The 57,671-nt window shown below is 69.9% G+C and carries 38 protein-coding genes (1 of these 38 running past the window's edge); 26 read left to right on the top strand and 12 right to left on the bottom strand.

What is annotated here, in order from left to right:
• From ACZ60W_RS14705 to ACZ60W_RS14695, 3 genes are all read right to left on the bottom strand, one after another.
• Nucleotides 1–914, bottom strand: partial view of a catalase gene (locus tag ACZ60W_RS14705; protein ID WP_469755678.1) — the 5' portion only. The gene continues 544 nt to the left of window position 1, outside the view; 914 of the gene's 1,458 nt are visible here — the first part of the coding sequence; it begins with the start codon at nt 912–914; its stop codon lies beyond the left edge, outside the window.
• A 188-nt stretch (nt 915–1,102) separates the two neighbouring features.
• Complete coding sequence (locus tag ACZ60W_RS14700; RefSeq protein WP_469755677.1) at nt 1,103–1,993, bottom strand: 2-hydroxy-3-oxopropionate reductase; 891 nt, start codon at nt 1,991–1,993, stop codon at nt 1,103–1,105.
• 44 nt (nt 1,994–2,037) lie between these two features.
• A complete protein-coding gene (locus ACZ60W_RS14695; protein WP_469755676.1) occupies nt 2,038–2,871 on the bottom strand; it encodes a TIM barrel protein in 834 nt (277 codons plus the stop codon).
• A gap of 140 nt (nt 2,872–3,011) precedes the next feature.
• On the opposite strand from ACZ60W_RS14695, the gene ACZ60W_RS14690 reads away from it, so the two are divergent.
• From ACZ60W_RS14690 to ACZ60W_RS14650, 9 genes are all read left to right on the top strand, one after another.
• On the top strand, nt 3,012–3,263 hold the full coding sequence (locus ACZ60W_RS14690; protein WP_469755731.1) for a YkoF family thiamine-binding protein: 252 nt from the start codon (nt 3,012–3,014) through the stop codon (nt 3,261–3,263).
• Nucleotides 3,264–3,307: 44 nt separating this feature from the next.
• The gene (locus ACZ60W_RS14685) at nt 3,308–3,646 is read left to right on the top strand and encodes a helix-turn-helix domain-containing protein (RefSeq protein WP_469755730.1); all 339 of its coding nucleotides are present in this window, start codon (nt 3,308–3,310) and stop codon (nt 3,644–3,646) included.
• A 155-nt stretch (nt 3,647–3,801) separates the two neighbouring features.
• Nucleotides 3,802–4,326: a 2-oxo-4-hydroxy-4-carboxy-5-ureidoimidazoline decarboxylase gene (uraD, locus tag ACZ60W_RS14680; RefSeq protein ID WP_469755675.1), complete on the top strand. Its 525-nt coding sequence runs from the start codon at nt 3,802–3,804 to the stop codon at nt 4,324–4,326.
• Complete coding sequence (gene uraH / locus ACZ60W_RS14675; RefSeq protein ID WP_366309385.1) at nt 4,323–4,712, top strand: hydroxyisourate hydrolase; 390 nt, start codon at nt 4,323–4,325, stop codon at nt 4,710–4,712. Before uraD ends, uraH begins: the two co-directional genes overlap by 4 nt.
• A 5-nt stretch (nt 4,713–4,717) precedes the next feature.
• Nucleotides 4,718–5,641, top strand: coding sequence for a factor-independent urate hydroxylase (gene pucL / locus ACZ60W_RS14670; RefSeq protein ID WP_469755674.1), 924 nt, complete (start codon nt 4,718–4,720; stop codon nt 5,639–5,641).
• 73 nt (nt 5,642–5,714) lie between these two features.
• Nucleotides 5,715–7,133 carry a nucleobase:cation symporter-2 family protein gene (locus ACZ60W_RS14665; protein ID WP_469755673.1) on the top strand — a complete coding sequence of 473 codons (1,419 nt, stop codon included), beginning with the start codon at nt 5,715–5,717 and terminating at the stop codon, nt 7,131–7,133.
• A gap of 48 nt (nt 7,134–7,181) precedes the next feature.
• Nucleotides 7,182–8,570 carry an 8-oxoguanine deaminase gene (locus ACZ60W_RS14660; protein ID WP_469755672.1) on the top strand — a complete coding sequence of 463 codons (1,389 nt, stop codon included), beginning with the start codon at nt 7,182–7,184 and terminating at the stop codon, nt 8,568–8,570.
• A 284-nt stretch (nt 8,571–8,854) separates the two neighbouring features.
• Nucleotides 8,855–10,303, top strand: coding sequence for a nucleobase:cation symporter-2 family protein (locus ACZ60W_RS14655; protein ID WP_469755671.1), 1,449 nt, complete (start codon nt 8,855–8,857; stop codon nt 10,301–10,303).
• A gap of 59 nt (nt 10,304–10,362) precedes the next feature.
• Nucleotides 10,363–11,010 (top strand): aspartate/glutamate racemase family protein, encoded by a 648-nt coding sequence (locus tag ACZ60W_RS14650; protein ID WP_469755670.1) that lies wholly within the window; start codon nt 10,363–10,365, stop codon nt 11,008–11,010.
• A 40-nt stretch (nt 11,011–11,050) separates the two neighbouring features.
• Here the strand turns inward: ACZ60W_RS14650 and ACZ60W_RS14645 are convergent, their stop codons facing one another.
• Nucleotides 11,051–11,740, bottom strand: coding sequence for a hypothetical protein (locus tag ACZ60W_RS14645; protein ID WP_469755669.1), 690 nt, complete (start codon nt 11,738–11,740; stop codon nt 11,051–11,053).
• A gap of 166 nt (nt 11,741–11,906) precedes the next feature.
• Between ACZ60W_RS14645 and ACZ60W_RS14640 the strand changes: the two genes are divergently transcribed.
• The 3 genes from ACZ60W_RS14640 to ACZ60W_RS14630 all read left to right on the top strand — a co-directional run bounded on the left by ACZ60W_RS14640 (nt 11,907) and on the right by ACZ60W_RS14630 (nt 15,971).
• On the top strand, nt 11,907–12,854 hold the full coding sequence (locus ACZ60W_RS14640) for a fibronectin type III domain-containing protein (protein WP_469755729.1): 948 nt from the start codon (nt 11,907–11,909) through the stop codon (nt 12,852–12,854).
• Nucleotides 12,855–12,971: 117 nt separating this feature from the next.
• Complete coding sequence (locus ACZ60W_RS14635; protein WP_469755668.1) at nt 12,972–14,057, top strand: beta family protein; 1,086 nt, start codon at nt 12,972–12,974, stop codon at nt 14,055–14,057.
• Nucleotides 14,058–14,153: 96 nt separating this feature from the next.
• The gene (locus ACZ60W_RS14630) at nt 14,154–15,971 is read left to right on the top strand and encodes a hypothetical protein (RefSeq protein WP_469755667.1); all 1,818 of its coding nucleotides are present in this window, start codon (nt 14,154–14,156) and stop codon (nt 15,969–15,971) included.
• Nucleotides 15,972–16,052: 81 nt separating this feature from the next.
• Here the strand turns inward: ACZ60W_RS14630 and ACZ60W_RS14625 are convergent, their stop codons facing one another.
• Complete coding sequence (locus ACZ60W_RS14625; protein WP_469755666.1) at nt 16,053–17,198, bottom strand: GDSL-type esterase/lipase family protein; 1,146 nt, start codon at nt 17,196–17,198, stop codon at nt 16,053–16,055.
• Between the two features lie 244 nt (nt 17,199–17,442).
• A complete protein-coding gene (locus tag ACZ60W_RS14620) occupies nt 17,443–19,251 on the bottom strand; it encodes a DNA/RNA helicase domain-containing protein (protein WP_469755728.1) in 1,809 nt (602 codons plus the stop codon).
• A 600-nt stretch (nt 19,252–19,851) separates the two neighbouring features.
• On the opposite strand from ACZ60W_RS14620, the gene pglW reads away from it, so the two are divergent.
• The 3 genes from pglW to pglX all read left to right on the top strand — a co-directional run bounded on the left by pglW (nt 19,852) and on the right by pglX (nt 33,133).
• Nucleotides 19,852–24,285, top strand: a complete 4,434-nt coding sequence (pglW, locus tag ACZ60W_RS14615) for a BREX system serine/threonine kinase PglW (RefSeq protein ID WP_469755665.1) — start codon at nt 19,852–19,854, stop codon at nt 24,283–24,285.
• 141 nt (nt 24,286–24,426) lie between these two features.
• Nucleotides 24,427–29,352, top strand: coding sequence for a DUF3320 domain-containing protein (locus tag ACZ60W_RS14610; protein ID WP_469755664.1), 4,926 nt, complete (start codon nt 24,427–24,429; stop codon nt 29,350–29,352).
• Between the two features lie 103 nt (nt 29,353–29,455).
• A complete protein-coding gene (gene pglX / locus ACZ60W_RS14605) occupies nt 29,456–33,133 on the top strand; it encodes a BREX-2 system adenine-specific DNA-methyltransferase PglX (protein WP_469755663.1) in 3,678 nt (1,225 codons plus the stop codon).
• Nucleotides 33,134–33,215: 82 nt separating this feature from the next.
• Here pglX and ACZ60W_RS14600 read toward each other — a convergent pair whose 3' ends face one another.
• Both ACZ60W_RS14600 and ACZ60W_RS14595 read right to left on the bottom strand, forming a co-directional pair.
• Nucleotides 33,216–33,422, bottom strand: a complete 207-nt coding sequence (locus ACZ60W_RS14600) for a DUF397 domain-containing protein (RefSeq protein WP_469755662.1) — start codon at nt 33,420–33,422, stop codon at nt 33,216–33,218.
• The gene (locus ACZ60W_RS14595) at nt 33,419–34,276 is read right to left on the bottom strand and encodes a helix-turn-helix domain-containing protein (protein WP_469755661.1); all 858 of its coding nucleotides are present in this window, start codon (nt 34,274–34,276) and stop codon (nt 33,419–33,421) included. The genes ACZ60W_RS14600 and ACZ60W_RS14595 overlap by 4 nt, the downstream gene beginning before the upstream one ends.
• Nucleotides 34,277–34,397: 121 nt before the next feature.
• Between ACZ60W_RS14595 and ACZ60W_RS14590 the strand changes: the two genes are divergently transcribed.
• Together ACZ60W_RS14590 and ACZ60W_RS14585 are read left to right on the top strand one after the other, a co-directional pair.
• Complete coding sequence (locus ACZ60W_RS14590; RefSeq protein WP_469755660.1) at nt 34,398–34,880, top strand: ATP-binding protein; 483 nt, start codon at nt 34,398–34,400, stop codon at nt 34,878–34,880.
• Between the two features lie 97 nt (nt 34,881–34,977).
• A complete protein-coding gene (locus tag ACZ60W_RS14585) occupies nt 34,978–36,906 on the top strand; it encodes an ATP-dependent nuclease (protein WP_469755659.1) in 1,929 nt (642 codons plus the stop codon).
• Between the two features lie 78 nt (nt 36,907–36,984).
• On the opposite strand, the gene ACZ60W_RS14580 is transcribed toward ACZ60W_RS14585, so the two are convergent.
• A complete protein-coding gene (locus ACZ60W_RS14580; RefSeq protein ID WP_469755658.1) occupies nt 36,985–38,553 on the bottom strand; it encodes a hypothetical protein in 1,569 nt (522 codons plus the stop codon).
• A 237-nt stretch (nt 38,554–38,790) separates the two neighbouring features.
• Here ACZ60W_RS14580 and ACZ60W_RS14575 point away from each other — a divergent pair, with 237 nt between their 5' ends.
• The 7 genes from ACZ60W_RS14575 (at nt 38,791) to ACZ60W_RS14545 (ending at nt 53,479) form a co-directional block, all read left to right on the top strand.
• Nucleotides 38,791–40,191 (top strand): PIN-like domain-containing protein, encoded by a 1,401-nt coding sequence (locus tag ACZ60W_RS14575; protein ID WP_469755657.1) that lies wholly within the window; start codon nt 38,791–38,793, stop codon nt 40,189–40,191.
• A gap of 257 nt (nt 40,192–40,448) precedes the next feature.
• Complete coding sequence (locus ACZ60W_RS14570) at nt 40,449–40,946, top strand: hypothetical protein (protein WP_469755656.1); 498 nt, start codon at nt 40,449–40,451, stop codon at nt 40,944–40,946.
• Nucleotides 40,947–41,071: 125 nt separating this feature from the next.
• Nucleotides 41,072–44,932 carry a BREX-2 system ATPase PglY family protein gene (locus tag ACZ60W_RS14565; protein ID WP_469755655.1) on the top strand — a complete coding sequence of 1,287 codons (3,861 nt, stop codon included), beginning with the start codon at nt 41,072–41,074 and terminating at the stop codon, nt 44,930–44,932.
• Complete coding sequence (pglZ, locus tag ACZ60W_RS14560; RefSeq protein WP_469755654.1) at nt 44,932–47,676, top strand: BREX-2 system phosphatase PglZ; 2,745 nt, start codon at nt 44,932–44,934, stop codon at nt 47,674–47,676. The genes ACZ60W_RS14565 and pglZ overlap by 1 nt, the downstream gene beginning before the upstream one ends.
• Nucleotides 47,673–49,004: a BREX system ATP-binding protein BrxD gene (gene brxD, locus ACZ60W_RS14555; RefSeq protein ID WP_469755653.1), complete on the top strand. Its 1,332-nt coding sequence runs from the start codon at nt 47,673–47,675 to the stop codon at nt 49,002–49,004. The genes pglZ and brxD overlap by 4 nt, the downstream gene beginning before the upstream one ends.
• Nucleotides 49,001–51,133 carry a DEAD/DEAH box helicase gene (locus ACZ60W_RS14550; protein WP_469755652.1) on the top strand — a complete coding sequence of 711 codons (2,133 nt, stop codon included), beginning with the start codon at nt 49,001–49,003 and terminating at the stop codon, nt 51,131–51,133. The genes brxD and ACZ60W_RS14550 overlap by 4 nt, the downstream gene beginning before the upstream one ends.
• A gap of 279 nt (nt 51,134–51,412) precedes the next feature.
• On the top strand, nt 51,413–53,479 hold the full coding sequence (locus ACZ60W_RS14545; protein ID WP_469755651.1) for a DUF2075 domain-containing protein: 2,067 nt from the start codon (nt 51,413–51,415) through the stop codon (nt 53,477–53,479).
• 49 nt (nt 53,480–53,528) lie between these two features.
• On the opposite strand, the gene ACZ60W_RS14540 is transcribed toward ACZ60W_RS14545, so the two are convergent.
• From ACZ60W_RS14540 to ACZ60W_RS14530, 3 genes are all read right to left on the bottom strand, one after another.
• Entirely contained in the window at nt 53,529–53,663 is a 135-nt protein-coding gene (locus tag ACZ60W_RS14540; protein WP_469755650.1) for a hypothetical protein, read from the bottom strand.
• 275 nt (nt 53,664–53,938) lie between these two features.
• A complete protein-coding gene (gene aceB / locus ACZ60W_RS14535) occupies nt 53,939–55,561 on the bottom strand; it encodes a malate synthase A (protein WP_469755649.1) in 1,623 nt (540 codons plus the stop codon).
• Nucleotides 55,562–55,786: 225 nt separating this feature from the next.
• Nucleotides 55,787–56,401: a nucleotidyltransferase family protein gene (locus ACZ60W_RS14530; protein ID WP_469755648.1), complete on the bottom strand. Its 615-nt coding sequence runs from the start codon at nt 56,399–56,401 to the stop codon at nt 55,787–55,789.
• A 185-nt stretch (nt 56,402–56,586) separates the two neighbouring features.
• On the opposite strand from ACZ60W_RS14530, the gene ACZ60W_RS14525 reads away from it, so the two are divergent.
• Together ACZ60W_RS14525 and ACZ60W_RS14520 are read left to right on the top strand one after the other, a co-directional pair.
• Nucleotides 56,587–56,904, top strand: coding sequence for a DUF5955 family protein (locus ACZ60W_RS14525; protein WP_469755647.1), 318 nt, complete (start codon nt 56,587–56,589; stop codon nt 56,902–56,904).
• Nucleotides 56,905–56,967: 63 nt separating this feature from the next.
• A complete protein-coding gene (locus ACZ60W_RS14520) occupies nt 56,968–57,513 on the top strand; it encodes a GNAT family N-acetyltransferase (RefSeq protein WP_469755646.1) in 546 nt (181 codons plus the stop codon).
• Nucleotides 57,514–57,671 lie beyond the last annotated feature (158 nt).

Genomic DNA, 57,671 nt, shown 5'->3' with positions numbered 1-57,671 from the left:
AAGACGTTCTCCGGGTTGCGGTCGAGGACCAGGCGGCCCACGCGCTGCAGCGGGTAGTCGCTGTGCGGCCACACCTTGGTGAGGTCGAACGGGTTGAAGCGGTACTCGGCGGCCTCGGCGGCCGGCATGACCTGGACGTACAGGGTCCACGAGGGGTTCACACCGCGCTCGATGGCCTGGAGCAGGTCGGTCTGGTGGGAGTTCGCGTCCTTGCCGACGAGCTCGGCGGCCTGGTCGGCGGAGAGGCTGCGGATGCCCTGGTTCGTCTTGAAGTGGTACTTGACGAAGAAGGCCTCGCCCGCCTCGTTGGTCCACTGGTAGGTGTGCGAACCGTAGCCGTTCATGTGCCGGTACGAGGCCGGGATGCCGCGGTCGCCCATGAGCCAGGTGATCTGGTGGGTGGCCTCGGGGGCGTGCGCCCAGAAGTCCCAGACGTTGTCCGCCTCCTGCTTGCCCGTGAAGGGGTCGCGCTTCTGGGAGTGGATGAAGTCGGGGAACTTGATCGGGTCCTTGATGAAGAACACCGGGGTGTTGTTGCCGACGAGGTCGTAGTTGCCCTCTTCGGTGTAGAACTTCAGGGCGAAGCCGCGGGGGTCGCGGACCGCGTCCGCGCCGCCGAGCGAGTCGGCCACGGTGGAGAAGCGGATGAACGTCTCGGTCTTCTTGCCGACCTCGGAGAGGAACGCGGCCTTCGTGAAGCCGGTGACGTCGTCGGTCACCTCGAAGAAGCCGTACGCGCCGGAACCGCGGGCGTGCACCACGCGCTCCGGGATCCGCTCACGGTTGAAGCGCGCGAGCTTCTCCAGCAGGTGCTGGTCCTGGAGGAGGAGGGGGCCACCGACGCCGGCGGTGGCGGAGTTCTGGTTGTCGGCGACGGGGGCGCCGGACTCGGTCGTAAGCACGCGCTTCGACATCGTGACCTTCCGTACGGGGAGCTCTGCAGACGGTGCGAGGAGCGTAAATTCGGCTCGAACGTAACGTCAACAGTTTGTTGAAAAGGAAGTGTGGTGTTCCGGTCGGCGGCGACGCCTTGGGCGCGACAGGACAGGTGTCAGCGCCGCCGCCGACCGGAAATCAGGGGCCCCGGTGTGGGGCGGGTGGGTCAGACCTGCTGGCCGGAGAGGCGCTCGACGGCGCGCAGCAGGGCCGAGTGGTCCAGGCCGCCGTCGCCCTGCGCACGCAGGGAGGCGACGAGCTGGGCGACGACGGCGCCGACCGGGAGGGCCGCACCGACGTTGCGGGCGGCGTCGGTGACGATGCCCATGTCCTTGTGGTGCAGGTCGATCCGGAAGCCGGGCTTGAAGTCCCGGTTCAGGAAGTTGTCCTTCTTGCGGGTCAGCACGGTGGAGCCGGCCAGGCCGCCGTTGAGGACGTCCAGGGCGGCCTGGAGGTTCACGCCGGACTTCTCGAGGAAGACGACGGCCTCGGCGCACGCCTGGATGTTCACCGCGACGATCAGCTGGTTGGCGGCCTTGACCGTCTGGCCGGAGCCGTGCGGGCCGCAGAGCACGATGGTCTTGCCGAGGGCCTCCAGGATCGGGAGGGCCTCGTCGAAGTCGGCCTGCTCGCCGCCGACCATGATCGAGAGCACGGCCTCGATCGCGCCGGCCTCGCCGCCGGACACCGGGGCGTCGATGACGCGGATGCCCTTCTCGGCGGCGTTCTTGGCGAGGTCCACCGAGGTCTGCGGGGTGATCGACGACATGTCGACGATCAGCGCGCCCCGGCGGGCGTTCTCCAGGATGCCCTCGGGGCCGTAGGAGATGGCCTCGACCTGCGGGGAGGCGGGCACCATCGTGATGATGACGTCGGCGTCCCTGACGGCCTCGGCGATCGAGCCGGCGGCGGTGCCGCCGGCCTGGGTGAGCCGGTCCAGCTTGTCCTGCTCCAGGGTGAAGCCGGTGACCGGGTAGCCGGCCTTGAGGAGGTTCTCGGACATGGGGGAGCCCATGATGCCGAGGCCGATCCACGCGATCTTGGGGAGGTTGCTCATGAGGGTGCCTCTCAAAACAAGGTGATACGGGGAGGTGGCCTGGGTCAGCGAGCCGGGCGGGCCTCGGCGGGCAGCCACTCGAAGGACGCGGCGGCGTCGGCGGCCTTGTACTCCAGGCCGACCCAGCCGTCGTAGCCGGCCTTCTTCAGCTCGTCGAGGAGCTGTTCGAGCGGCAGGTCGCCGGTGCCCGGCGCGCCGCGGCCCGGGTTGTCCGCGATCTGGACGTGGCCGGTCTTGGCCGCGTACTCCGCGATGACCCGGCCGACGTCCTCGCCGTTCATCGACAGGTGGTAGATGTCGAGGAGGAACTTGGCGTTGCCGAGGCCGGTGGCCGCGTTCACCTTGTCGATCACCTCGATGGCGGAGGGGGCGCTCACCAGCGGGTAGAGCGGCGACTCCGGCTTGTTGAGGGTCTCGACGAGGAGGATCGCGCCGATCCGGTCGGCCGCGCGGGCGGCCAGGACCAGGTTCTCCAGGGCGAGGGTGTCCTGGATCTGCGGGTCGACGCCCTCCACGCGGTTGCCGTAGAGCGCGTTGAGCGCCTTGCAGCCGACCGAGGCGGCGAAGTCCGCGGCCACCTCGATGTTGGCGCGGAAGCGGTCGGACTCCTCGCCCGGTACGGAGAGGGCTCCGCGGTCCGGGCCGGGGAGCTGCCCGGCGTAGAAGTTCAGTCCCACCAGCTGGGTGCCGGCGTCCTCGAGGGCCTGCTTGAGGGCGTCGAGCTCGCTCTGCTCGGGGGTGGCGGTGTCGATCCAGGGCCACCACAGCTCGACCGCGGTGAAGCCCGCCGCGGCGGCGGCCGCGGGGCGCTCCAGGAGCGGGAGTTCCGTGAAGAGGATCGACAGGTTCACATCGAAGCGCTGGTCCGTGAATCCCATGAGGGGCGGCGCTCCTTCCGTATTGCGGAAGTAAGTTTCTGTCTGACGGAATGTTGCAAGGCGGGCGGCGTACTTGTCAAGAGGTCCCCGCAGGTCCGGGGCTCCCGCCGGGCCGAACGGGGCCGTAGCGTGGGGCCATGGTGCGTTTGAGAGTGGAGTTCACGACCGAGCCGTTCGACCTCGACGAGGCGCCGGCGCACGCGGTCGTGGCCCGTGAGGTCATCCAGTCGGCCGCGCTGGACGCGGTCGACGTCGGCCCCTTCGGCAACACGGCGGAAGGCGGCGCCGACGCGGTGCTCACCGCGGTCGACGCGCTGCTGCGCCGGTCGCTCGCGGCCGGCGCCACCCGCGTCTCGCTCCAGGTCAACGTGATCGGCGAGGGGGAGAAGTGAGCGAGCACCCCTTGGTCGCGGCCGTGAAGCCCCTGGTGGACGCCATGGGCGCCGAGCTGCTCGTCCCCGCGCAGGCGGAACCCGACGACGTCGTCCTCGCCTGGGAGGGCGAGGACGTCCTGGCCGTACGGCTGCCGCAGCTGTCGGACTCCCTGGACCACATCCTGGCGGCGATGGAGCGGCGGCACGGGATGCCGCTGGCCGAACTCGACCGCAAGTCCAAGCAGGAGGTCGTCCGCCTGCTGGAGGCCCGCGGGGCCTTCTCGGTGCGCCACGGGGTGGAGACGGTGGCCGGGGCACTCGGTGTCAGCCGGTTCACGGTGTACAACTACCTGAATCGCGAGACCGCCCTGAACAGGGAAAAGGCCGCCAAGAACGACTAGTTGATCATGTGTGGCCAAGAGCCGTCGTCCGGATGTCGGGACGACGGCTTTTGTGTGGCCGAGTTTTCAACAAAGTGTTGACGTCGTGTTGCGGAGGGCGTTAGCTATCCGCAGCCCGTCCGACGCACAGCGAAAAACAGCCACGGAGGCTTCCCGTGACTTCAGGTACGACACCGGGTCTCACCCGGTTCAACACCTCGGCGGACAGCGAGGCCCTCGCCGCGCTCCACGAGGTGTGCTCCAGTTCGGCGTGGGGGAGCAAGCTCCTCGCCCAGCGCCCGTACTCCACCGCCGAAGCCCTCTTCCTCGCCAGCGACGCCGCCATGGCCGAACTGACCGCCGAGGACCTGGCCGACGCGATGGCGGGCCACCCGCCGATCGGTCGTCCGAAGGAAGGGGACCCGACCTCCTCCCGCGAACAGAGCGGGATGGCCGGCGCCTCCGCGGAGCTCAAGGCCGAGATGCTCGAACTCAACCTGGCCTACCAGGACAGGTTCGGTCATGTCTTCCTCATCTGCGCCACCGGCAGGACCGGCGAGCAGATGCGCGACGCGGTCCGCGAACGGATCGGAAACACGCCGGGTGAGGAGCGGGAGATCGTCCGCACCGAACTGGGCAAGATCAACCGCATCCGGCTGACCCGTCTCGTCGAGACCTCCGAGGAAGAGAGCTCCGCATGAGCACCGACACCACCGCCTCGGTGTCCACCCACATCCTGGACACCAGCATCGGCCGCCCGGCCGAGGGCGTCGCCATCACGCTCGCGGCCCGCAGCGGCTCCGGCGCGGAGTGGGTCACGCTCGGAGGCTCCGCCACCGACGCGGACGGGCGCTGCAAGGACCTGCCGGCGCTGCCGGAAGAAACCACCCACGTGCGTCTCGACTTCGAGACCGAGACGTACTTCGCCAAGAAGCAAGCCGAGGCGCAGCAGGACGCCCCCCGCGTAAGGGACAGCGGTGCGTTCTTCCCGGAGGTGGCGATCACGTTCGCCGTCACGCCGGGCGAGCACTATCACGTACCGCTGCTGCTCAACCCGTTCGGCTACTCCGTTTACCGAGGGAGCTAGCAGACATGCCCACGATTCTCGGCCAGAACCAGTACGGCAAAGCAGAGAACCGCGTCGTCAAGATCACGCGGGACGGCGCCACCCACCACATCAAGGACCTCAACGTCTCCGTCGCCCTCTCCGGCGACCTCGACGACGTCCACCTCACCGGCTCCAACGCCCACTGCCTCCCCACCGACACGACGAAGAACACCGTCTTCGCGTTCGCCAAGGAGCACGGCATCGAGTCCGCCGAGCAGTTCGGCATCCACCTCGCCCGCCACTTCGTGACGAGCCAGGAACCGATCAAGCAGGCGCGCATCCGGATCGAGGAGTACGCCTGGGAGCGCATCGCCCCCTCCGACGCCAACTCCAAGTTCATCGGCGCCGACGAGGTCAACCACTCCTTCGCCCGCAAGGGCCAGGAGACCCGGGTCACCCAGATCACGTACGACGGCCGGAAGTGGGAGGTCATCTCCGGCCTCAAGGACCTCGTCGTCATGAACTCCACCAACTCGGAGTTCTGGGGCTACATCAAGGACCGGTACACGACGCTCCAGGAGGCGTACGACCGCATCCTGGCCACCCAGGTGTCCGCCCGCTGGCGCTTCAACTGGACCGACGACGACCAGCGCATGCCCCACTGGGAGCGGTCGTACGAGCAGACCAGGAAGCACATGCTCGAAGCCTTCTCGGAGACGTACTCGTACTCCCTCCAGCAGACGCTGTACCAGATGGCCACGCGCATCATCAACCACCGCTCGGAGATCGACGAGGTCCGCTTCTCGCTCCCGAACAAGCACCACTTCCTCGTCGACCTGGAGCCCTTCGGCCTCAAGAACGACAACGAGGTCTACTACGCCGCCGACCGCATGTACGGCCTCATCGAGGCCACCGTCCTCCGCGACGGAGCCACGGCGCAGATCCCGGTCGACATGACCAACCTCTAAGCGGCATCCGCGTGACCGGCCCCGCCCGCCCGCAGTCGGGCGGGGCCGGTGCACCGGACCGGAGGGAACAACCATGGCACAGCCTGCAAAGGGGCCGGCAACCGCCGAAGGCCCGTGTTCCACCCCGCCGTCCACCACCACCCCGGCCACGGCCGAGTGCCATCCGGTGGACGAGAAGCTCCCCGCCTCGCGGCTCGTCCCCGCGGCGCTCCAGCACATCGCCGCCATGTACGCGGGCGTCGTCACCCCTCCGCTGATCATCGGCCAGGCGGTCGGCCTGGACGCCGCCGGCATGACCCGGCTCATCGCGGCAAGCCTGCTCATCGCCGGCTGCGCCACCATCCTGCAGACCCTCGGCATCCGACGCTTCGCCGGCAACCGCCTCCCGTTCGTCAACGCCGCCTCGTCCGCCGGCATCGCCCCGATGCTCGCCATCGCCGAGACCAGCGCCCCCGGCCACCAACTGCCCGCCATCTACGGCGCGGTGATGGTCGCCGGCGTCTTCTGCCTCGCCGTCGGACCCTTCTTCGGCCGGCTCCTGCGCTTCTTCCCGCCGCTCGTCACCGGCGTCGTCATCACCCTCATCGGGGTGACCCTGATGCCCGTGCCCGTCGGCTGGGCCCAGGGCGGAGACCGCACCGCCGCCGACTTCGGCGCCATGAAGTACCTCGCCCTCGCCGGCTTCACGCTCGTCGTCATCCTGCTCTTCCAGCGCTTCGGCAAGGGCTTCGTCAAACAGATCGCCCTGCTCCTCGGCCTGCTCATCGGCACCCTCGCCGCGATCCCCTTCGGCATGGCGGACTTCGGCACGCTGCGCGAGGCGCCCGTCGCGGCCCTCCCCGCGCCCTTCGCCTTCGGCGCCCCCGAGTTCCAGCCCGCCGCGATCCTCTCCCTCTGCATCGTCATGCTGGTCCTGATGACCGAGTCCAGCGCCGGCATGCTTGCCCTCGGAGAGATCTGCGACCGCCGCAGCGACGGACGGACCATCACCCGCGGCCTGCGCACCGACGGCATCGCCACCCTGCTCGGCCCCGTCTTCGGCGGCTTCCCGACCTCGGCCTTCGCCCAGAACGTCGGCGTCGTCTCGCTCACCCGGGTCCGTTCCCGGTACGTCGTCGCCGTGGCCGGCGGAGCCCTGATCGTCCTCGGCGCCTTCCCGGTCCTCGGCGCGGTCGTCTCCACGGTCCCGATGCCCGTCCTCGGCGGCGCCGGCATCGTCCTCTTCGGCTCGATCGCCGTGAGCGGCATCCGCACCCTGTCGGAAGCCGGACTCGACGACAGCTCCAACATCATCCTGGTGGCCGTCGCGCTCGGAGCGGGCATCATCCCGCTCGCCGCGCCCACCTTCTACGCCGGCTTCCCCGCCTGGGCGCAGACCGTGCTCGGCTCGGGCATCAGCGCGGGCGCGCTCGTCGCCGTCCTGCTCAACCTGTTCTTCCACCATCTCGGCACCCGGAGCCGTCACACCGCTCCGGCACTCAAATCCTCCTAGGGTCCTGCCGTGCCCACACCACCACAGAGGAATGAAGGAACCACCGCCATGGCAGCACCTTCGGCAGCCCAGCGCATCGTCATCGAGAACGCGGCGATCGCGACCGTCGACGCGAGCGACACCGAGTACGCCTCCGGGTACCTCGTCGTCGCCGACAACCGGATCGAGTCCATCGGCGCCGGCACGGCGCCCGAGGGCCTGGAGAACGTGGTCCGCCGGATCGACGCCACCGGACACCTGGTGACGCCCGGCCTGGTCAACACCCACCACCACTTCTACCAGTGGATCACCCGGGGTCTGGCCACCGACCACAACCTGTTCAACTGGCTGGTCGCGCTCTACCCGACCTGGTCGCGGATCGACGAGTCGATGGTCCGCGTCGCCGCCCAGGGCTCCCTGGCGATGATGGCCCGCGGCGGCGTCACCACCGCCATGGACCACCACTACGTCTACCCGAAGAACTCCGGCGACCTCTCCGGTGCCATCATCGGCGCCGCCTCCGACATGGGCGTCCGCTTCACCCTCGCCCGCGGCTCCATGGACATGAGCGAGAAGGACGGCTTCCTGCCGCCCGACTTCGCCGTCGAGACCACCGAGGGCGCGCTCGCCGCGACCGAGGAGACGGTGCGGAAGTTCCACGACGCCTCCTTCGACGCCATGACGCAGGTCGCCGTCGCCCCCTGTTCCCCCTTCTCCATCTCCACCCAGCTGCTCAAGCAGGGCGCCGAGCTCGCCCGCCGGCTCGGCGTGCGGATGCACACCCACGGCTCGGAGACCGTGGAGGAGGAGAAGTTCTGCCACGAGCTCTTCGGCATGGGCCCGACGGACTACTTCGAGTCCACCGGCTTCCTCGGCGAGGACGTGTGGATGGCGCACTGCGTCCACATGAACGACTCCGACATCGCCGCCTTCGCCCGCACCGGCACCGGCGTCGCCCACTGCCCGTCCTCCAACGCGCGCCTCGCCGCCGGCATCGCCCGCGTACCGGACATGCTCAGGGCCGGCGTCCCCGTCGGCCTCGGCGTCGACGGCACCGCCTCCAACGAGTCCGGCGAGCTCCACACCGAGCTGCGCAACGCGCTCCTCATCAACCGCCTCGGCGCCCACCGCGAGGCCGCGCTCAACGCCCGCCAGGCCCTGCGCCTCGGCACCTACGGCGGCGCGCAGGTCCTCGGCCGCGCCGACAACATCGGCTCCCTCGAAGCCGGCAAGCTCGCCGACTTCGTCCTCTGGAAGATCGACGGCCTCGGCCACTCCTCGATCGCCGACCCGGTCACCGCCGTCGTCTTCGGCGCCGCGGCCCCGGTCACCGCCTCCTTCGTCAACGGCAAGCAGATCGTCGAGAACAACCGACTGCTGTTCGCCGACGAGGAGCAGATCGCGCGCGACGCGCGCGCGGAGGCCCAGCGCCTGGCCCGCATCACGGCCCAGGTCTGACCTCCCCACGGAGTCCGACCGAGGGGGACGGCCCTCGGTCGGTCGCCGCGGACCCGAGCGGGGTCCGCGGCAGCCGGACCGGGCGGTGCCGTACGCAGAAGACGTACGGCACCCCCGGCTCGGTGAACCCCGCCCGCACCCCCACCGGGCCCGTCCCGCGCCGCCCTCTCCGCGCGCACCCCGCCCCACCGCACCGAGCCGCACCTCCTGCACCCCGCACCGCATCGCACCACCTCCCTGAACCCCGCGTCACCGCCGACGCGTAACCGACCGGAGGAACCGCCGTGGCCGCCACGCCCCAGGTTCGCAATGCACCAGCCGCAGGCTCCGCCCCCGAAGACCGTGAGAAGCATCCGGTCGACGAGACGCTGCCCCCACTCAAGATGCTCACCAGCGGCCTCCAGCACGTCGCCGCCATGTACGCGGGCGTCGTCGCCCCGCCGCTGATCGTCGGAGCCGCCGTCGGCCTCTCCGGCACCGAACTCACCTTCCTGACCGGCGCGAGCCTCTTCACCGCCGGTCTCGCCACCTTCCTGCAGACCCTCGGCGTCTGGAAGATCGGCGCCAAGCTGCCGTTCGTCAACGGCGTCACCTTCGCCGGCGTCGCGCCCATGCTCGCGATCGTCGACACCACGGAGAACAAGGCCGACGCCCTCCCGGTGATCTTCGGCGCGATCATCGTCGCCGGACTCCTCGGCTTCCTCGCCGCCCCCTGGTTCTCGCGCCTCGTGCGCTTCTTCCCGCCGGTCGTCACCGGCACGGTCATCACCCTCATAGGCGTCTCCCTCCTCCCGGTCGCCTTCGGCTGGGCCCAGGGGCCCAACCCCAAGGCCCCGGACTACGGTTCGACGACCTTCCTCTCCCTCGCCGGCATCACGCTCGTCGTGGTCCTGCTGCTGCGCCGCTTCACCCGCGGCTTCCTCAAGCAGATAGCCGTCCTCGTCGGCCTCGTCGTCGGCACCGTCATCGCCATCCCGTTCGGCGTCACCGACTTCTCGCCGGTCACCGAGGCCGACATCGTCGGCTTCCCCTCGCCGTTCCACTTCGGCGGCCCCCAGTTCGCCCTCGCCGCGATCATCTCCATGTGCGTGGTCATGCTGGTCTCCATGACCGAGTCCACCGCCGACATGCTGGCCCTCGGTGAGATCGTCGACCGGCCCGCCGACGAGAAGACGATCGCGGCCGGACTGCGCGCCGACACCCTCGGCTCGGCGCTCAGCCCGCTGTTCAACGGCTTCATGTGCAGCGCCTTCGCCCAGAACATCGGCCTGGTCGCCATGACCCGGATCCGCAGCCGCTTCGTCGTCGCCTGCGGCGGAGGCTTCCTGGTCCTGATGGGCCTCTCCCCGGTCGCCGCCTCGCTGATATCCGTCGTGCCCCGGCCCGTGCTCGGCGGCGCGGGCGTCGTCCTGTTCGGCTCGGTCGCCGCCAGCGGCATCCAGACCCTCGTCAAGGCCGGACTGGAGAAGGACAACAACGTCCTGATCGTCGCCGTCTCGCTGGCCGTCGGCATCATCCCGATCACCAAGCCGGACTTCTACCACGCCTTCCCGGAGACCGCCCAGATCATCCTGGACTCCGGGATCTCCACCGGCTGCGTCGCGGCCGTCCTGCTCAACGTCGTCTTCAACCACCTGGGCCGGCGCCAGGACGACGACGACGTCACCGCCCCGATGGAGCCGGGCGACGAGATCTCCGGCAGCCACACGGCGAAGGCGGCGCACGCCCACTGAACCGCCCGCCCGTCCCGCCGCACGCCCCGGCCCCCGCGCACGCCGCGGGGCCCGGGGCGGTGGTGCTGATCAACCCCAACACCTCCACCGCCACCACCGCGATGATGACGGCCATCGCCCGGCGCACCCTCGGCCCCGGCCGCCCGCTCCGCGGTGTCACCGCGGCCCGCGGGCCCGCCATGCTCACCGACCCCGCCGCGCTGCGGGCCGCCGCCCCCGAAGTCCTCGCCGCCGGCCTCCGGGCGACCGCGGCGGGCGACTGCGCCGCGCTCCTCGTCGCGGCCTTCGGCGACCCGGGCGTCGAGGAGCTGCGCGCGGCCACCTGCGTCCCCGTCGTCGGCCTGGGCGAGGCGGCCCTGCGCGAAGCCGCCGCCGGCGGACTCCCATTCGGCGTCGCCACCACCACCCCGCTCCTCGCCGACGCCATCGCCGAACGCGTCACGACCCTCGGCCTCGCCGGCCGGTACACGGGCGTCCGTCTCACCGCGGGCGCCCCCGAGCGCCTGTCCGGCGACCCGGCGCTCCTGCTCGACCGGCTCGAACGCGCCGTCCGTGCCTGCGCCGATCGGGACGGCGCGCGGTCCGTCGTCATCGGCGGCGGCCCGCTCGGCGAGGCCGCCGAGCACCTGCGCGAGCGCTGCGGCCTCCCGGTCGTCGCCCCCGTCCCGGCCGCGATCCGCGCCGTCACCCGTCTCCTGACGGTCTGACAGGCCCGGAGCGGCGCACGGGCCGGGTCCGGCCACCGGCTCACCCCTCCACCTCGATCCGGCGGCGGCACTCGGGCGCCAGCGCCGGGTAGGCGGCGGCGATCGCCTCGTACAGCCTGCGCCCGAGCAGCCGCTCCGCCTCGGCGCGTCCGGTCGCCCCGTACAACCCGTCGAGCAGGGACTCGTACCGCGCCAGGGCGTGCCGCAGATAGGCGACCTGCCAGCGCACGAGGGAGCCGGCGGGAGGCCCGCCCGGCGCCCCGCGCGTGCGCCCGGGCCCGCGTCCGCCCGCCCCGCCGGCCGCACTCCCGCCCGCGCCGCGGCCTCCTGCCCCGGTGTCGGGCCCCGTGGGCCCCGCCGAACCGGGACTTCGGCCCGTCAGGGCGTGCCGGTGGCGGACGGCCCGCCGCTCCAGCTCGGGCCCGGGCAGCCGGGGGACGTCGATGGGCTCGGCGCGGACGGCGGCGAGGACGGCGGCGCGGCGGCGCCCGGCGTGGGCCTCGGCGGCGGCGGACCGGGCGGGCGCGCGGGCCGAGGTCTCGGTGAACTCGGGTGTCCGCTCCAGGCTCTCCACCCGGGCCAGCAGATAGAGCCGCACGGGCGCCAGGGACCAGCGCCGCGGGTCGCGCCCCTGGACGTCGGGCGTGCCGAGCAGGTCCCGCACCATGGCGTCGGTCCAGCCGCGGCGGCGCACACCGGTGAAGCTCACATAGATCGTACGGTCCGTCATGATTCCCCCCAAGGTGGCTACGGAGCGTGACGAATCCAGTGAAGCGCACCCCACTGACAACGGTCCGTGACGCGGGTCTTGCGAGGGTGCCGCCGACTGTGCGATATAGGTCTGGACCTTTCCGACGGACGGAGGCCGGCCCGTGCAACGCCCTCTCGCCGCAAGCCTGTTGACCGCACTAGGGCTGAGCCTGGCGCTCACTCTCACGGCCTGCTCGGCCGCCGCCGCACCCGAGACGCCCGACACCCGCGCCCCCACGACGCCCCTCGGCGTCACCGCCACCGCCGGCAGCGCGAGCACCGTCCACGTCATGTGGAGCGCTTCCACCGACGACCGGGCCGTCGGCGGCTACACGGTCTACCGCGAGGGGACCAAGGTCAAGGACGTCCCCGCCACCACCCTCATGACCGACGTCGTCGGCCTCGCCCCCGGCACCCGCCACACCTTCACCGTCCGCGCCCGCGACACCGCCGGCAACCGATCCGCCCCCAGCGCCCCCGTCGCCGCCACCACCCCCCGCGCCGCCGCCGAGGACCGCACGCCCCCCACCGCGCCCGGGGCCCTCCGGGTCACCGCCGACGGCAGCCGCGCCGCCACCCTGCACTGGACCCCGGGCCGCGACGACACCCGCGTCACCGCGTACGACGTCTACCAGGCGGACACCCGCATCCACACCGTCCCCGGCACCGCCACCACCGCCCGCCTCACCGGCCTGCGCCCCGGCACCGCCTACGCCTTCACGGTCCGCGCCCGCGACGCCGCCGAGAACTCCTCCCCGGACAGCGCCGCCGTCGACCTCACCACCACCCCCGCGCCCGGCGCGCCCCCCAACACCGCGCCCAGGGGCCTCACCGCCACGTCGGCCAGGGGCGAGATCACCCTCACCTGGACCCCGCCGCGCACCGGCGCCCCCGTCACCCACCACGAACTCCACCTCGACGGCCGCTTCGCCACCACCATCGTCTGGGGCACCACCCCGCCCCCCGGCCGGGCCACCTACACCTTCCCCGTCCCCGACGCCCCCGGCACCCGCTACACCGTCACCCTCCGCGCCCGGCTCCCCGACGGCACCTGGGGCGACTTCTCGGCCCCGAGGACCGTCGTGGTGCGCTGACCCCGGCTCACCGCACCGGCCCGCACCGGCCTTGGCCGGAATCGCACCCTTTCGCCGCGCACCGCCACGTCGCACTCTGCGACCAGGGGACACCACGGGCTGCTGGGGGGCGCGCCGATGACCGGACCGGTGACCGAGCCGATCTACGTACCCGCGCTGCCCGCCCGGCGCAGCGCGTTCGCCGCCTACGGAGGGCTGGCGCCGGACGTCCGGGCGGCCGTCGCGCCGCTCTGGACGGTCCCGCCCCGCGTCGGCCCCGAGCGCGCCCCGGGCAGCCGGCCGCCCCACCCGCCCGACCCCGACCCCCTGGCCCTCGGCGGCCACGTCCACCGGGCCCTGACCGGCATCGCGCGCGTGCAGCGCGACCGCCCCGCCTGGGTCGACACCCGCCACGTGGAGAGCGGCCCCCGCGTCCTCGTCACCGGCCCGCCCCCGCTGCGGCCCGTGACCGGCCCCGAGCGCGCCGCCTGGCAGCAGACCGCCTGCGCCGAGGCCGCCGCGGCGGGCGGCGACGGCCTCGGCATACGCGTGCGCCCGGACGGCGCCCCCGCCACCCGCTGGGCCGAGGGCGTCGACCGCCTCCTGCACCGGATCGCCTTCGCCCGCTGCCCCGTGGACCTCCTCCTCGACCTGGGGAGCGTCGACGACGCCGACGACACGGCCGCCCGCACCGCGCTCCACGCCCTGGAGCTCCTCGGCCCGCTCCACCCCTGGCGCGCCGTCGTCCTGCTCGCCGGCGCCTTCCCCCGGACCCGCCCCGAGGGGTACGGAGCCGCCCTCACCGAGACCGGACGGGCCGACCGGGACCTCCGCGACCTGCTGCGCCACACCGGCCGGAGCCCCGGCCCGCAGCCCCTCTACGGCGACTACGGCGCCCACGACCCGGCGAGCGCCGACCGGGTCTCCGACACCGGGCACGACCCCCTCCGGGGCGCGGTGCGCTACACCACCCGCCGCACCTTCCTCGTCGGCGAGGTGCGCGCCGGAGGACCCGGCCCCCACCACGCCGTGCGCGCGCTCGCCCGGGACATCGTCGACTCCGACGACTTCCGGGGCGCGTCCTACAGCCGCGGCGACCGCTGGCTCCAGGCGTGCGCCGACGGCACCGGCCCGCCCGGCACCGGACACCCGGACGCCTGGATCTGCGCCGGCCACCTCCAGCACCTCACCCACACCGCCCGCGAGCTGCGGCGCAGCGCCTGACGGGCGCCGCCCGCGAGGAGCCGCCGGGCCGCGCCGACACACCTGTCCCGTGCGCCGTGCCGCCCGGAACGAGCGGCCCGGATCTACCCTGGAGTCGTGGCCGAGACCGTACTCACCAACACCGGGCTCGACAGGTTCCTCGAACTCCTCGACGGAACACCCGAGCGCCGGGACCCCGTGTTCACCCGCGCCGCCGAGGCGGTGCTGGGGCTGCTGGCCCTCCGGGGCGCCGACCGCGGCACGGGGGTGCCCGAGCCGACACCCGGACTCGTACGCCAGCTGCTCGTCGAGGACCTGCCCACGTTCGTGTTCGTGCCGCCCGGCGAACTCGCCGCCTACCCCGCCGTCCTGGGCGCGCTCGCCGCACGCTTCGACGGCGGGCGCGGCGAACGGGTGGCCGCCGTGGTCGCGGAGACCGGACCCGACTTCGAACGGGCCATGAACGACCCCGGGAACCTCACCTGGCACCGCTGGTACGCCTCCCTGCTGCGCAGCTGCGGCGCCGATCTCGCCGACCCCGAGGACGTACGGCGCCGGCTCGCCGCGCTCGACGGCGCCCCGCTCCCCGACGGCGTGCACCGGGCCGACCTGATGGGCCGGACGGAGCTGGCGGAGGTGCTGCTCGCCGAGGCGCTCACCCGGGCGTACGTGCGGGACGCCGAGGCTCCGCCGCCCACCGGGCCGCTCCTCACCGACCACGCCGTCGCGACCGGCATCGGGCAGGTGGCCGCCGCCTTGCGGGACCGCTGGACGGCCGCGGGGCTGGCCGAGCAGCTCGCCGGACCGTACGCGCGCTTCGCGCCGGGACCCGACGCCTTCCCGCACCTGGTCCTGGCCGACGCCCTCCTCGACGAGCACCTCGACTACTACGGGGACCCCGCCGCGCCCGTGCCCCCGCCGCCCGCCATCGAGACCGTGGCGGGACCCGGCGCCGCCGCCTCGGTGGAGGCGGACGCCGACGCGCTCATCGCCGCCGTCGAGGAGCTGGCCGAGGAGGAGTTCGAGCCCTACGGGGGCGAGGCACCGCACCTGCTCTACGCGGTCTACCAGCGCGGCTGCTCCGCGGAGTCCGTCGCCCGCAAGGCCGCCGAGTACGAGGACTGGGCCGTCGACCCGGACCTGGAGGACCTGCCGGTGCGGGTGCCCGCCGAGGCGCCGCAGGAGTACGCGACGCCGCCGCTCCCCGAACTCGTCCGGCTCCTGGGCACCACCGAGCTGGACGAGGCCGACCGGGCCCGGCTCGAAGGGCCCGCCCGGGACCTGGCCGCCGCGCTCGACCGGCTCGCCGCCACCGGCCTGGTCTTCCGGGCCGGCGACGCCTTCGGGCTGACCCCGCGCGGTGCGGGCGTCGTGCGCTACCTCCTCGGCGTGCGCGGGATCGTCGCGCCCGACGCCGCCCGGGCCGCCGCCTGGAGCGCGCCGGTCATGGCCGCCGCCGCGGCGGGCTGGCCCTCCTGCGTCGCCGCGCGCGTCCTCGCCGACTGGCTCCACGCGCGCGGGGACACCGCCGAGGCGTGGTCCGCGCTGCTCGCCGCGCTCGGCACCGTCCACGCCGGCACCGACGACGCGGCCTCCGTACGAGCGCTCTTCACCGTCCTGGATACCGGCGCCGCTCCGGCCGACGCCCTCCGGGGCGCCCTGCGGGACCCGGTCCTGGGTGCCTACGCCCTCCAGGCCCTGCGCGAGCGGGACGAGCCGGCGGACGCCATCCAGGTGCGGACCTCCGCGCGTGCCCTGCACCTCCTCGACGCGCTGCCCGGCAAGAAGGGCCCGCTGGAGTCCCGTCGTACCGCCTTCGACGAGGCGGCGTCCGCCTGGCCCGGCGGTTCCGCCGCCCTCGTCCGGGCGATGGCGGCGGCGGACCGGCACGAGGCCGAGCGGGTCCTCGGCCCGCTCGGCATCACGTTGCCCTGACCGCGTCCCGTCCGTGCTCTGGACGGCGTCCGCGCCCGGCGTCCGCGCCCGGCGTCCGCGCATGGCGGGCGCCGTGCGCGGCTAGCCTGCGGCGAGGTACATGCCCGAGGGTCCCGCGCCCGCGGTGTTGCGGCAGCTGTGGTTGCCGGTCGGGCGGGCGTGGACGAGCGCCAGACAGCGGCCGAGGGCCTGCTGGCCGTAGGCGTTGGGGTGCATCGACTCCTGGACGAGCCCCTGGGTGCTCTGGCTGTCGATCCAGCGCGCCCACTCGCTCGTCGTGCCCGACGGGGGCAGGGAGGCCGTCACCTGCCGGCTGGCCCTGGCGCAGACCTCACGCCCCTGGAGGGCGTCGCGCAGGTCCATGAACTGCACGCCCTTCGCCGCGGCGACGCCCTTCAGCCGGTTCGCGAGCTGGGGGACCAGGGAGTCCCGCGCCCAGTCGGAGTCGGCGTTCCAGAAGGGGCAGCCGCCGGTGTTGGTCCGTGTCCAGCCGCTCTCGCCGTAGCGGTTGTCGGCCGCGCGCGGGATGGGGGAGGGGTACGACTGGAGGACGATCCGGTAGTCCGACGCGGCGTATCCGGCGGCGGACATGACGGCCCGGATCTCGTCGACGGAGGTGCCGACGTCCGCCATCACCCCGTCGATCCGCGCGTCCACCACGGCCTGCTGGTCGTCGTGACAGTAGGAGTACCAGACGATGTAGTCGGTGGCGCAGGTGGTGATGATGTCGGCGAATCCGAGGTCGTTGCCGCCGATGGACAGGGCGATCAGCTTCACGTCGTGCGAGGCGGCCACGGCCGCCAGCTGGTCGGCCTGCGGGGCCTCGCCCTTGTACGCCTGGCCGCCCCGCGAGGCGCGGATGACGTTCTTCGTCGTCGCCCCGGAGCAGGCGAGGTTCACCAGCGCGCTCGCGAGCGCGCCCGCGCTCTTCACCTCGGCGGTGTCCGAGCGGTGGCAGCCGCCCGCGGTGGAGCCGTACACCCGGGACGGGTCGTAGCCGCTGCCCGTCCAGGCCCGGTCGGTGCCGTTGCGGGCGCCGCTGTTGGTGAGGCTGTTGCCCTGCCAGCGGCCGGCCTCGCCGGAGATGTAGCTGTCGCCCATGGTGACGACGGCGGTGGGCCCGGTGCCGGCGGAGGCGTGGGCGGACGGGGCGGCGACGGAGGCCAGCCCGGCGGCGGTACACAGTGCCAGGAGTGCGCGCAGCGCACGGTGGGGGGACGGAGGCATGGCTGTGCTCCTGCGGTCTGCAGTGACGTGGGGGACAGCCGCCGGCGCCGGTGGCATGGCGGAATCTGACACGTCCTGGCTTGTTACCGCTAGGTAGCTGCATATCTCGGTTCCGTCACGTCCCCTGTGACGTGACAGGGCCCCGCCCCCGGAGCTGTGCGTTCACCGGGGGCGGGGCCTGTGGCGGGCCGGGGGACGATTGATCTGCTCGGCAGCGTGCCCGCGACGCGTCGTGCGGCAGTCTTCAGCCGGAGACGAGGTCGCGCAGCTTCACCCTGGTCTGCTCATCTGTGGAGTAGACCACCGTCCCGATCATGCCCCGGGTCAGCAGGACCTTGTACGTGTGGCGGATGAGGCGGTCGACCTCGTCGTCAGGGGTCGAGCGGCTGAAGACGGGATCCTTGGACCGCGTCCGGTCCGTCACCCACGTACCGTCCCGCCACACGAGGTCGGGGCCGAGAATTACTCCGCTCCAGTCGTACTCGAACCCCTGCGCCGTGTAGACGCAACCGACCTGACCGAAGCCTGCCGGGTCGGTTGCCCACAGTGCCGACGGCGGCGCGCCCGCCACCGAGCGCTCCCCGAAGACGTTCCACGGACGGGCCCAGTCGCCGATCACGACGTCGGCGGGGAGGGCCTGCCCCGGGGCGGTCTTCTTCGTCCACTTCCAGCAGTACCCTGCCGACATGCGCGCACTGTGGCCCTGAGCCCGCTTGTCTTCGAGGAAGGCCTCCATCTCATCGGGAGAATCGGCCACCCTGAGCTCCATCTTGTCGTCCGGATCCCATGCAACGGGGTTGCCGGACGTCAGCCCGAGGAGGCGGAGCACCCAGCGGAGGTAGGCGTCGCTGCCGCCGCACCGGAACTGGCTGTCGAGGGAGACGACCGTGCAGTCGAGTTCCCTGGCTGCGGCGGCCGCACGAATCTGGTCGACGTTGCCCATCTCGCCGGGCCGTACGATCTGGTGCTCGTCGAGGAGGAATACGGGAACGCGTGCGGCGTCGATGAGTTCCTCCACCTGCGGCCGGTCGCTGCGCTGGTGTGCGGGGGTGTAACGGTTCGCCGAGGTCCTGCGCATGCGATGGGCTTCGTCGCAGAGGATGACGTCGAGCGCGTTCTTCTCAGCGGCCATGAAACTGTTGAAGTACTTGAAGAGGTCCTGGACTTCCCGCTTGCGCGCCCCGGCGACCCTGCGCATCGTCTTCGTGAAGGACTGGGATCCCGTCGCGTGGAGGGTCGGCCGCCCCTGCCGGTACAACTCGCCCAGCAGTGACAGCGCGATGACGCTCTTGCCCGTCCCGGGTCCCCCTGTGACGACCACGACGTTCTTGCGGTCTGCCTGCGCGGCATGCCGAACTGCGCGCATCACGGTTTCGTAGGCGACGCGCTGCTCGTCCAGAAGGACGAACTGCTCCCTTTCGCGCACCTCTTGGGCGGCGACGGCCATGAGGTGCTTCGATGGGGCCGTCTTGCCGGCCAGCAGCTCATCGGCGGCCACGGCGCCACTCGTGGGCGCGAGCCGTGACCGGAGAAAGGCGATGAAGGCGCCCCGGCGCTGCTCGCTGTACAGCCTTCCCCGCTCGGACTCGCCGACTTCGGAGAGTCCCGCGATGCCGAAATCCGTGGCGTTGTGCAGGTAAGCGGCCCCCGTGATCCGCTCGGGATTCTCCGCCAGCGCTCCATTGAACGAGGCGAGGTAGTCGCAGTAACCCCGCACCTGCGCGATGGGGTTGAGTACGGGCTCGTCGTAGGCGTCGACCCGACACAACAGCGGCTCCCCGTCCTCTGGTGCCGCCTGACTCCACTGCTTGAGTTCTATGACGACATAGGACGGTTCACCAGATCCCGGGTGAACGCCGGCCAGCACGGCGTCGGCGCGCTTGCTGGTCAGCGGCAGCCCGTACTCCAGGAGCACGGTTACCTCCTGCAGTCCCGCTTCGATCAGCACGCTCATCAGGGCGGGGAGGCTGCGTTCCCACGACCTGACCTCAGCCGCGCTCGGCTTGTGCCCGTGAGCGTGTGCGAACTGTTCCGTCAGTCGCTGGGACAGCATTCCGTTCAGTCCCTGAGCTGCAACGTTGGCGACGGAATCACGAATCACGGTGCGGGCTCCCAAGTGCGGCGAAATGGAACGGGGACGTGAGGGCGCGCGGCGTCCAGGGTTTCTCGGACGGCCGGCGGGGGTGTCGGCCAGGACCGTCCTGGTGCGCTTCCCCGCAAGGTCTCGCACTCTTGCATCGAAATGCTGCGATCCAGGCAGAAAGGAATCTTTTTGCCTATATCCAGGCACGCGGCCCGCAGCGCTGGGGCTGCTGCGGGCGATGCTCCAGGAGAGAGAGGGGTGTCGTCTGGCGCTAAGTCCTCATGTGCGCCACTGTGCAGACGGCATGGGTAGACGAGGCGGGCCCTGGTCTGTTGGCGGCTGCAGACTCTCGACGTGCAGTCATGCGTGCTCTCCCTACGGTGGGGGCGTGGTCCGAATTCGACAGCCCGGCGGTTCCGTAAATGGCCCGAGATGCTAGCACGCCCCGTCGCATCCATGGCCATAGGTTTGTGAGGGAGTGAGTCGCTCGCACAAAGGCTGCCTCGGGTAAGGTCGGTGACCTGCAGCCTTGCGCCTCATGGCGTACTGAATCACCGCGGAGGTCGGACCGTGACGGCAGCTGGTACGCCGGCGACGCCCAAGCCAGGGATGCCGCGCAAAGAGCGTTGGTTCCAGCCCCGCAGGTCCGCTCACACCTGGGAACAGGAAGGGCTCGAACACATCCGGCAGTTGATGCCGTCGACCGAGCCGTATCGAGCCTGGGCCACGTTCTCCTTCACCGCAGCCTCTGGGCGCACCAACGAGTGCGACCTCTTCATCGCCGTCCCTGGAGGTCTCTATCTCCTCGAGCTCAAGGGACATCCCGGCCGCGTCGTCAATCACGGAGACACCTGGCAGTTTCATGCAGACCGGGTGCGCACCCTGAAGAACCCTCTGCATCTGACTGATCTCAAATGCAAGGAGCTGAAGGGCCAGTTGGAGCGAGCGGCTCGGTCGATGGGTGTCGACCCCCGCCGCGTCCCCTTCATCAAACCCGCGGTCTTCCTCCACGACTCCGGGCTGGTCAGCGAGCTTGACGAGTTCCAGCGGATCAACGTCTACGGTCGCAACGACGGTGCGAGCGGCCTGGGAAGGATCTGGGACGACCTGCTCGGCAAGCCGCCGGAGCGGGAGAGCTGGCGTATCACCCCGCAGTCCTCGCAGCTGCTCGAGCAGCTGATGCAGAAGATCGGCATCAGCCACTCCACCGCCCATTTGCGTTTCGGTGACGACTGGAAACTCGAGCCGCGTGTGCTCGACGCCGGTCCCGGCTGGGAGGACCGTCTCGCGGTCCGCGTCGACGGCCTGGTCCAAGAGGAGGGCCGGGTACGGATATACCTCGTCGAGCAGATGGCCGGCGAGGCCGCCCGGCGGGCCGCGGATCGAGCTGCCCGCCGCGAGTACCAGGTACTGCAGGGTATTACCCACCGGGGCATCGCCCAGGCCGCCCAGATCCATCAGCATCAAGGCGGCCCGGCGATTCTGTTCCGGCATCGCCATTCGGACCTGCGACTCGACGCCTACCTGGCGGCATACGGCGGCAAGCTCACACCCGAGGTCCGACTCGACCTTGTGCGCCAGCTGGCCGAAGCCCTCCGCTACGCGCACAATCGGTCGCTCTATCACCGGGCCCTGTCAGCCCGATCGGTGTACGTCTCGGCCAAGGAAGACGGCTCCGCTCCGGCCGTACGCATCACCGACTGGCAGACCGCCGCCCGTGACTTCGAGACCACGTCGATGCGTTCGATCGGAGACACGCCGCTCGACGGAGGGCTGATCGAGGACTCCGCCCAGGTCTACCTGGCCCCGGAAACAGACCAGGAGTTCGCCGACCCCGTCGATCTGGACCTTTTCGGGCTCGGCGCCGTCTCCTACCTGATCCTCACGGGGGAGGCGCCCGCCCCTCAGCGCAGTGCCCTGATCGAAAGGCTGTCGGCCGAGGGCGGACTGCACCCGTACGCCGTGGCCGACGGACTCTCGGACAGTCTTGACGACCTGATCTACCGGGCCACCCGTGCCGAGGTCGTGGACCGGCTGCCCGGAGCCGACCGCTTTCTCGACCTCCTCGACGAGGCCGAGCAACAGGCTGCGACCCCGGACCAGCCCGCGACGGTGGAGACCGATCCGCTGACGGCACTCCCCGGCCAGCCCGTGGACGAGGTCTGGACGGTCAAGCGGGTCCTCGGTACCGGCGCCACCGCACGGGCACTGCTGGTCGAGCGAGTGGTCGAGGAGCCGGTCGGGCCCGATGACAAGACCGTCGTCGTCGAGCGGGTCTTCAAGGTCGCGCTCGACCAGGACAAGGACGCACGGCTCTACGCGGAGGCGACCGCCCTCAAGACGGTGGGCGGGGGCCGGATCATCCGGCTGCTCGAGGAGCCGAGGGAGATCGCCGGCCATACCGTTCTGGAGCTCGAGTACGCGGGGGAGAGCTCCCTGGGTGCGCGACTGCGCGGCGAAGGGCGGCTCACCTACGACCAGTTGGAGCGGTACGGCAACGACCTGTTCATCGCGCTCGACCAGCTTGCCGCCAAGGGCGTGCGGCACCGCGACATCAAGCCGGACAACCTGGGGCTGCACAAGCGCGACGACGGCTCGTGGGAGCTGCTGCTGTTCGACTTCTCGCTGGCCGACGCGTCCGAACGAGACATCACCGCCGGAACGCGCGGCTACCTCGACCCGTTCCTCGGCAGCGCGCGACGCTCGCTCTACGACGACCATGCGGAGCGGTACGCGGCGGCCGTGACGCTGCACGAGATGGCCTCCGGTGAACGGCCCGTGTGGGGAGACGGACAGAGCGACCCTCGAGTGAGCGAGGACGTGGAACTGTTCGTCGCCGCCGAGCTGTTCGAACCCGGGCTTCGTGACGGGCTCACCGCGTTCTTCCACCGCGCCCTGCACCGTGACGTCGACCGACGCTTCGACACGTTCAAGCAGATGGAGGACGCCTGGCGGCAGATCTTCCGTACCGCCGACTCCGCGAAGCCGGTCACCACCCCTGCCACCGTGGGCGCCCTGACGGCGACCACGGAGGAAGCACGTGAGACCGCGGCGGCGGCGGCAGAGCCGACCACGGCCCTGGACGCGGCCGGGCTCTCCCCGCGAGCCGTCTCCGTCGCCAACGGCCTGGGCGCGGTGACGGTCGGCGAACTCCTCGACGTGCCCCCGCACACCATCGCCCGTGCACGAGGTGCGGGCACACTCGTGCGCAGAGAACTGAACCGGCGCCACAAGCAGTGGACCGCGATGCTCAAGCGCCCGACCGTGCCCTCGGAGCGTCCCGCGACGGCGCTGGAGGCAGCCCTTTCGGACGCTCTGACACCCACGCCGCAGGACGAGGCGCGGCTGATCGCCAACGAGTCGGTCGACTCTCTGGCAGCCAGACTCACTCCGGGCCCCGCACGGAAGGGCAACCTGCGCCCCGACGTCGTACGCCTGACTCTGGGGCTGCCTCGCACCAAGGAGGAGGGAGGCGACCTCTCTCCCCTCGGCCCCTGGCCACCACAGACACTGATCGCCAAGCATCTCGGCAGCAGCCAGCCCACCGTGTCCCGGCACCATGTCGCGGCGATCGAGGAGTGGGCCACCACCGCCTGGATCACGCACGTCCGAGACGAACTGGTGCAGATCCTGGCCCAGGCGGGCCGGGTGATGACCGTCCAGGAAGCCGCGGCCGAGCTTCGCGTACGCCATGGCGCCGGCGACGACACCGCCGAGCGCACGCTGGCGAAGGCACTCGCCGTCCTCCGCGCGGCGGCGGACGCCGAGGCACTGCAGCGGGGCAACGAGCAGGATCCGCGGCTCGAAGTGCTGCGCCGGGGGTCCCGTGTGCTGCTCGCGCTCGACTCCCTGCCCGGCACCGACGATCCCACTCCGCAGGAGCTGGCCGACTATGCCGCGGCACTCGGCGCGGCCGCCGACCGGATGGCCGCGGAAGACCCGCTGCCGGGCCGTGCCACGGTCGTACGGACCCTTCGAGAGGTGCCCGCGCCCGAAGGTATGACCCCGCTGGCCGACACCCGCCTGGTCGGGCTGGCGGCCGTGGTGTCGCAGGATGCCTCCGCGTCGCCGCGACTGGAGATCTACCCCAAGGGGCTCGGTCTCGCCCGTGCCATTCGCATCTCTCAGGCGGTAGCCGGTGTCCGTCGCGAGGTCGGCCTCTCCATCGGTGAGCTCGTCGCCCGGGTCAAGGCACGCTTCCCCTCCCTGCCTCTGTCGGAAGCCCCCACGCACATCGAGATCGAGGACGCGCTCGCCGAGGCGGGATTCCCGCTGGAGTACGACGCCGTCCGCAAGCGCTTCTTCCCCCCGGCGGTCGAGGGGACCCGCTGGACCAGCTCCACCTACACCCGCACGAGCGTGCTCGTGGCGGAAGCACGGTCGGCGGTGGCCGCGGGCCGTGATCCGCAGGCCGTCGTGCGCGCCAAGCTGACGGGGGCCGCCGAGCGCGGAGGCTTTCTGGCCCTCACGCTCAAGGGCGCGGACCTGCCGGGCACGGCGGCCGCTCTGACAGAGGAGTTCGGCGTGACCGCGGTGGACTTCAACGCCGAGTTCCTCGCGGCCTTCCGGGCGCTGGCCGTAGAACTGGGGACCGACTGGACCAAGGTCCTGCGTGCGGACGCCGCCTTCACCAGCGGAGGCGAGCTGAAGCCCGGACTGCGCTCCTACGTCCAGCGGGTCACCGATCGGTTGGCGGATCAGTTCACCAGGCGGGCCGAGGAAGCGGGTCCCAGGGCGGTGCTCTTCTTCCACAACGCGAGTTTGCTGGCACGTTACTTCGACGGCGGTGGACACGACCTGCTGGTGAACCTTCAGCAGGCCGCCCGGCGCCCGACGCAGCTCCCGCACGGGCTGTGGTGGCTGTGCCCGATGGAAGACCCCAAGCAGACACCGTCGTTGGACGGACGCACGGTCGAAGTCGTCGACCGCGCCACCGAGTGGACGCGGCTCGACTCGTTGTTCCTGAAGAGGCTCAAGGAGGAGGGCGCGGGCGAGGAGCGCTGAGGGTGCGTGTGGTCGACAACGGGTTCATACTGAGTTGTGGATCTCGGGCGTGTCCTGAGGGACGGGCTGGTAAGCAGGTGTCTCCAGGGGGGCCTGTGAGTGTGGACACCCCTGTGCGTTCAGCTCAGGAGGTCACCCCATATGCCCCATCAGCGTCAGACCCCGCGTACCGTGTCGAGCGATCCCGGCGTCGACCGGCTGAAGGTCGTGCTGGAAGGCTGGCGCCACTCGCTGCTCGACCTGGGCGGCCGCAACCGGTTGCTGAACTTCCGCCACACGAAGACGGCGACACTGGAGCTCACATCGCCCAGCGCCGCGACCCTCCTGAACGGACTCGCCAAAGGCTGGGACTTCGCCCCGGTCTCGCCGGACCCTGCGGAATCTGAGGACGACGGCATCAAGGCGCCGCCCGGAGGCTCTGAGACCGGGGTGGTGACGCAGAAGCCGACTCAGGCTGCGCTCGACAGTGCCCTGTACCAACTCCGCCAGAAGTCCGGCCAGACGTTCAACGACTACGGTCTGTGGGTGTTGTGGCTGGGCGTCGGCATGCTGGACTGGCGTGAGCCAGGCGCCGAGGAGAGCAGCGCCGCGCCGCTGCTGCTGGTACCCGTGGACCTGCGCCGCGACAAGGACCGTCGCTACCGACTCCATCCGGCCGACGGCCAGGACCGCATGCACAATCCCGCCCTCGCGGTGAAGCTCGAGCGGCAGGGAATCGACTGGAGCCGCGTCACGGACACCGACGTCACCGACCTCTCCGCCGTGCTCTCCGCGGCTCGCTCGGCCGCAGTCGGCCAAGCAGGCTGGAAGGTCGACGAACGGGTGGTGCTCGGCCTCTTCGCCTCGCACCGGGAGGCCATGTACCAGGACCTTCAGCAGAACGAGGAGCGCATCCTCGGACATCCGTTGGTGAAGGCCGTCGCCCTCGGCCCTGCCGCCGGTCTCCCGGACGATCTGATCGGCTTCGAGCCTCCGGAGCTCGACAGGATCGACGAAGTCCAGCTGCCCGAGGAGACACCGCTCGTCCTCGACGCGGACGCCTCCCAGCGGCAGTGCATCGCGGCCGCGCTCGACGGCCGTTCCTTCGTGGTCAGCGGCCCTCCTGGCACGGGCAAGAGCCAGACCATCACCAACATGATCGCCGCGCTCATGCACGCGGGCCGCAGCGTGCTGTTCGTCAGTGAGAAGGCCGCGGCCCTCGACGTCGTGCGCAACCGCCTGCGGAATGTGGGGCTCGGCGACTTCGTCATGGCACTGCACAGCGCCGACACGAGCAAGAAGGCGGTGGCCACCGAACTGGCCCGGGTGCTGACCACCGAGGCCCGGGCCACGGGAGCGGCGGAGCACGAGCTGAAGCAGGCACGCCGGCTGCGCGAGGAGCTGTCCGCCTACGCGGCGGCGATGAACCAGACGCGTGAGCCTCTGCAGCGCGGCCTCCACGACGTCCTGGGCCGCTTGATCCAGCTGGAGCTGGCCGGCACCCCGCAGCTTCCGCTGTCCGGGCAGAACGCCCGGACGGTCGACGGACTGAGTGCCTACGCGCTGCAGGAACTGGTCTCCGCCGCCGAAGCCGTCAGCCGTGCCTGGCGACCGGCCGCCGAGGGGGATTCCTTCCCCTGGCGGGGGCTGGTCGGGAACTCGGCACCCTCCGTGCTCTCCGAGGCGGCCGACGCGCTGAGCGCCGTACGGGCTGCCGCGGTACGGCGCCCGTTCGCCGCGACTCAGGGCGAACCCGCCTCGGTACGGGAACTCCAGCAGGCCGTCCGCGCACTGCGGGACGGGCTCCCAGGGCAGGACGGTGCGGCGGACGGAGGTCTGCCCGAGGACGTCTCCGACCAGCTCGCCCAGCTCGCGGATCTCTTCGGTGTGCCGAAGCCGGACGGAGCCGAGGCCGCCTTCGCGCTCTGTGAACTGGCGGATCTCACGAAGGCATCCCATCGACCGCCGTCGGGATGGTTCGACGACGGCGTACGGAGCGCTGCGCACCACGCAGCAAGGGAACTGCACCAGGCGCTGGCCGCCGAGGCCGAGGCACGGGCAGCAGCGGAGGACGTCTTCGGCGAGCAGGTACTGACCGCGACCGAACTACCGGAACTGGCGGCGCGATTCGCCGACCAGCACAGCGGACTGCTGGCCCGTTTCTCGGCGCAGTACAAGGCCGACCGGGCCGCGGCGGCGGCACTGACGCACAGCGGCACTTGGGACAAGAAGCTCCCCGGCCGTCTCGAGCAGGCACTCGGCTGGCTTCACGCTACGCAGGAGCTGCAGCGTCTCGCCGATCAGCACACCACCCTCCTCGCACGCTGGACACCGCGCACCGCGTCGCAGGTCGAGGACCTCGCCCAGGCACTGGAGACCGCCGACCGCATCGCCGAGCTGGGCGGCGGGGTCGCCCGACGCGAGCGACTGATCAGCCAGCTGGCCGACGGCTCCGACACCGACCCGCTGCCGACGCTGCTCGCCGCGAACGTACGCAGCGCCCTTGCCACGTGGTGCACCACGGCTAGCCGCCGCGCCGAACGCTGGTCCGCGTCCGCGGCAGCACTCCTCGGCCTCTTCGACCCGGCCAGGAGCACCCAGCTCTCCCCGTCCCTGCTGGGCGGCTTCGAACAGGCTCAGCAGCTGATAGACGTACTCCTCGCCGATCCGCACGGCCCGGACGAATGGCAGGCCTACCGCGCCGGTGTCACCGTCCTCGCCCGTCACGACGCCGACGACCTCGTCGCGAACGCGGCCGAGCGCGGCACCGACCCGAAGCAGCTGCCCGCCATCGTCGAGCAAGCGGTTCTCCGCTCCTGGGCCGACGCGGTCCTGGCCAGCGACGACCGGCTCCGCACCACCCGCTCCGAGGACCTCGACGCTCGGGTGGCGGACTTCCGTGCCGCAGACCGCCGCCTCATCGCGGCTGCCGGCGGGGCCGTGATCGAGCGGTGCAACAGACGCCGCCCGCGCAATCACAGCGGTGGCGGCAGCGCCGTCATCAAGCGCGAGGCGGAGAAGAAGACCCGGCACATGCCGGTGCGCGAACTGCTGGGGCGCACGCGCGAGGTCGTCCAGTCGATCAAGCCGTGCTTCATGATGAGCCCGCTCACCGTCAGCCAGCACCTGCCTCCGGACTTCGCCTTCGACGTCGTCATCTTCGACGAGGCGTCCCAGGTCCGCCCCAGCGACGCGATCAACTGCATCTACCGGGGCCGCAGCCTGATCGTCGCGGGCGACGACAAGCAGTTGCCGCCGACCTCGTTCTTCGACTCCTCGGTCGAGGACGACTCGGACGAGTACGCGGAGGACGTGCCCGACTCCTTCGAGTCCCTGCTGCACGCCTGCAAGGCCGGGGCCATGCGGGAGCTGTCGCTGCGCTGGCACTACCGCAGCCGTCACGAGGACCTGATCACCTTCAGCAACCGCGAGTTCTACGCGAACTCGATGGTGACCTTCCCCGGCTCGCTCGACAAGGGCAACGACGTCGGCGTGGACTTCCTCAAGGCGGACGGCGTGTACGACAAGGGGGGCCGCCGGGACAACCGCAGCGAGGCGGAGTTCGTGGCCGAGCGGGTCATGCACCACTTCGACACCCGCCCCGGCAGGACGCTCGGCGTCGTCGCCCTCTCCCAGGCACAGGCCTCGGCCATCGACCTGGCCGTCCAGCAGGCCCGCATCGCGCGTCCCGACCTCGAGCACTGCTTCACCGAGGACCGCCTCGACGGCTTCTTCGTGAAGAACCTCGAGTCGGTCCAGGGCGACGAGCGAGACGTCATGATCATGTCCATCGGATACGGCCCCGACGAGCACGGCACCCTCGGACTGAACTTCGGCCCCATCAACAAGGGCGGCGGTTGGCGCCGTCTGAACGTGGCGGTGACCCGTGCCCGCTACCGCATGGAGGTCGTCTCCTCCTTCCGCGGCGCACAGCTCAAGGACAGCCCCAATGTGAGCGTCCAGCACCTGAAGCGCTACCTGGAGTACGCCGAGCAGGGCCCCGCGGTCCTCGCCCGTGACGTCGTCCAGGGCGACGCCGAGCCCGACAGCCCCTTCGAGGAATCCGTGCTCGAGGTGCTGCGGGGCTGGGGCTACCAGGTCCAGCCCCAGGTCGGCGTCGCCGGCTACCGCATCGACCTCGGCCTGCGCCACCCCGAGCTGCCGGGCGCTTACGCCCTCGGCATCGAATGCGACGGCGCGATGTACCACTCCTCCAAGACCGCGCGCGACCGCGACCGGCTGCGCGAACAGGTGCTCAACGGCCTGGGCTGGCGGCTGTACCGGATCTGGGGCACGGACTGGTACCGGGGACGGAGCGCGGCGGAGCTGCGGCTGCGGGAGGCGGTGGAGCAGGCGATCGAACAGGGCCCCCTGGCAGCCTCGGGGCCGAAGCCGGTGCAGGACGCCGGGGTCGGTATGGCTGCCAGCGCGGCGGCCCACGGCCGCGGGCGGGTGGTGACCGTTCCGGTCGAGGAGCCGCAGGTCGAGGTCGAGTACGAGCGCGTACCCGTGGACACGGGAGTGGAGCGCGAGTGGGCGTCTCCGTACCGCCCCAGCCGGCTGACCGTGAGCTCGGCCTACGAGATGCACACGGTCGAGGCACGGCCGGCCCTGCGCAAGGCGCTGATGCAGATCATTGAGGCCGAGGGTCCGATCCACCTGGACCTGCTCGTTCTGCGGGCGCGGGAGGCCTGGGGCGTGGGACGGGCCGGGAGCCGAATCCGGGACAACGTGACCTTCGTGGCGCGGAGCCTGGTGAACGCCGAGGCTGCCGCCCGGGACGGCGATTTCTACGACGCGAAGGACCGGGGCGGACTGGACGCGCTGAAGGCACGGCGCCCGGAGCCAGGGGACACCCCGCGGAAGGTGACCCTCATCGCCCCCACAGAGCGGCAGCTGGCCCTGTACGAGATTGCTGTGGAATGCCCCGGTATGTCAGAGGACGAGCTGATCAAGCAGGTCTGCGACTTCTTCGGCTGGCGCCGGATGGGCAGCGACATCCGCGAGACGCTCACGGCGGACATCGCCGAGCTCCACCGGCGCGGCAGGCTCGAAGGCGGCCCGGGAAGGGTCGGCGCGGTCCGCTGACGGCGGCGGTACGACAGGTCCGGACATTCCTCCTGAGCTGGCAGGATGGACGGACCGCAGGTTTGGAACGGGTTGTGTGTTACGGAGAGAAAGGCGCCGCCTCGTGGACAAGGCCGCACTGCTGAAGGACCTGCGCAAGCAGGTCACCGCGCTGGAGGACGACCTCAGGGCGCGGACGGACTCGGAGGACGAGTTCCGTGTGGCGCTCGATCGCGAGTACAAGGCGGCGCGCGAGGCCCAGCGCACGGCAGCCACGTACGGAGCGTGGCGGGACGAACGCGTCACGCAAGCGGCGGCTGCGTGGGTCCTCGCGACGGTCTTCGTCCGCTTCTGCGAGGACAACGGGCTCATCACCGACCCGTACATCGCGGGACCGGGGGAGCGGCTGGCGGACGCGGAGGATCGCCAGGCGGCGTTCTTCCGGAAGCACCCTGAGCTGAATGACCGGGACTGGCTGGTCGCCGGCTTCGAGGCGCTGGCCGACTCGCACGAGGCGGTGGCGGGGCTCTTCGACCGGGGCCACAACCCGCTGTGGGAGCTGACGCCGTCGTACGAGGCGGCGACGCGGCTGTTGGGCTTCTGGCGGGAGCGGGGTGCGGACGGCGAGATCGTCCACTTGCTTGTGGACGAGGAGCTGGACACGCGATTCCTGGGTGACCTGTACCAGGACCTGAGCGAGCACGCGCGGAAAACGTATGCGTTGCTGCAGACGCCTGAGTTCGTAGAGGAGTTCATCCTCGACCTGACGCTGGAGCCGGCGGTCGAGGAGTTCGGCCTCGACCCGGAGTGGAAGCACACGCCGAAGGGCTGGCAGGGGGCCGATCCGGTCGCGCGGGGTCTGCGGTGCATCGACCCGGCATGCGGGTCGGGCCACTTCCTGCTGGGCATGTTCGGGCGGTTGTTGGAGAAGTGGCGGGCGGCGGAGCCGGGCACGGACGACTGGGAGCTGGTGCGTCGGTCGCTGGAGTCGGTGCATGGGTGCGACAAGAACCCGTTCGCGGTGGCGATTGCGCGGTTCCGGTTGTTGGTCGCGGCCTTGAAGGCGTGCGGGGAGCGGCGGTTGAGTGCGGCGCCCGCGTTTCCGATCAATGTGGCGGTGGGGGACTCGCTGCTGCATGGGCGGGGGGCGGAGTCCGTTACGGAGACGCTGGACACGCTGTTCGGGGGCGATGGCGAGGGGATGTTCGCGTATCGCACGGAGGATGTGCGGGAGTACGCGGAGCGGGTTGATCTGCTGGGGCGGGGGACCTACCACGTGGTGGTGGCGAACCCGCCGTACATCACGGTGAAGGACAAGCAGGAGAACGAGAACTACCGGAAGGCGTACGACGCGTGCTCGGGGAAGTACGCGCTGTCGGTACCTTTCGTGCAGCGGATCTTTGAGCTGGCGGTGCGGGCGGGGGGTGACCGGCGAGACGGTGGCTTCACGGGGCAGATCACGGCGAACTCTTTCATGAAGCGGGAGTTCGGGAAGAAGATGATCGAGGAGTTCTTTCCGAAAGTTGACCTGACACATGTGATCGACACGTCAGGGGCGTATATTCCGGGGCACGGCACACCGACGGTGATTTTGGCCGGGCGGAACCGGATCGGGCTGAGGTCGGACCGGATTCGCGCAGTGCTTGGCGTGCGAGGAGAGCCTGGTCAGCCAGAGGATCCGGCGCAGGGCCTAGTGTGGACAGCGATCGCCCGCCAGGCCGGAATGCCGGAGAGTGAGTCGGACTGGGTTACTTCTGCCGATAGCGACCGTCATTCGTTCGTGGTGTACCCCTGGAGTCTGAGTGGCGGTAGTTCCGAGGAACTTACGAAGGCTATCAAGGCAGCCTCGTGTGCATCGGCGGAGGAAATCTGTGGTTCGAAGGCCGGGTTCGCTGGGTTCTCCGGTGCTGACGACGTGTTCTATCTGAGCCCGTCCTGGCATCGCAGATTCGGAACTCCTTTGGAGCTCATGCGTGAAGTTGCGGTCGGCGACGAGTTGAGAGATTGGCGTATTGCAGGCTCTGCTGTGGCCATCGCGCCATATTCTCCTAATGGGGAAATCCTCGATGTGGACATCCGAAATTCTTGGGCGAAGCATCTCTGGGCTGCGAAGCAGACGCTAGGATCTCTGGCCGATTTCTCGGGGCGGACGCGTTTCGATACAGGTACGCCATGGTGGTCTTGGTATCGGTGGACCCAGTCGCGCGCAGGCGCTCGTCGGACCATCGTCATGTCGAAGGTTGCGACTCACAACCACGCAGCACTTAACGCCGAAGGTGTCCTGACGACTCAGCACATGCCGGCACTCGCGGTTGATGAGACGGTTTCAGAGGGAGCAGTGGCCGGGCTCGTGGGCCTGCTCAACTCCTCGACGGCGTGCTTCTGGTTCAAGCAGGTTTGTCACGACAAGGGCAACGGTGGCATTGGTGGCGGAATCGCTAGTGAGGACTGGGAGAAGTTCTATGAGTTCACTGGGGCCAAGCTTCAGGAATTCCCCACCCCTGCCGAGTTGCCCCTTGAGCTAAGTTCCATCCTCGACGCCCTGGCTCAGGATTTGGCCGCGTGTCAGCCCTCCTCGATCGCCGCCTCGGGAGCACCCGCTCGGATCGCCCTACTTGAGGGGCACGACACACGCAACTCCATCCATGCGCGGATGATCGCTCTCCAAGAGGAACTGGACTGGGCCATCTACGGCTCGTACAAGCTCCTCACCTCGGACGAGGTGGCACGTACAACCCTGCCTACCGCCGCGGACGTACCCGAGGTCTCCTTTGGGGAGCGAGCGTTTGAGATCGTCCTCGCGCGCAAGGTCGCTGCAGGTGACGTCGACACTGCCTGGTTTGAGCGGCACGGGTGCCCTCCGGTCACCGAGATCCCTGTTCAATGGCCTGACGAGTACAAGGCCGTCGTCCAGGCCCGGATCGACACCATCAACTCGCGCAAGGACATCGCTCTCATCGAGCGTCCCGAGTGCAAGCGCCGCTGGGCATCCGACCCCTGGAAGAAGAAGGAGAAGGAAGCCCTCCGTGCGTGGCTGCTCGATCGGTGCGAGGACGAGAACCTCTGGTTCGCCCTCCGGGACGGGTTCCGAGCGCCGCGGACGCTGACCGTTTCCCAGCTGGCCGACGCCCTCCGGCAGGATGCCGACGTGCAGGCTGTCGCCGAGCTGTACGCCGCCGATCACATGGGCAAGCGCGACGCCACCCTCGCGACCGTGCTCGCCGAGGTCATCGCCAGCGAGCATGTCCCGTACCTTGCCGCCCTCCGCTACAAGGACTCCGGCCTGCGTAAGCGGGAGCAGTGGGAGCAGGTGTGGGATCTCCAGCGACAGGAGGACAAGACCGGCGAGCGGCTCAACATCCCCGTACCTCCGAAGTACGCCTCCGCTGACTTCCTCAAGACGTCCTACTGGTCGCACCGCGGCAAGCTGGACGTCCCCAAGGAGCGGTTCATCTCCTACCCGGACGCGTCGCCTGACTCCGACCCGACCATCCTCCTCGGCTGGGCCGGCTGGGATCACAAGGATCAGGTGCAGGCGCTGGTCAACGTGATCAACGACCGCACCGAACAGGCCGGCTGGGACACTCCGCGACTCACCCCGCTCATCGCAGGCATCCAGGAACTGATGCCCTGGGTCCACCAGTGGCACGGTGAGCACGACGAAGACTGGGGCGGCACGCCCTTTGAGGAGTACCAGGCGTACCTGGACGAGCAGCGTGCCAAGCATGGCCTCTCGGCAGAGGACCTCACGGCCTGGCGCCAGGAGAAGAAGAAGGGCGGTCGGGCGAAGAAGGCCGACTGAGCGCGCGCGTGCAACCGCGTACAGACGAGGCTGCCCCGCCAACGGAACGGTCCCCCGGTGGGGCGCCCTCGTCTGGGTCGGCTCAGTCCTGCGCGGCGAACTGTACGAAAGCGGCCCATCCTTCAGACGCCACGGACAGTGGCAGGCTTGCCTTGTCCTTCGAGTCTCGGACGTACACGGTGCCGGGGCGTACAGCGACCTCAACGCACTGGCCGCCCTCGGCGCCGCTGTAGCTGCTCTTGCGCCACGTGAGTTCGAGGGCGCTAGCGGTGGTGTCTGCGACGTTCATACTTCTCCCAGCAGCTTCTCGATGAAGGCCAGAGACTCCCATGGGGTGAGAGCCTGCGCTCGGATGATCCCATAGCGCGCTGCGAGCGCGCGGACCTCCTCCCGGTCCGTCACCAGCGTGCTCCGCCCCTGGGCCTCCATGTATCCGAACTGATCGCCACCGCGTTGAGTCATCAGCGTGAAGGGGCCGTCCACGCCAGCGTTGTCCTGTCGGTCGAGCGGCATGACCTGCAGCTCGACGTTCCGCCTGTGCGCGACCAGCAAGACCTGCTCGAGTTGGCCTCGCTGCACCGAGCTGCCGCCGAGCGGACGCCGCAGGACGGGCTCCTCCATGACAAAGCTGAGCAGCGGAGAAGGCTGCCGATTGAAGATTTCCTGACGAGCCATCCGTGCCACAACGCGCTGCTCGATGATGTCCTCGTTCAGCAGCGGGCGGCGCATGGCCAGCAGGGCACGGGTGTACTCCTCTGTCTGCAGCAGGCCGTTGACCACGTGGTTGTCATACACGTGAATCTCAGCGGCCTCCATCTCCAACCGCGCCGCATCCCGAAAGAACGCCGGATACTGCGCCCGCGCCACCTCCTTCTTCCCCGCTTTCAGCACCCCGCCCGCCTCCAGCACCTCATCCGCCTGGTCGATGAATTTCGGCGGCGGAATCCGCCTCCCCTGCTCGAACGACGCAATTGTCGACGCCGAGTACCCCGTCCTCGCCCCCAGCTCCGCCCGCTCCATCCCCGCCCTCACCCGGCACAGCTTCAACTGCTGCCCGAAGAGGTGCAGGATCCCCGAGCCGGACTCATCCCCGCCCCCGCCCCTGTACTCCTGGTCGTCCTCGAACCCCTGCTGCTCCACCACGCCCGACACCTCCGCAACCCGCCCCGCGCCACGTACACCGCGCGCCACCAACGCGTACAGCCCGTAGCGTCAGCGCGTTACTCCTGGTCAACGGTACGCACGCTCCGCAACCGTTCTCCGCATGAACCGAGCAATTACTCCTCCCGTGGTGGATCAACAACACCCGACCACCACCCACGAGTTCATGATGCAGTTCACCTCCACCCCGCGTGGCGCACGTCTCGCCCGCCGGCTCGTCTCCCACCGGCTAGACGACTGGGGCCACCCCTACACCTCCACCCCCAACGAGACCCTCACCCTCATCGCCGCCGAACTCACCGCCAACGCCGTCCGTCACGGCCACGTCCCCGGCCGGGACTTCCATCTCCGCCTGCTCCTCGTCGCCACAACCCTCCGCATCGAGGTCACCGACACCCGTACCGAGAGGCAGCTCAACACCGACCTCACGCACGCACCACCGCCGACCGAGGAGTCGGGCCGGGGCCTCTACCTCGTTTGCCACCTGGCCGACCGCTTCGGCTGGTTCCCCCGCGCAGGTGCCCCCGGGAAGACCGTCTGGGCCGAACTCGACCTCCTGGAAGCACCACCCGCCGCATCCCCGTAAATACGAAAAGATCTGAAACGGCGTCACCTGTCTCGCTAGCCTTGATCCGTCACAGCGGGCCCCCACGGGCCCGCCCGCACCACGTTTCAGGACGACCGTGAAGATCAAGCGCGTACGCATCGAGAACTTCTGCTGCCTGCACAAGGTGGACATCGCCTTCGACGAGATCACCTCGTTCATCGGCCCGACCGGCGTCGGCAAGTCCACCGTGCTCCGCGCACTCGACTGGTTCTTCAACGGCGAAAAGTCGGTGGCCCTCACCACCGACGACATCCACTCGGCGGTGGCCGGTGCCGGCGGCGAGCGCATCTCCGTCGAGGTCGAGTTCGACGGGCTGACCGACTTCGACCGTGAGGCCCTCGGCCGGTACGCCCCCGACGACGCCACCACCGTGAGCATCTGGCGTACCTGGGACGACGGTGAGGACAAGATCACCGGCAGGGCCCTCGCGTACGCGCCCTTCGACGAGATCCGGAGCGTGACCGGCGGCGCGATGGCGAAGCGTAGGGCGTACAACGAGCTTCGGGAGAGCACCCCGAGTCTCGGTCTGCCTCCCGCCGGCAGTGAGAAGGCCGTGAACGAGGCCATGCTCGCCTGGGAGCGGGCGCACCGGGACCAGCTCACCGAGGCGGAGGTCGAGGACACCCACTTCTTCGGGTTCGCCGGCCAGAGCAAGCTCGCCCAGCTGATCGACTTCGTCTTCGTCTCCGCCGACCTGCGCGCCTACGAGGAGGCCGACGACCAGAAGGCCTCCGCCATCGCCCGCATCCTCGACCACGCCGTCGACCGCACCGAGGCCGACGCCCAGCTCGGTGAGATCGAGGAGAACGCCCAGCTCGCCCGCCAGGCGGTCCACGACAACGTCTACGGACCCGCTCTGAAGGACATCTCCGACGCGCTCTCCGCCGAGGTCGCCAAGCTCACCACCGGGCGCCAGGTCATAGTCACCCCGACCGTACGGGCGCCGAGGCCGGCCAAGACGGCGTTCCAGGTGAGCATCAAGGACGGGGGTGCCGAGACGTCCGTGTACCGCCAGGGGCACGGCTTCCAGCGGGCGCTGATCATCGCCGCGCTGAAGTACCTGGCCGATCGCAGGCGGCCGGAGGGCGGGACCCGGACGTTGTGCCTGGCGGTCGAGGAGCCGGAGCTGTTCCAGCATCCGCCGCAGGCGCGGACGTTCGCGAAGGTGCTGCGCGAGCTGGTGACCTCGTCCGCCGAGGGGCGTACGCAGGTGACGTACGCGACGCACAGCCCGGTCTTCATCGACCCGGCCGGTTACCACCAGGTCCGCCGGCTCACGCGGGATGCCGGAGCCGAGCACCCGGTCACCCGGGTGAGGCAGGTGACGGAGGACGAGCTGTGCCGGTCGCTGGAGGGGCTGGTGAAGGAGGAGGCCGTCCGTCGGCGTACCGGGGTCGCGATGGCGGGCTCGCTCGCCGAGGCGTTCTTCGCTCACGCGGCGGTCCTTGGCGAGGGGACGACCGACGGCGCGGTGCTCGACGGGTGTGCGGAGCGGAACGGGATCAACCTCGGCGCCGAGGGAATCACCTACGTCGACGTGACCGGCAGGGACAACCTCCTGCTCAGTCACGCGATCCTGTCGGCGATGGGCGTGCCCTGCCACGTGGTCTTCGACGGTGACGCCGGGATGGAGGAGCGCAAGCGCGAGTCCGTGCGGCACTTCGACGACGAGAAGCGTGCGGAGAAGGAGGCCGCGTTCGAGCAGCAGGCGCGGAAGATCTCGGGGAGCAACGCGGACCTGCTCGGGTATCTGGGGGAGTCCAGGTCTCCCTGGCCGGAGACCGGCTCGGCCGGCACGTACACGGTGTTCGCGGACAACCTGGAGACGTACCTCGGGGAGAGCTGGCCCTCCTGGGGCGAGCGGCAGCAGCAGCTGATCGCGGCGGGCGAGGGAGTCTCGGACAAGAACGCGGCCACGTACCGGGAGGCGGCCCGTACGGCTGCGGCGGACCCGCCGTACGTACTCCAGGCGATGCTGGAGAACGTCAGGGGGATGGTTCGCTGACCCCTGAGTGACTCGGTCTCGGGACCGGTGGAGGGCGTACACCACGCGCTCTACCCGTCCCGGGCCCCAGAGACTGCCTCAGCTGCACGCTCGAGACGTCTTCTCCGTCACCGCCACATCCTCCAGACGCACGGAAAGGGGCTTGCCCCGCCGTGGATCCCACAGCCAGATTCGGTCGCCGGACGGGCCGAACGTCAGCAGCGGGCGAGTGGAGGCAAGCGGCCCGTTGAAGACCGCGATGTCCTCGCTCAGCGGCTTCACGCAGACGAGGCTGCCCTGGATCCCGTAGTACCGAGCCGGATCGCGGCCGGACGCCACCGCCTCCCGAGCCCGGGACGAGTCGATCTGAGCAACGGCGATTCCGGTCAACAGGGTCATGCCCACGACGAAGAGGGTCATCAGGGCGAGTCCCGCTCGCTCCATGCCGCGCACCCGAATCAGGTGGAAATGGCGGGCCCACCCGGCGAGCGCCAGAACAACCGTGACACCCAGGGCTGCGGCGCCGATCGGCACGAGTGATGCCGCGTAGGACCAGTACACGGACACGGATGCGGCTTCTGACGGAAGATCAAACGCGCGCTGCAGGTAGACCGTGTGCATCAAGCCTCCGAACCAGGGGAGGGCGAGCCCGAGCGCGGGGATCAGAGCGGGCACCGCCCAGTTGGCGTTGCGGCTGAACCAGGAGTGCACGAAGGCGTACCTGAGCCCGTACGACACCGGGGGAACGAGAACCACGGTGAGGGCAGCCCATGCGACCGTCTCTGCGGAGGGTGTAAACGCCACGATGCCCGGGACCTGCATCCCTAGCAGGATCGAAGCGGCCACGAAGAGTGAGCCCTTTAGCAGTGGGACGATTCGAGCCCCGGGCTCGCGATGGGAGGCAATTTTCGTCCCTACCGGCCACACCAGCGTGCCTGCTAGGAGGATTGGAAGCAGGACGAGCAGTCCTTCTGAAAGGGCGGCCGCGTACCCGCATGCCACTCCCGCCATGATGTAGGCCGAAAGGAGCAGCGCAGCAGGCCAGAGGGTGAAGGGCTCAGCCGGGGCATCCTCAGGATTCCTGCCTTCCATTCCCGCGGGGATACGCAGGTGGAGAATCCCCGGGTCGTAAGGGCGACGAGTGAGGGCTCCGCGCGCCAGCAGCTCAGCTACTACCTCGACAGGCGGCCGGCCGTCCTGCTTGATGATCCGGACACTTGTCACCAAGCCCAACAGCTCACGCCAGGCAAAGATGCGGCTTCTGAAGTCCTGCCGCACCGAGGGTCCGGCCAGTGTCTCCCGACGCCCGCGGTAGGCATGCAGCTCCGTCCGGTGGTCCACGGACAGCTCGTGCTCGATCAGCGCCGCATCCACCACCCACATCCCCGCCTGATGTCGTCGCGCCAGCCCTTCGATCTCCGAGACCGCCGCCTGCACCGCGCCGAACCGTGCCCCGTGCAGGCGTACTTCCACCAGCAGTCCCCGGCGTCCGCTCCCCAGAGCGTCTCCCTCTTCGTCACCGGGAACCCACGGCCGTACCGACCACCCCCGCCCCTCCAACAGCTGCGTCGACAGCTCCGACTCCTCCGTGCTGTCGACCACCGCGACGAGTAACTCGACCCGCCGGTTGAACGGCTCGACCGGCAGTGGCGAGGGCGCCGGGTCCACGCTGTCCTGGCGGCCACCGGAGCCATCGCCACCCCGCTGAGCCGGAATCGCCCTGCCCGTCCTGCCCGTTGCACGCCGAGGCACCCGTCGCATACCTGACACTCCACACCTCCGTGATCCGACTCCGGCCCAGGCGAGATTGGCCGAGACGTCACTCCCGCAGCACGGCCGATCCTGGAACCATCCCTCCCATGCCCGAGGCATGTACCGGGCCAACGAGGGGAAGCGCACAGCAGTATGGGGTACAAGGACAGCCCGGAAGGCCAGACCACCGGTCGCGGGATCTTTGACTGTGACGGGGCCCATCGCACCCCGCTCAAGAGCGACTACGAGCGGGTCTTCCAGTCAGGGACGATCGTCCTCGACACCAACGTGCTGCTCAACCTCTACCGCTCCAACGCCCGCACCCGGCAGGACACCTTCGCCGTCCTCTCCAAGCTCCGCGACCGGCTCTGGGTCCCGCACCAGGTGCTCACCGAGTTCTGGCGCAATCGCGAGCTCAGGTCGATCCGCCATCATCACAGCACACGGGCCAAGGAGACTTCTCTCGCTCTCGACAAGGCGCGCAGGTCGGCGCACGACGCCGTCGACCGGTGGGTGAAGGATGTACGTCTCAAGCAGGACGAGGGCGTCACCCTACGCATCGACGACGGGCTCAAGACGCTCGCCGAGGCGATCGACGGACTACGCGAGATCATCGACGCGCAGGCCGAGCGGGATGCCCTCCTGGGAACGGCCGAGACGCACAGCGACCCCGTACTGGCCGAATTGGAGCCGCTCCTGCAAGGCCGCATCGGGGAGCCGCTGCCGACCGACGAGTACGACAAGGCGGTCCAGGCGGCGCAGAAGCGAGCGGACGAGGAGATCCCGCCCGGGTACGAGGACTTCAAGACGAAGTCGCCGGAGCGCGCGGCCGGCGACTACCTCCTCTGGGTGCAGCTCCTCAAGGAGGCCCGGAACCGCGAAGGCGACGTCCTGCTCGTCACCGGTGACGTCAAGAAGGACTGGTGGCACCCGAAGGACGGCGACATCTCCGCCCGCCCTCGAGCCGAGCTGGTGGTGGAGCTGCGTGAGCACGCCGGTGTGCAGCTCTACATGCTGACCCCCGCCGACCTGCTCAAGTGGGCAGAGGAACTGCTCGAGGGCCTCGACGTCGACAAGGACTCCGTCGACGACCTGGAGCAGCTCCGGGAGGCGGACCGCGAAGAGACGACGGCCGAGACCGGCTGGACCCGACAGTCTCTTGGAATCTTCGTCGAGCACCTGCGGGTGCGCTACCCGGCACACGCCAAGGTGATCATCGCCGCCGCGGCGAACGGCGGCTTCGTGGACAGGGCCACCGTGTACGACCTGGCGGGATATCCCGACGACCGGCGGCTCAAGGGCTTCACCCGACCCATCAGCACCGTGGCGAGGGAGCTGGAGGACCAGGGGCTGCTGACGGGCGAGGAGTCCTTCCTGCTCCACACCATCTACGGTTCGCCCACGGAGCCCTCATGGGCCACCGGGTTCCGGATCCCGGACGAGGCCGTGCCGATACTTCTGGAGACGTTCGTCGAGCCGGGACGGTCGTCGCAGCCTCCCAAGGGCGAGGGCGACCCCGGTGACGGTCCGAAGCCTTCGGAGACCGACCGGTAGGAACAACAGGTCCGCGGCACCTGCGCCGCGGCTCCTGCCTCGAGGCTGAAATCGCGCCCTTGCCCTCCTCGTATCCCTCTGTCAGACAAGGGAGAGGGGTCGAGGGCAGGGGGGCAGCCGTGAGTGGGGGCACAGAGGACGGCGGAGTCGCCGCGGCGCCGTCGCGTTGGGCGCGGGAGCGCTTCGGAGAACAGGCGAGCGGGCTCGTCGCAGGGATTCCGAGACGGCTGGCGCGTGCTCATCAGCGGGCGAGGGTCGTGCACGACCAGGCCGATCTCAAGAAGCGCGGGCCGTACGGGCACGTCCTGGCAGAGGCCGTACTGGAAGAGCTTGCCGACGAAGCCCGCGCCCTCGGAGGATCGGTCCGTGAGCTGCGTGGCTACGACTTCGCCGTCCTCAACGGATGGGCCCTCTTCCCCTTCAAGTATTCCGACCGGCCGGTACCTCTCGATCGTGCCCGCCTGCGTGCCGACGTTTCCGCCCAGCGGAAGCGGCTGCTGACAGCGCACGGTCCCGAGCCGAAGGAAGGGCTGTTTCCGCTGGAAGAGGTTGCGACCACCCCGGAGTACGACAAGATCCACGAGGCGTTCGAGGAGCTCGGACGCAGCACCAAACTGGTCTCGGTCTTCTTCACCGCCAGCCGAGGTGAGGGCATCCACTCCATTCACTGGGGGGAGGCGCACCTCGAGGACGACCGCACCTTCACCTGGTCGCCGGCGGAGCCTCTTCCTCTGTACACGGCCAAGGGCCGGTGATGATCGACTGGCTGTCACGGAAGTTCCCATGCCCCCGCTGAGAGCCCCTGCGAGCTGGCAAGATAGGGGGACGAGCGCGCTGCGCGGACCATGTGAACCGCCGAGTGAGGGAACGAGAGCCACCGATGTCCACGAATGAGCTCTTCCTGCGGGATGTCATCGACATCAAGGAAGACGTCCACGCCGGCGATTTCAAGGTGGAGCTCACCGGAGGCTTCACCGAGACCGCCGCCAGGGTCGCGGAATACGTGGTCACCGACCAGCTGAAGCTTGCCTTCGGCAAGGCCCTCGGCATCGTCCGCGCCTCCGTCCGGGGCGGGAACTCCCACGCCGCCTACCTCCACGGCTCCTTCGGTTCGGGTAAGAGCCACTTCCTGACCGTCCTCCACGCCGTCCTCAACAACGAGCCGTCGGCACGCTCCAAGCCCCGGCTCCAGGAAGTCATCGCCGAACACGACGAGTGGCTTCGGGGCAAGCGGTTCCTGATGGTGCCGTACCACCTCGTCGGCTCCACCGACCTGGACTCGGCCCTGCTCGGCGGGTACGTCGCCGAGGTGCGGCGCCTGCACCCGGGCGCCCCCACCCCCGCCGTCTACCGTGCCGACTCGATGCTCGCCGACGCGGCGAAGCTCCGGAACAGCATCGGCCACGACGCTTTCGTGGCACTGCTTCCTTCCGCCGGTACGGCTTCCGGCAGCTCGGACGGTGACCTCGACGATCTCGATGTGATCGACGGCTCGGGCGCGGCCTGGACCTCCGGTGAGCTGGACGCGGCCTTTGCCGCCCCCGCGGGCGACGCCCGGCGCGACCGGCTGGTGTCGGCGCTGCTGACCGGGCCGATGTCCTCCTACGCGGAGGGCGCCCGAGGCGACGCCCAGGCGTTCCTGCCGCTGGAGAACGGTCTCGCCGTCATCAGCCGGCACGCGAAGTCCCTCGGGTACGACGGCCTCGTCCTCTTCCTCGACGAGCTGATCCTGTGGCTCCAGGCGCACATGTCGAACCGGGAGAAGGTGAACTCCGAGGTCAGCAAGCTGGTCAAGCTGATCGAGTCCGGTGACAGCGCCCGTCCCGTTCCCATCGTGTCCTTCATCTCCCGTCAACGTGACCTTTCGCAGCTCGTCGGCGCGGACGTCGTCGGTGCCGACGTGAAGAACCTGGAGCAGCAGGTCGAGTATCTGGCCGGTCGCTTCGACGTCGTGAGTCTCGAGGACCGCAACCTCCCGGAGATCATCAAGGAGCGCATCCTCAAGCCCAAGGACGAGCAGGCCCGGGCGGCTCTGGACGGGGCGTTCGGAGCCATCGAGTCCACCAGCTCGCAGGTCAAGGACGTCCTGCTCGACGCGCACGGCGCCACCCAAGCCGACTGGGCGGACTTCCGGGCCGTCTACCCCCTCTCGCCCGCGCTCCTCAACGTCCTCGTGGCACTGTCCGGCGCGCTCCAGCGCGAGCGGACGGGTCTCAAGCTGCTGCAGGAGATGCTGCGGCGCCGGCGTGCCGACTTCAAGCTGGGGGAACTGATCCCCCTCGGCGACCTGTGGGACGTGCTCTCCGACGGCACCGGAGAGGCGTTCACCGACCGCCTCAAGAACGAGGCGGAGGCCGCGCACACCTTCCACACCAAGGTGCGGGCCCACCTGCTGGAGAAGTACGGATCGGAGGAGAACGAGAAGTTCATCGCCGACGACCGGTTCGTCAAGACTCTGCTGCTCGCCGCGCTCGCCCCCGACGTACCCGCTCTCAAGCGGCTCACCGGCGGTCGGATCGCCGCGCTGAACCACGGCTCCATCCGCTCCCGCACCGTCGCTCCGGGCTCGCTGGTCGTGACGCGACTGCGGGAACTGCAGGCCGAGTTCGGCGAGATCCGGGCCGACGGCGACCAGGATCCCGTGTTCACCCTCCACCTGTCCGATCTGGACATCGAGCCGCTGCTCGACATGGTGGCCGACGAGGACCGCACGGGAGCCCGCCGCATCTGGGTCAAGGACCAGCTCTGGAAGGCGCTCGGGCTGAAGGACACCGGCGCCTTCGTCTGCGAGCACGACATCGTCTGGAAGGGCAGCAGGCGGACTGCCGAGTTCATCTTCGAGAACGTCCGCGACACCACGCAGCTGCCCGCCGAGCAGTTCCGCCCCGGCGTGGACGGTCGGGTGCGGTTCATCCTCGACTACCCCTTCGACGACGGTCAGCACTTCCCCAACGACGACGCGCAGCGGGTCGAGCTGCTGCGCTCCGAAGGGCTCATGGCGCCGACCCTCGTCTGGCTGCCGTCGTTCTTCTCCGAGCAGAAGAACGCCCAGCTGGGCCGCCTCATCAAAATCAACTACCTCCTTGAGCGCGACCGCCTCGACGACTACGCAGGACACCTCGCCTCCGACGACCGCGTCCGCGTCCGCCATCAGCTGGCCGCCCAACGCGACACCCTGACCTCGCAGCTGACCGCCACGCTCGCGCAGCTGTACGGCATCGCCAAGGTCGACGAGAACAGCGTGTCCGCGGAAGTCAGCGAAGGGAAGCACATCCTCTCGCTGCTGCCCGAGTACAGCCGGCCCCAGCTGCAGGGCGGCAAGTCCTTCATGGACAACCTGCAGCACCTGGCCGACGGAGTGTTCGGAGCCCTCTATCCCAAGCACCCCGACTTCGACCGGGCCGGCGACCGCAAGGCCGTCACCCCCGCCGAGCTGAAGACCGCGCTCACCTGGATCACCCGGGCCATGGACGACGGCGGCCGCCGCATCGAGGTCGACAGCCACCACCTCAAGACCGTCAAGAAGATCGTCGAGCCGCTCGAGCTCGGCCAGGTCCACGACGGTCCGTTGGTCCTCCGCAACGACTGGCGCGCACGGATCAACCAGGCCGCCCACCAGCACCGTCCCGGCACTGAGGATCTGTCCGTCGAGGAGATCCGCGAGTGGATCGCCAAGGACCACGGCTGGACCGGCCTCGACAAGAACGTCAGCAGTCTGATCATCGCCACCTACGCGCTTCTCGACGACCGTGCCTGGATCTTCCACGGTGGCAGCCCCCTGCCCCAGGCGCCCGACCTGAACGACATGGGGGCGGGCCATGGCCTGCGCGCACAGCAGCTGCCCACGGACGAGGAGTACACGACCGCCAGGGAAAGGGCTGCCAAGATCTTCGGAGTGGCGGTCCAGCCCACCCTCTTCGCGCGGAACGTGAACAAGCTTCACACCGGCGTACGGGAAAAGATCAGCCAGTACGAGCAGGCGGTCAACGGGGTCCGGACGTCTCTGAACCGACATGCAGAGGCACTGGGGCTGGAGTTGGACACCAGCGCACGGGCGTCGTCCGCGAAGGACGCCGCGGACCTCCTCGCTCGCCTGGGGCGTCACCACGAAGCGACCGCGACGGTCAGGGAACTGGCCGGTGTCTCGTATGCCACATCGGACGCGGTGCTGGCCACGGCCATCACGTCCGCCCCCGAGGTGCTCAAGGCGCTCGACGACGCCGACTGGCAGCTTCTCGACAGCGTCCGTGGCTTCGCCGGGCGACGGGACAACGTCGGCGAGCGGGCCGAGCGGTTGATCGGGGAGATCGCCGAGGCCGCCACCGCGAGTGAATTCGAACGCTCGCTGGTCCCGGTCCTGGACTCCATCCGCAGCAAGGCCGTCGCCCTGGTCAAGGACGCCGCTCGGCTGGCTCAGGTGGCGGAACCGGTAGCACCGCTGCCCCCTGTCGAGCCGACGCCGGACGATGTCCGCCTCACCCAGCACGGCACACCGCCCGTATCGTCCACACGCTCGACGCCGGGGTCCGGCGCCTCCGTGGCCACGGGGGGTGCGGCGGGCTCCCGGACCGTACGCCTGCAGCCGAGCCACATGGAGAACGCCCTGAGCAAGGCGATGGACAACCTCTGGGACGAGATCCTCGCCTACTCCGCCGCCAACCCCGGGATGGCAGTCGAGATCACCTGGCAGGTAGTGCCGCCGGAGGAGAGCGGATCCGCAGGCGCCGAGGCGCAGTCCTGATGGCGGTGCGGCCGCTCATCGACCGCAGAATCGTCGAAGCACTCCTCGAGACGGAGCTGCGGCGGGCCAAGGACCGCCGTCTCCTGTTGGTCCACGCCCGATACGACAGCGCGGCCCCCACCGACTTCACGGCCCGGATCGACGGTCGGCAGCGCCCGGTGCGGGTCACCGACCAGGATTCCGTTCTGGGAATCGTCGACGCGTGGCAGCGGCTCCTGGACGAGTCCGAGCCCGACAGGCTGCTCGTGGTGACGAGCGATGTGCCGGCGACTGCTCTGGGCTGGGACCTGCGTGCCCATGCCGTCGGACGCCGCAGTCTCACGGTCGACCGGGCCGAGATCGTCAAGCAGCTCTTCGGAGCCGCCGACATCGATCCTCGTGTGGTCCGCGAGGCCTGGCTGCTCGACGCCCTGATCGAGGCCGAACCCGCCGACGGTTGGCCACGTGACGGATCCGTCCTCACGCGGGATGCCGCCGTGAAGGCACTCGTCGGTGAACGGCTGGGGCTGGGTCGTGCAGCAGGGGGGCACGCACTCGATCTGGACACCAATGCACTGCTGGCCTGGTCCCGGACCACTGCGGGTCCGGCTCGCTTCCGAGAGCTGGCCGCATCGGAGCGTGACGGACTGTCCGACTGGCTCAGCGGCGTGATCGGGTCGGCCGCACCCACGCTCCTTGCGCTCATCGCGGACGGCAGGGGGCAGGACGCCATGGCCCTCGGCGTCCTCGGCTCCGTGCTGAGCGCGCCGGAAGCTCCGGCCGGGACGAGCTTCGCACTCGGAGGTCTGTTCGGTTCGACCTTGCGTTCGGTGGACGACCTACCGCCTTTCACCTCCTCGGTGATCGGCGCGCTCGCACGATGGATCGGCGAGGCCGAGGCCAACAGCGCTTCGGGCTCCGAGGCGCGGCAGCGTGTCTACGCGGTACTCGACCGAGCCGACCAACTCGCTGCCGAAGCCGGACTCGGACAGGCTCTGCGAGCCGATCCCCTGCTGCCCTCCGGACTCAAGGCGCGCTTGAGAGATCTGGCCGCCGCTCTGGCGACCTCTGCCGAAGAGGCCGAGGCAGCGCTGAACCACGTCCTGGCCCATCAGCTGGCCCGTCTGCACCCGGCCAGCTGCCATGCCGCACGCATGGCGGTGCGCGTCCTGCGATGGCTCGACGAGCCTGCTCCTGTGGTGGCATCGGTGGGACAAGGGGTCAGCGAACACTTTGCGCAATGGGGGTGGGTCGACCGTGCGCTTGCCGTCCTGGCGGAGGGCGACCCGCTCGGGGAATCAGTCGTGGGCCAGGCGTACCACCTGCTCATCGGCAAGGCCCGTGCCCGGCGCGCGGCCATCGACGAGCAGTTCGCTGCCCGATTGTCGGGTTGGGCCCTGACCGCCTCGACACAGGCACCGGCGGGCGCTCTCCTCATCGAGGACGTGCTCACCACCCTCGCTGTACCGCTTGCCGGAGCGGGCAAGATGGCAGCGGCTCCGCTCGTGCTCGTACTGGACGGCATGAGCGCAGCCATAGCGACGCAGCTCGGGGACGAGATCGACCGTCGTGTCTGGACTGAGATCGTCCCCGCACCGCAAGGGGCGGCAGGCGCACGGCGGCAGGCGGCCGTATCCATGCTGCCCTCGGTCACCACCATCAGCCGGGCCTCGCTGCTCTCGGGGACGGCGACGAGCGGCAAGCAGCCGGCGGAGAGCAAGGGGTTCGCAGCTCTGTGGCAACGGCACCGGCGTACGGGGACGCTCTTCCACAAGGGCCGGATCGGCGGGGTCGAAGGCCACCGCCTGGCCCCTGAGCTGCTCGACGCGCTCGCCGGCGACGGGGTGGTGGGTGTCGTACTGAACACCATCGACGATGCGCTGGACCACGGGCAGGAGGGGGAACGCACCACCTGGCGGCTCAAGGACATCAGTCACTTGCTGGACCTGCTCAACGCCGCTCGAGGCTACGGCCGTCCCGTCTTGCTCGTCTCCGACCACGGCCACGTCATCGACCGTTCGTCCCCGGGCCGCGGACCGGTCAAGGCAGCGGGCGTGCAGAGCGCCCGCTGGCGCACGGGCACGGCCGGAGAGGGCGAAGTCGAGCTCAGCGGACCGCGCGTCCTGGCAGGTGAGGGCTCCATCGTGGCGCCATGGCGTGAGGACATCAGGTACACGCCGCGCAAGGCGGGGTACCACGGTGGGGCGTCGATCGCCGAGGTGACCGTGCCGGTGATCGCCTTGGTGCCGTCACAGGAGCTGTTGCCGTCGGGGTGGGTCCTTCTGCCGCCCGAACAGAGCGTGCCGTCCTGGTGGGAACCTCGCACCGATACCGCAGCCGCTGCGGAGCCGGAGGCTTCGGTGAGCCGCCGGAGCCGGAAGCCCAAGGAGGCGCAGGCCGGCGAGGGACTCTTCGCAGCGGACGACGTGGCATCGGAGACGCCGACGCTCGGCGACAAGGTCGTGCGGACCCAGCGATACACGGCACAGAAGGCGTTCGTCCGCAGAGCCCCGGACGCCAAGGCGGTGGCTGCTGTGATCGACGCGCTCGCCGCGGCCGGTGGAAAGCTGACCCCGGACGCGGTCGCCGCCGCCGCGACCGCTGCCACCGGAAGGTCACAGCGGAACCCCGAAATCTTCGTCACCGTGGTGCAGCGCCTTCTCAACGTCGAAGGCTACGGCGTGATCAATCTGGTGGACGCGGGGCGGACCGTCGAGCTGAACGTCCCGCTTCTGCACGAGCAATTCGGAACGGAGCGTCCGTGACCGGTGTGACGGAGGTCAGCGCGGCCCGCCGCCGCGAAGTGGTGGACGCGCTGAGGCGCGGCACCGTGCCGCAAGCGGGGCTAGATCTGTTCGCGGTCGGTCTCGACCGCTTTGCCGCGGCCCTGGACGACGACCTTGCGACAGCGGCGCGCGGTGGGTCCGCATTTCACGCCATCCGCGGTGAGTACGGTTCCGGCAAGACGTTCTTCGCCCGCTGGCTCGCCGAGCGGGCCAAGCGCGCGGGGCTGGCCACCACGGAAGTGCAGATCTCCGAGACCGAAACCCCGCTTCACCGCTTGGAGACGGTCTACCGGCGCCTCACGGAACGGCTCACCACAGCCACCCATCAGCCCAGCGCGCTCAAGGCGGTGGTCGACTCGTGGTTCTACACCCTCGAGGAGGAGATCCTCGACGCCGGTGAAGTGGCGGACGACGACGAGAAGGCACTTGCCGCGGCCGTCGACGAACTGATGGAGCAGCGACTTGCCGAAGTCGCCCGGACGACGCCCGCGTTCGCGGCGGCCCTGCGCGGCTATCGGGAGGCGCGTGCTGCGGGCGACAGCGCGACGGCCGAGGCGCTCATCGCCTGGCTGGGTGGGCAGAAGTCGGTAGCGGCCTCGGCACGCAGAGCTGCGGGGGTCCGTGGGGACCTGGACCATTTCGGCGCCATGGGCTTCCTGCAGGGGCTGCTCACCGTGCTGCGCGACTGCGGCCACCCCGGGCTCCTCGTGGTTCTCGACGAGATCGAGACCCTGCAGCGGGTGCGAGGCGATGTACGCGAGAAGGGGCTCAACGCCCTGCGGCAGCTTCTGGACGAGATCGACGCCGGGCGCTTTCCCGGCTTGTTCCTGGTGATCACGGGCACGCCGGCGTTTTACGACGGTCAGCAAGGCGTCCAGCGGCTTGCCCCGCTGGCTCAACGCCTCGCCACCGACTTCACCACCGACCCGCGTTTCGACTCGCCGCGTGCGGTGCAGCTACGCCTTGCGGGCTTCGACCTGCCGAGTCTGGGAGAGCTCGGACGCAATGTCCGCGACCTCTATGCGGGGGCGGCACGGAACCCCGAGCGGATCGAAGAACGCGTCGACGACGCGTACCTTGCGGAGCTTGCCTTGGCGGTCACCGGTGGCCTTGGCGGGAAGGTGGGAGTCGCCCCGCGACTGTTCCTGCGCAAACTTGTTGCCGATGTACTCGACCGTGTCGATGAGTTCGGCGAATTCGATCCGCGCCTGCATTACGCGCTCACCGTGTCCAGTGCTGAGCTCAACGAGGTCGAGAGGAACGCCGCTCAGGTCGATGCCGACGCCATCGAGCTGGACCTGCCATGAGCGCCCTCGACGACCTGGATCCGGTTCTGGCACACCACATCGTCAACTCCCTCGGCTGGCGAGGTCTCCGTCCGCTGCAGGAGGAGGCGATCGAGCCCCTGATGGCCGGCGAGGACGCGATTCTGCTGGCTCCCACAGCAGGTGGAAAGACCGAGGCCGCCTCCTTCCCCCTTCTGTCACGGATGACCGCGGAACGATGGCAGAGCACCTCGGTCCTTTATGTCTGCCCTTTGAAGGCCCTGCTCAACAATCTGTTGCCGCGACTGGAGACGTACACGTCGTGGCTCGGGCGTACCGCCGCTCTGTGGCACGGTGACGTGACCGCGGGCAACCGGAAGCGCATCTTGAACAACCGGCCCGATGTCCTGCTGACGACTCCTGAGTCGTTGGAAGCCATGCTGGTCAGCGTGAACGTCGACCACAAGGCGTTCTTCTCCGGGCTACGGACCATCGTGGTCGACGAAGTGCACGCCTTCGCCGGAGACGACCGGGGATGGCACCTCCTTGCGCTCCTCGAGCGGTTGCAGAAGTCCGTCGGACGGCCGATCCAGCGTGTCGGACTGTCGGCCACCGTGGGCAATCCGGTGGAACTTCTCCACTGGCTTCAAGGATCCGGGGCCAGTGAGAGGCCGGCGCGAGTGGTTGCGCCTCACATCGCTGATCCGAGCGACGCGAACCCGGTGACCCAGACGCCCCCCGGCGACATCCAGCTCGACTACGTAGGTTCCGTCGACAACGCAGCCCGAGTGATCTCTTCGTTGCACCATGGAGAGAAGCGGCTCGTCTTCTGCGAATCACGACGTCTTGTGGAGGAGCTCGGGGAGAAGCTGCGCCTGCGGGGAATCACTACCTTCCTCTCCCATGCCTCGCTGTCGGTCGATGAACGGCGACGCGCTGAGCAGGCCTTCGCAGAGGCACGGGACTGCGTGATCGTCTCCACCAGCACGCTGGAGCTCGGCATCGACGTCGGTGATCTCGACCGGGTCATCCAAATCGACGCTCCGGCAACCGTCGCTTCCTTCCTGCAGCGGCTGGGTAGAACGGGGCGGAGGGCGGACACGACGCGCAACTGCCTCTTCCTGGCTCTCACGGAAGACGGACTGCTGTCAGCGGCAGGAATGCTGTTGCTGTGGTCGCGGGGCTGGGTCGAACCGGTCATCGCCCCGCCCGAGCCTCGCCACATCGTCGCCCAGCAGCTCCTTGCACTCTGCCTGCAGGAACATCAGGTCGGCGATCGGTCGTGGCGGGATTGGTGGAACGGGCTTGGGCCCTTCGGACAGCCCGCCGAGCCGATTCTGAGGCACCTTGTGGATGAGGGGTATCTCGACCGTGACGGCGACATGCTGTTCATCGGACCGGAGGCCGAGCGCCGCTTCGGGCATCGACACTTCATGGGCCTGACAGCAGTCTTCACAGCCCCACCCCAATTCACCGTACTCCAGGGCCGTATGGAGATCGGTCGCACCGACCCGGATCTGTTGACGGAGGAAGTCGAGGGACCGCGAAAGCTCCTCCTGGCAGGCCGTAGCTGGTTGGTCACGTACATCGACTGGCGCCGCAAGCGGTGTTACGTGGAGCCGACGGACGGGGGAGGAAAGGCGAAGTGGAGTGGACTCGGATTCGCCCGGGCGACATCGTTCGAATTGACCCGAGCGGTCCGTGAGGTGCTTCTCGGAGCCGATCCTCCGGTGAGGCTCACCAAACGAGCGACGACATCCCTCGCCGATGCGAGAGACCACTTCATCGAGGCAGTGCATCCTGGCGGCACACTGATCGTGCGCGGCAGTGGGGGTCACACACGCTGGTGGACCTGGGCGGGGCACCGGGCCAATGCCACGCTCGCGGCCTCACTCGGCGGGGTGGCCGCCCCGGCACAGCGCATCAACGACTGCTGGGTGCGTCTCAGGGAAGACGTCGATCCGCAGGTGTGGAAGCAAGCCCTCTCGGACGCATCAGGACAGCTGTGTCTTCCTGAAGTGGATGCGCGGGCGGTGAAGGGGCTGAAGTTCGGCGAGGCGCTCCCTGCCCGACTTGCTGAATCGACCCTTGCGATCCGCTTCTCCGACCTGGTGGGGGCGCAGACCGTGTTGGACGAACCGACGCGATTCGTGGCCGACCTCGGCACCTGACATTCTCGGACCGTCGAAACCGTAGTGGGAAAAGTGCCGGGCACTCTTCTGAGCGATACGGGCTCGACGCGTCTCTCGCCAGGACCTGTGAGTTCTGCACCGCGCCGCCCGAAACGGCCACCTTGAGTGACGCAAAGTGATCGCCCGCACGAGGCTGTGACCGTTCAGGTGGCGTTGTCGACGATCTATGATCACTGAAGTCATCGCGGCCCGACGGGCTTCCACCAAGGGACACGCCCCCACCCGCACGAGCTTTCTCGTGTCCTGGGGGACCCCTTCGTGCTTCTTCTGCAGCTCTCTGCGCGGCATCTTCTGAAACTCCACCGCAGGAACCGCCTATTGCCGCACATGGCTGCGCGCTGGGTTCGATTCAAGGGGAAGCCGGTCTCTGATACCGAGCAGGAGGCTTGGCGGGAAAGCCTGGTCAGGCTTGCGGAAGAGCTGGTGGATGCCGGCCACGGAGAGCTGCACATGTTCGTGGAGTGCCAGCCGGAGGGGCTCGAGGCCGCGGCAGACGTCATTCTCGTGGGAGTCCATCCCGAGACGGGGCAGGATTCCCTGCTCATCGTGGAGCTCAAGCGGTGGGGATCGGTCGAGACCGCCGCGCACCCGGACAAGGTCGCCGTCCCGGGGTACAGGAGACCCAAGAGGCATCCCAGTTCCCAGGTGGCCAAGGTCGTCGACTTCTTCGCGTCCGATGCGTCGATGAACGGGCTGAGCGTCTCCTACGCGGGTCTCACCTACCTGCACAACGCGACCGAGGAGTCCGTCCAGCCTCTGTTGGCCGCGGGAACCCCGAAAGGCTCCCACGCCTTCTACTTCACCGACGAAACCCGTCTGGATCTCCTGGAAGAGGTGCGGGACAGATTCCAGCTGGAAAGCGGTGCGCCGGCGGCGGGACGTCTGCTGAAGCGCCTCGGGCTCCGCAACGCTCCTCTCCTGGAAGCGATGGCATTGTCCGAGGGCGTCGACACGGCCTTCACTCTCCGGGGTGAGCAGCGCAGCGTGTGGCGCGACGTGAAACGGGCGGTGGGCAGGGGGCGGTCCGCGGGCGAGGGAGGCTCGGAGCACTCGGTGTTCCTGATCCGTGGAGGAGCGGGGACGGGGAAGAGCGCCATCGGGCTGCAGCTTCTGAGGCACTTCACCGCAGCCGGTCTGACGGCGCGCTATGCCACGGGTTCGATCGCGTTTCACGCCGCGCTGGACAAGCAGTTCCAGCGTGACGGGATTCTCTCCAGTGAGCAGTTGGCGCACTTCCTCAGCTTCGTCGAACGACCTGAACCCGTACTCGATCTGCTGATCTGCGACGAAGCCCACCGCATGCGCGAGGTGTCCAAGCTTCAGTACTGGCCGCCGGAGAAGCACGGCAAGCAGCCCCAGGTCGACGAGCTGATCCAGGCGGCTCGTGTCACTGTCTTTCTGCTGGACGAGAATCAGTCCCTCCGGCGTGAAGAAGTGGGTTCCAGTCGACTCGTGATCGAGGCGGCGGAGCGTCACGGCATCACTCCGGACATCTACGACCTGCATACGGAGTTCCGCTGCGGTGGCAGCGAAGGGTACCGCCAGTGGGTACTGGATCTTCTCGGCATCTCCGGGCATGCCCCGCACGTCTGGGAATACGACGGTCTGATGCACGTCGAGGTGGCCGACAGCGTGGAGGCACTCGAGGAAATCGTTCGGGACGAGCAGCGTGACGGGGCCACCGCCCGCATGGTCGCGGGGTTCTGCTGGCCGTGGAACGAGCCCGATGAGAAGACCCGTGAGCTGCCGCTCGATGTGCGAGTCGGGAAATGGAGGCGCCCCTGGAACGCGAAGGGGACGCTGAGGCGCTATGCGAAGGGTGAACCGCCTGCTGCGCTGTGGGGAGTGGACGCCGGGGGAGTCGGTCAGGTCGGCTGCGTCTACACCTCCCAGGGTCTGGAGTGGGACTGGTGCGGGGTCATTCTCGGCGACGACATGGTCCGCCGCGGCGACGAGTGGCATTTCAAGAAGGGCAAGGTCTCGGGAAAGGACGAGGAGACCGGTCTGAGGAGACGGTTGAAACCCGGCTCCGTGGATCCCAGACTGCCGTCGGCGCCCGATGAGTTCGCCCGCCGGATCCGGAACGCGTATCACGTGCTGCTGACGCGCGCCAGCGCCGCGACCGTGATCCATTCGGTCGATCCGGAGACCCAGCGCTATCTGAAGAAGATGGTCGCGCCTGTCGACGAGGAGGGGCTGAGGCCTACCTCGGCGGACCTGCCCATGGAACAACTGTTCGCGCGTACGCTCCGGGCGCACGCCGCCGAGCAGAAGCAGCAGCGGGATGCCTCGGGCAGCAGGCAGCTCGGCCTGTTCGATTCCTGAGGCGAGTGCAAGGGATGGGGCGGCGGGCCCGAAGGCCCGCCGCCGTCCACTACCGGATTCCGGTGATGGACGCCGCCACTCGCCCTGCCCAGAGCAGCAGTTCCGTTACCAGGCCGCCGGTGACGCCGAGGGCGAGGCTGTGCAACCACGGGCACCGAGCGGGCTTGCGCTTGGCGTGTTCCATGCCAGGCATCTCCTTGAGGAGTCGGATCGTTGGCAGGGAAGTCCCCAACCGGGGCACCGGCCGATCCGAGAGAACACGTCGTGTACACCCCTCCGAGGAAGGGCGGCAGCGACCCCACGCTACCTCGCCACCACCGTTCCGCGCACCTGCGTAAGGAGCCTGGACGGGACGCGAAGAGCCCCGCCGCCGGTGCTGTGCGACACCGGGGGCGGGGCCCTGTTCGAATGCTGTCCGACCGCTGTGCGGGCCGTCGGGGCAGCCGTACTGCTCCGAGGTCAGCCGACCAGCTGCTCGTAGGCGGGGAGCGTCAGGAAGTCGGCGTAGTCGGCGTCGAGGGAGACGTGGAGGAGGAGGTCGTGGGCCTGCTGCCACTTGCCGGCGGCGAAGGCCTCCTCGCCGATCTCGGCGCGGAGGGCGGCCAGTTCCTCGGCGGCGACCTTGCGGGCGAGCTCGGGGGTGGCCTTCTGGCCGTTCTCGAAGACCACGCCGGCGTTGATCCACTGCCAGATCTGGGAGCGGGAGATCTCGGCGGTGGCCGCGTCCTCCATGAGGTTGAAGATGGCGACGGCGCCGAGGCCGCGCAGCCACGCCTCGATGTACCGGATGCCGACCTGGACGGCGCTGACCAGGCCGTCGTAGGTGGGCTTGGCGTCCAGCGAGTCGATGGCGATGAGGTCGCCGGCCGCGACGGAGACGTCCTCGCGGAGGCGGTCCTTCTGGTTCGGCCTGTCGCCGAGGACGGCGTCGAAGGAGGCCATGGCGATCGGGACCAGGTCGGGGTGGGCGACCCAGGAGCCGTCGAAGCCGTCGCCGGCCTCGCGGTCCTTGTCGGCCTTGACCTTCTCGAAGGCGACCTTGTTGACCTCGGCGTCGCGGCGGGACGGGATGAAGGCCGCCATGCCGCCGATGGCGTGTGCGCCGCGCTTGTGGCAGGTGCGGACGAGGAGTTCGGTGTACGCGCGCATGAACGGGGCCGTCATCGTGACCGCGTTGCGGTCCGGCAGGACGAACTTGGCGCCGCCGTCACGGAAGTTCTTCACGATGGAGAAGAGGTAGTCCCAGCGGCCCGCGTTGAGGCCGGCGGCGTGGTCGCGGAGCTCGTAGAGGATCTCCTCCATCTCGTACGCGGCCGTGATGGTCTCGATGAGGACCGTGGCGCGGACGGTGCCCTGCGGGATGCCGACGTACTCCTGGGCGAAGACGAAGATGTCGTTCCAGAGGCGGGCCTCCAGGTGCGACTCGGTCTTCGGGAGGTAGAAGTACGGGCCCTTGCCGAGGTCGATCAGGCGCTGGGCGTTGTGGAAGAAGTAGAGCCCGAAGTCGACGAGTGCGCCGGGCACCGGCCGCCCGTCGAAGGTGAGGTGGCGCTCCTCCAGGTGCCAGCCGCGCGGCCGCATGACGACCGTGGCGAGCTCGCCGGCCGGCTTGAGGGCGTACGACTTGCCCGACTTCGGGTCCGTGAAGTCGATCTTCCGGGAGTACGCGTCGATCAGGTTGACCTGGCCGAGGACCACGTTCTCCCAGGTCGGCGCCGAGGCGTCCTCGAAGTCCGCGAGCCAGACCCTGGCGCCGGAGTTGAGCGCGTTGATCGTCATCTTGCGGTCGGTCGGGCCGGTGATCTCGACGCGGCGGTCGTTCAGGGCCGCCGGGGCCGGAGCGACCCTCCAGGAGTCGTCGGCGCGGATCGCCGCGGTCTCCGGCAGGAAGTCCAGCGTGGACGTACGGGCGATCTCGGCGCGGCGCTCCGCCCGGCGGGCGAGGAGCTCGTCCCGGCGCGGGGTGAACCGCCGGTGCAGTTCGGCGACGAAGGCCAGGGCGGCCTCGGTGAGCACCTCCTCCTGACGCGGCAGGGGCTCGGCATCGACGACGGCCAGGGGGGACGGCGCTGGTGCGGACATGAACTGTCACTTCCTTCAGCGGACTTCACGGGCGGTGCCAGGCGGCCGCCGGGCGTCGCGGTTCGGCACGGAGTGCCGCAGGCGCCGAGATACGGCCGCGAGCGCCGTTTCGGGAAACAGCGCTTCTGAACAGTGGATACTAGTTTCCTCATGGTGGAAGTTCAATGGTTTGTTGATGTCGAGATTCTCCGGATCGACACAACGTGGCGCACGGTGCCGCCCGCTTCACTCCAGAAGGGCCAGATCCGCCTCCGTGTCGATGTCGTAGGGCTCGGCCACATCCGAACAGTCCACCGGCGTGATCGCATCCCGGTGCGCCGCCAGATAGTCCCGCGCGCCCCGGTCGCCGACCGCCCCCTCGGCGATCCCCGCCCAGTGCCCCGCCCCGAACAGCACCGGATGCCCGCGGTGCCCGTCGTACGACGCCGCCGCGAGCGTGTCGCGCGACCCGTACGCCGCCCGCACCCGCCCCACCGCCTCCGCGCCGATCCCCGGCTGGTCCACCAGCAGCACCAGCGCCGCGTCCACACCCCGCGCGTCCGCCTCCAGCGACGCCAGCCCCACCCGCAGCGACGAGCCCATGCCCGACGCCCACCCCGGGTTCTCCACGACCACGCACCCCGCCAGCTCCGCGCGCTCCCGCACCGCCTCCGCCTCGGCCCCGATCACCACGTGCACCACCTCGCACCCCGCCGCCCGCAGCACGCCCACCGCGTGCTCGACCAGCGGCCTGCCGCGATGCGTCAGCAGCGCCTTCGGCCGCCCCCCGAGCCGCCGCCCACCCCCCGCCGCGAGCAGCAGTCCGGCGACGACGGGCCTACGATCCTCCGCTGTACTCATGGGAACTGCATACCTCATCGCGCGGAATGACACGGTCGCCTGAATTCCGCCCACCAAGGGTGGCGCGTCGGGGTGGCGAAGGAGTTAACTGGCCCGCGGCTCACGGGGGCCGGTCAGTGGGACGGCCGGTCCGGAGTGAGCGTCGTACGGAGTTCTGCGCACAGGGTCGTGCGAGGGGGAGAACCATGTTGCGAAGCGTGGGGCAGAGGCGAGTGACCGGCGAGGGTGTGGACCCCAGGGTCGTCGAACTGCGGTCCGCGGTGTCCCGGCTGCGGCGGGAACTGGCCGCGCACCGGGTGGAGTTCGCGGACCGGGGCATCGCCGAGGACGAACTCGCGGCCCTGGACGCCATGGCGCTCAGCGGCGCCCCGGAGGTCCGGCGGCTGCGCCGCTCGCTGCTGCTCGTCGCCGGCTGCGTCGGCTCCGTCAGCGCGCTCGCGGAGGGGCTGGACGGCGTCCGCCGGGCCGTGGAGCTCTTCGGCCCGCCACCCCCGAACGCCTGAGCGACCGGACCCGGCGGGGAAACGGGATTGCCCGGGGCGGCCCGTTCGCGTTGGCTGGTCGGCATGACCGAACTGACGACCGACCGCCTCCTCCTGCGCCGGTGGCGCGACTCCGACCTGGCGCCGTGGGCGGCGATGAACGCCGACCCCGAGGTGCGGGAACACCTGGGCGACCCGCTGACCCGGGAGCAGAGCGACGCCTCCGTGGCGCGCTTCCTGGCCGACTTCGACCGCCGGGGCTACGGATGGTGGGCGGTCGAGGTCCGGGACACCGGCGCGTTCGCCGGATTCGCCGGCCTGGACGAGGTGGACGACGGCCTGCCCTTCACCGGAGTCGAGATCGGCTGGCGGCTGGCCCGCCCGGCCTGGGGGAAGGGCTACGCCACCGAGGCCGCGCGCGCCGTCCTCGCCCACGGCTTCGGGGTCCTCGGCCTCCCCGAGATCCTCGCCGTGACGACCGCCGGCAACCTCCGCTCCCAGGCCGTGATGCGCCGCCTCGGCATGACCCGCGCCCCGGAGGACGACTTCGACGACCCCGCCGCCCCCGAGGGCCCGCTCCGCCCCAACGTGCTCTTCCGCATCGCCCGCCCCGCCGCGCCGACCGCCTAGACGGTCCTCCCGCCGACCCCGCCCGGTCCCGGAGTGACCGACAACACGCCCCCTAGGGCCTGGGGGGGGGGGGGGGGGGGGGGGGGGGGGGGGGGGGGGGGGGGGGGGGGGGGGGGGGGGGGGGGGGGGGGGGGGGGGGGGGAGGAAAGGGGGGACGC

This window comes from Streptomyces sp. NPDC104202 (assembly GCF_055584185.1).
Note: the sequence above shows the minus strand (reverse complement) of the source record. Positions and strands in the feature narration are given on the sequence as shown.

What these genes read in the sequence shown, in the direction of transcription:
- ACZ60W_RS14620 (WP_469755728.1), bottom strand. Translation starts at nt 19,251, where the DNA reads ATGCTGTCCCAGCGACTGACGGAACAGTTCGCACACGCTCACGGGCAC.
- ACZ60W_RS14520 (WP_469755646.1), top strand. Translation starts at nt 56,968, where the DNA reads ATGACCGAACTGACGACCGACCGCCTCCTCCTGCGCCGGTGGCGCGAC.
- pucL (WP_469755674.1), top strand. Translation starts at nt 4,718, where the DNA reads ATGCCCACGATTCTCGGCCAGAACCAGTACGGCAAAGCAGAGAACCGC.
- ACZ60W_RS14695 (WP_469755676.1), bottom strand. Translation starts at nt 2,871, where the DNA reads ATGGGATTCACGGACCAGCGCTTCGATGTGAACCTGTCGATCCTCTTC.
- pglZ (WP_469755654.1), top strand. Translation starts at nt 44,932, where the DNA reads ATGGCGGTGCGGCCGCTCATCGACCGCAGAATCGTCGAAGCACTCCTC.
- ACZ60W_RS14550 (WP_469755652.1), top strand. Translation starts at nt 49,001, where the DNA reads ATGAGCGCCCTCGACGACCTGGATCCGGTTCTGGCACACCACATCGTC.
- ACZ60W_RS14565 (WP_469755655.1), top strand. Translation starts at nt 41,072, where the DNA reads ATGTCCACGAATGAGCTCTTCCTGCGGGATGTCATCGACATCAAGGAA.
- ACZ60W_RS14540 (WP_469755650.1), bottom strand. Translation starts at nt 53,663, where the DNA reads ATGGAACACGCCAAGCGCAAGCCCGCTCGGTGCCCGTGGTTGCACAGC.
- ACZ60W_RS14635 (WP_469755668.1), top strand. Translation starts at nt 12,972, where the DNA reads ATGACCGGACCGGTGACCGAGCCGATCTACGTACCCGCGCTGCCCGCC.
- uraH (WP_366309385.1), top strand. Translation starts at nt 4,323, where the DNA reads ATGAGCACCGACACCACCGCCTCGGTGTCCACCCACATCCTGGACACC.
- ACZ60W_RS14530 (WP_469755648.1), bottom strand. Translation starts at nt 56,401, where the DNA reads ATGAGTACAGCGGAGGATCGTAGGCCCGTCGTCGCCGGACTGCTGCTC.
- ACZ60W_RS14660 (WP_469755672.1), top strand. Translation starts at nt 7,182, where the DNA reads ATGGCAGCACCTTCGGCAGCCCAGCGCATCGTCATCGAGAACGCGGCG.
- ACZ60W_RS14600 (WP_469755662.1), bottom strand. Translation starts at nt 33,422, where the DNA reads ATGAACGTCGCAGACACCACCGCTAGCGCCCTCGAACTCACGTGGCGC.
- ACZ60W_RS14590 (WP_469755660.1), top strand. Translation starts at nt 34,398, where the DNA reads ATGAACCGAGCAATTACTCCTCCCGTGGTGGATCAACAACACCCGACC.
- ACZ60W_RS14685 (WP_469755730.1), top strand. Translation starts at nt 3,308, where the DNA reads ATGGGCGCCGAGCTGCTCGTCCCCGCGCAGGCGGAACCCGACGACGTC.
- ACZ60W_RS14610 (WP_469755664.1), top strand. Translation starts at nt 24,427, where the DNA reads ATGCCCCATCAGCGTCAGACCCCGCGTACCGTGTCGAGCGATCCCGGC.
- ACZ60W_RS14700 (WP_469755677.1), bottom strand. Translation starts at nt 1,993, where the DNA reads ATGAGCAACCTCCCCAAGATCGCGTGGATCGGCCTCGGCATCATGGGC.
- ACZ60W_RS14625 (WP_469755666.1), bottom strand. Translation starts at nt 17,198, where the DNA reads ATGCCTCCGTCCCCCCACCGTGCGCTGCGCGCACTCCTGGCACTGTGT.
- ACZ60W_RS14645 (WP_469755669.1), bottom strand. Translation starts at nt 11,740, where the DNA reads ATGACGGACCGTACGATCTATGTGAGCTTCACCGGTGTGCGCCGCCGC.
- ACZ60W_RS14525 (WP_469755647.1), top strand. Translation starts at nt 56,587, where the DNA reads ATGTTGCGAAGCGTGGGGCAGAGGCGAGTGACCGGCGAGGGTGTGGAC.
- aceB (WP_469755649.1), bottom strand. Translation starts at nt 55,561, where the DNA reads ATGTCCGCACCAGCGCCGTCCCCCCTGGCCGTCGTCGATGCCGAGCCC.
- ACZ60W_RS14575 (WP_469755657.1), top strand. Translation starts at nt 38,791, where the DNA reads ATGGGGTACAAGGACAGCCCGGAAGGCCAGACCACCGGTCGCGGGATC.
- ACZ60W_RS14665 (WP_469755673.1), top strand. Translation starts at nt 5,715, where the DNA reads ATGGCACAGCCTGCAAAGGGGCCGGCAACCGCCGAAGGCCCGTGTTCC.